This window comes from Spirillospora sp. NPDC048824, from assembly GCF_043198455.1.
Taxonomy (GTDB): Bacteria; Actinomycetota; Actinomycetes; order Streptosporangiales; family Streptosporangiaceae; genus Spirillospora.
Genome location: NZ_JBICUS010000001.1, coordinates 226,322 through 268,182, shown reverse-complemented (window position 1 = coordinate 268,182; position 41,861 = coordinate 226,322). Strand labels below are relative to the sequence as shown.

At 70.9% G+C, this 41,861-nt stretch carries 39 protein-coding genes (1 of these 39 cut by a window edge); 8 read left to right on the top strand and 31 right to left on the bottom strand.

The features are described from left to right. The 4 genes from ACGFIS_RS01215 to ACGFIS_RS01200 all read right to left on the bottom strand — a co-directional run. A partial coding sequence (locus ACGFIS_RS01215; protein ID WP_392968932.1) for a hypothetical protein occupies positions 1-1,167 on the bottom strand: 1,167 nt, incomplete at its 3' end. A 66-nt stretch (positions 1,168-1,233) separates the two neighbouring features. Further along, positions 1,234-2,250, bottom strand: coding sequence for a hypothetical protein (locus ACGFIS_RS01210; RefSeq protein ID WP_392907184.1), 1,017 nt, complete (start codon positions 2,248-2,250; stop codon positions 1,234-1,236). A gap of 77 nt (positions 2,251-2,327) precedes the next feature. Continuing rightward, entirely contained in the window at positions 2,328-2,639 is a 312-nt protein-coding gene (locus ACGFIS_RS01205; RefSeq protein WP_392907187.1) for a hypothetical protein, read from the bottom strand. Further along, complete coding sequence (locus ACGFIS_RS01200; RefSeq protein ID WP_392968929.1) at positions 2,632-3,252, bottom strand: DUF6668 family protein; 621 nt, start codon at positions 3,250-3,252, stop codon at positions 2,632-2,634. The genes ACGFIS_RS01205 and ACGFIS_RS01200 overlap by 8 nt, the downstream gene beginning before the upstream one ends. 292 nt (positions 3,253-3,544) lie before the next feature. On the opposite strand from ACGFIS_RS01200, the gene ACGFIS_RS01195 reads away from it, so the two are divergent. After that, positions 3,545-4,816, top strand: coding sequence for a DNA-directed RNA polymerase I subunit RPA34 (locus ACGFIS_RS01195; protein WP_392968926.1), 1,272 nt, complete (start codon positions 3,545-3,547; stop codon positions 4,814-4,816). A gap of 12 nt (positions 4,817-4,828) precedes the next feature. Here ACGFIS_RS01195 and ACGFIS_RS01190 read toward each other — a convergent pair whose 3' ends face one another. From ACGFIS_RS01190 to ACGFIS_RS01175, 4 genes are read right to left on the bottom strand one after another with little or no spacing between them, the layout of a single operon-like run. Continuing rightward, positions 4,829-7,057 carry a DUF3488 and transglutaminase-like domain-containing protein gene (locus ACGFIS_RS01190; RefSeq protein ID WP_392968923.1) on the bottom strand — a complete coding sequence of 743 codons (2,229 nt, stop codon included), beginning with the start codon at positions 7,055-7,057 and terminating at the stop codon, positions 4,829-4,831. Continuing rightward, complete coding sequence (locus tag ACGFIS_RS01185) at positions 7,045-8,178, bottom strand: DUF58 domain-containing protein (protein WP_392968920.1); 1,134 nt, start codon at positions 8,176-8,178, stop codon at positions 7,045-7,047. The genes ACGFIS_RS01190 and ACGFIS_RS01185 overlap by 13 nt, the downstream gene beginning before the upstream one ends. A gap of 4 nt (positions 8,179-8,182) precedes the next feature. Then, on the bottom strand, positions 8,183-9,175 hold the full coding sequence (locus tag ACGFIS_RS01180) for an AAA family ATPase (RefSeq protein WP_392968917.1): 993 nt from the start codon (positions 9,173-9,175) through the stop codon (positions 8,183-8,185). Between the two features lie 18 nt (positions 9,176-9,193). After that, on the bottom strand, positions 9,194-11,032 hold the full coding sequence (locus ACGFIS_RS01175) for a hypothetical protein (protein WP_392968914.1): 1,839 nt from the start codon (positions 11,030-11,032) through the stop codon (positions 9,194-9,196). A gap of 229 nt (positions 11,033-11,261) precedes the next feature. Here ACGFIS_RS01175 and ACGFIS_RS01170 point away from each other — a divergent pair, with 229 nt between their 5' ends. After that, on the top strand, positions 11,262-12,653 hold the full coding sequence (locus ACGFIS_RS01170) for a hypothetical protein (RefSeq protein ID WP_392968911.1): 1,392 nt from the start codon (positions 11,262-11,264) through the stop codon (positions 12,651-12,653). Between the two features lie 41 nt (positions 12,654-12,694). Here ACGFIS_RS01170 and ACGFIS_RS01165 read toward each other — a convergent pair whose 3' ends face one another. Then, positions 12,695-13,063, bottom strand: coding sequence for a response regulator transcription factor (locus ACGFIS_RS01165; RefSeq protein ID WP_392907209.1), 369 nt, complete (start codon positions 13,061-13,063; stop codon positions 12,695-12,697). Positions 13,064-13,227: 164 nt separating this feature from the next. Between ACGFIS_RS01165 and ACGFIS_RS01160 the strand changes: the two genes are divergently transcribed. Then, positions 13,228-13,938, top strand: a complete 711-nt coding sequence (locus tag ACGFIS_RS01160; protein ID WP_392968908.1) for a response regulator transcription factor — start codon at positions 13,228-13,230, stop codon at positions 13,936-13,938. Here the strand turns inward: ACGFIS_RS01160 and ACGFIS_RS01155 are convergent. The 4 genes from ACGFIS_RS01155 to ACGFIS_RS01140 form a co-directional block, all read right to left on the bottom strand. After that, positions 13,895-14,635: a hypothetical protein gene (locus ACGFIS_RS01155; RefSeq protein ID WP_392907214.1), complete on the bottom strand. Its 741-nt coding sequence runs from the start codon at positions 14,633-14,635 to the stop codon at positions 13,895-13,897. The two genes, ACGFIS_RS01160 and ACGFIS_RS01155, sit on opposite strands and share 44 nt — an antisense overlap. A gap of 458 nt (positions 14,636-15,093) precedes the next feature. Beyond that, complete coding sequence (locus tag ACGFIS_RS01150; protein WP_392907216.1) at positions 15,094-15,990, bottom strand: sigma-70 family RNA polymerase sigma factor; 897 nt, start codon at positions 15,988-15,990, stop codon at positions 15,094-15,096. A gap of 307 nt (positions 15,991-16,297) precedes the next feature. After that, the gene (locus tag ACGFIS_RS01145; RefSeq protein WP_392907218.1) at positions 16,298-17,005 is read right to left on the bottom strand and encodes a response regulator transcription factor; all 708 of its coding nucleotides are present in this window, start codon (positions 17,003-17,005) and stop codon (positions 16,298-16,300) included. Between the two features lie 73 nt (positions 17,006-17,078). Beyond that, positions 17,079-18,038, bottom strand: coding sequence for a helix-turn-helix domain-containing protein (locus tag ACGFIS_RS01140; RefSeq protein ID WP_392968905.1), 960 nt, complete (start codon positions 18,036-18,038; stop codon positions 17,079-17,081). A 333-nt stretch (positions 18,039-18,371) separates the two neighbouring features. Here ACGFIS_RS01140 and ACGFIS_RS01135 point away from each other — a divergent pair, with 333 nt between their 5' ends. Further along, positions 18,372-20,180: an ATP-binding protein gene (locus ACGFIS_RS01135; protein ID WP_392968902.1), complete on the top strand. Its 1,809-nt coding sequence runs from the start codon at positions 18,372-18,374 to the stop codon at positions 20,178-20,180. 44 nt (positions 20,181-20,224) lie between these two features. Then, positions 20,225-21,430, top strand: coding sequence for a cytochrome P450 (locus ACGFIS_RS01130; RefSeq protein ID WP_392968899.1), 1,206 nt, complete (start codon positions 20,225-20,227; stop codon positions 21,428-21,430). Between the two features lie 142 nt (positions 21,431-21,572). Here the strand turns inward: ACGFIS_RS01130 and ACGFIS_RS01125 are convergent, their stop codons facing one another. The 9 genes from ACGFIS_RS01125 to ACGFIS_RS01085 all read right to left on the bottom strand — a co-directional run bounded on the left by ACGFIS_RS01125 (position 21,573) and on the right by ACGFIS_RS01085 (position 30,274). Further along, complete coding sequence (locus tag ACGFIS_RS01125) at positions 21,573-23,759, bottom strand: plasmid pRiA4b ORF-3 family protein (RefSeq protein ID WP_392907227.1); 2,187 nt, start codon at positions 23,757-23,759, stop codon at positions 21,573-21,575. Between the two features lie 546 nt (positions 23,760-24,305). Continuing rightward, the gene (locus ACGFIS_RS01120; RefSeq protein WP_392907229.1) at positions 24,306-24,833 is read right to left on the bottom strand and encodes a GNAT family N-acetyltransferase; all 528 of its coding nucleotides are present in this window, start codon (positions 24,831-24,833) and stop codon (positions 24,306-24,308) included. A gap of 13 nt (positions 24,834-24,846) precedes the next feature. Continuing rightward, the gene (locus ACGFIS_RS01115) at positions 24,847-25,587 is read right to left on the bottom strand and encodes a methyltransferase domain-containing protein (protein ID WP_392907231.1); all 741 of its coding nucleotides are present in this window, start codon (positions 25,585-25,587) and stop codon (positions 24,847-24,849) included. After that, a complete protein-coding gene (locus ACGFIS_RS01110; RefSeq protein WP_392907233.1) occupies positions 25,587-25,937 on the bottom strand; it encodes an ArsR/SmtB family transcription factor in 351 nt (116 codons plus the stop codon). Before ACGFIS_RS01110 ends, ACGFIS_RS01115 begins: the two co-directional genes overlap by 1 nt. Positions 25,938-26,076: 139 nt before the next feature. Beyond that, positions 26,077-27,360, bottom strand: coding sequence for a TetR/AcrR family transcriptional regulator (locus ACGFIS_RS01105; protein WP_392969303.1), 1,284 nt, complete (start codon positions 27,358-27,360; stop codon positions 26,077-26,079). 23 nt (positions 27,361-27,383) lie between these two features. Then, positions 27,384-28,208 (bottom strand): SDR family NAD(P)-dependent oxidoreductase, encoded by an 825-nt coding sequence (locus ACGFIS_RS01100; protein WP_392907236.1) that lies wholly within the window; start codon positions 28,206-28,208, stop codon positions 27,384-27,386. 20 nt (positions 28,209-28,228) lie between these two features. Further along, the gene (locus ACGFIS_RS01095) at positions 28,229-28,642 is read right to left on the bottom strand and encodes a MaoC family dehydratase (RefSeq protein WP_392907239.1); all 414 of its coding nucleotides are present in this window, start codon (positions 28,640-28,642) and stop codon (positions 28,229-28,231) included. Continuing rightward, the gene (locus ACGFIS_RS01090) at positions 28,639-29,085 is read right to left on the bottom strand and encodes a MaoC family dehydratase N-terminal domain-containing protein (RefSeq protein WP_392907242.1); all 447 of its coding nucleotides are present in this window, start codon (positions 29,083-29,085) and stop codon (positions 28,639-28,641) included. The genes ACGFIS_RS01095 and ACGFIS_RS01090 overlap by 4 nt, the downstream gene beginning before the upstream one ends. A gap of 1 nt (position 29,086) precedes the next feature. Beyond that, entirely contained in the window at positions 29,087-30,274 is a 1,188-nt protein-coding gene (locus ACGFIS_RS01085; RefSeq protein WP_392907245.1) for a lipid-transfer protein, read from the bottom strand. A gap of 137 nt (positions 30,275-30,411) precedes the next feature. Between ACGFIS_RS01085 and ACGFIS_RS01080 the strand changes: the two genes are divergently transcribed. The 3 genes from ACGFIS_RS01080 (at position 30,412) to ACGFIS_RS01070 (ending at position 33,229) form a co-directional block, all read left to right on the top strand. Further along, positions 30,412-31,410, top strand: a complete 999-nt coding sequence (locus tag ACGFIS_RS01080; protein WP_392968896.1) for an NAD(P)H-dependent flavin oxidoreductase — start codon at positions 30,412-30,414, stop codon at positions 31,408-31,410. Between the two features lie 5 nt (positions 31,411-31,415). After that, positions 31,416-32,975, top strand: a complete 1,560-nt coding sequence (locus ACGFIS_RS01075) for an AMP-binding protein (protein ID WP_392968893.1) — start codon at positions 31,416-31,418, stop codon at positions 32,973-32,975. 131 nt (positions 32,976-33,106) lie between these two features. Beyond that, positions 33,107-33,229 (top strand): hypothetical protein, encoded by a 123-nt coding sequence (locus tag ACGFIS_RS01070; RefSeq protein WP_392968890.1) that lies wholly within the window; start codon positions 33,107-33,109, stop codon positions 33,227-33,229. 98 nt (positions 33,230-33,327) lie between these two features. On the opposite strand, the gene ACGFIS_RS01065 is transcribed toward ACGFIS_RS01070, so the two are convergent. The 9 genes in view from ACGFIS_RS01065 to ACGFIS_RS01025 are tightly spaced (at most 43 nt apart) and all read right to left on the bottom strand, a layout consistent with a single transcriptional unit that may run on beyond the window. Then, the gene (locus ACGFIS_RS01065; protein ID WP_392907251.1) at positions 33,328-34,242 is read right to left on the bottom strand and encodes a hydroxymethylglutaryl-CoA lyase; all 915 of its coding nucleotides are present in this window, start codon (positions 34,240-34,242) and stop codon (positions 33,328-33,330) included. A gap of 42 nt (positions 34,243-34,284) precedes the next feature. Beyond that, positions 34,285-35,541 carry a CaiB/BaiF CoA transferase family protein gene (locus tag ACGFIS_RS01060; protein ID WP_392907254.1) on the bottom strand — a complete coding sequence of 419 codons (1,257 nt, stop codon included), beginning with the start codon at positions 35,539-35,541 and terminating at the stop codon, positions 34,285-34,287. A 28-nt stretch (positions 35,542-35,569) separates the two neighbouring features. Next, positions 35,570-36,523, bottom strand: a complete 954-nt coding sequence (locus tag ACGFIS_RS01055; RefSeq protein WP_392907257.1) for a VOC family protein — start codon at positions 36,521-36,523, stop codon at positions 35,570-35,572. Continuing rightward, on the bottom strand, positions 36,523-37,623 hold the full coding sequence (locus tag ACGFIS_RS01050; protein ID WP_392907260.1) for a zinc-binding dehydrogenase: 1,101 nt from the start codon (positions 37,621-37,623) through the stop codon (positions 36,523-36,525). The genes ACGFIS_RS01055 and ACGFIS_RS01050 overlap by 1 nt, the downstream gene beginning before the upstream one ends. Next, positions 37,620-38,606 carry a fumarylacetoacetate hydrolase family protein gene (locus ACGFIS_RS01045; protein WP_392907263.1) on the bottom strand — a complete coding sequence of 329 codons (987 nt, stop codon included), beginning with the start codon at positions 38,604-38,606 and terminating at the stop codon, positions 37,620-37,622. The genes ACGFIS_RS01050 and ACGFIS_RS01045 overlap by 4 nt, the downstream gene beginning before the upstream one ends. A gap of 43 nt (positions 38,607-38,649) precedes the next feature. After that, on the bottom strand, positions 38,650-39,426 hold the full coding sequence (locus ACGFIS_RS01040; RefSeq protein WP_392907266.1) for an ABC transporter ATP-binding protein: 777 nt from the start codon (positions 39,424-39,426) through the stop codon (positions 38,650-38,652). Next, positions 39,423-40,295 carry an ABC transporter permease gene (locus ACGFIS_RS01035; protein WP_392907269.1) on the bottom strand — a complete coding sequence of 291 codons (873 nt, stop codon included), beginning with the start codon at positions 40,293-40,295 and terminating at the stop codon, positions 39,423-39,425. The genes ACGFIS_RS01040 and ACGFIS_RS01035 overlap by 4 nt, the downstream gene beginning before the upstream one ends. Continuing rightward, complete coding sequence (locus ACGFIS_RS01030) at positions 40,288-41,358, bottom strand: ABC transporter substrate-binding protein (RefSeq protein ID WP_392907272.1); 1,071 nt, start codon at positions 41,356-41,358, stop codon at positions 40,288-40,290. The genes ACGFIS_RS01035 and ACGFIS_RS01030 overlap by 8 nt, the downstream gene beginning before the upstream one ends. Positions 41,359-41,364: 6 nt before the next feature. Beyond that, positions 41,365-41,861, bottom strand: partial view of an isochorismatase family protein gene (locus ACGFIS_RS01025; RefSeq protein ID WP_392907275.1) — the 3' portion only. The gene runs 130 nt beyond the window's last position; the window shows 497 of its 627 coding nt (coding positions 131-627); its start codon lies off the right edge, out of view; the stop codon is at positions 41,365-41,367.

Genomic DNA, 41,861 nt, shown 5'->3' with positions numbered 1-41,861 from the left:
CGACAGGGTGCCGCTCGGACCGTTCGGCGGGTGGCCCTTCGAACCGTTCGGCGGGGTGCCGTTCGGAACGTTCGGGTTGCCCCTCGGACCGTTCGGGTTGCTCCTCGGACCGTTCGGGTTGCCGTTCGGACCGTTCGGGTTGCCGTTCGGACCGTTCGGGTTGCCGTTCGGACCGTTCGGGTTGCCGTTCGGACCGTTCGGGTTGCCCCTCGGACCGCTCGGGTTGCCCCTCGGACCGCTCGGGTTTCCCTCCGGGGTCAAGCGCTTGTTGATATAGCCCGTCGCGCCAGACCAGACGCCGTTCAGCTTGCCGACGTTCACAGCGGTGCCCCCGAACAAGAAGTGGCCGACCTGGCGCGGGCTGAAGGAATTGTTGTCCTCTCTGACCGCGGGCATGATTGCAGAGAAGACCGCCGGTAGGGCGAACACCATTCCGATGATCAAGGCCATGCCGGCGAATCGGTCTGCCTGGTAATCGGAAGCCATTAGTCGCTGGCCCGCGGCCGCGCCCGTCGCAGCGATCGGGCCGTACGCCCACCAGGAGATCAGGTAGCCCATAGCCATTTTGTAGGCGCGCTCCCCATATGAAGTGTACCGCGATGCGGCAAATACGGGGATGATTCCCACCAGAACCACCATTGCGGCGGACCGAAAGAGCATCAGCCCCCATTGAATGAGTGACGAGATCGTCAAAAAGACACCGAAAATGGCAAGGAGGAAGATGGTGCCGGCCTGCTGGTGGGGACCGAGCTCCTCGTTCCATTTTTTGGTCCAATTGCTATCTTTCGGCGCGGCTTCCCACAGAATCCACGAGGAGTATCTGTCGCCCGCAATCGACGCCAGTTGCACCACCGTGGCAAGCATGAGGACAATTATGGCCAACTCGAAAAATTGCGAGAACGCCGCTCGAAAAGGTTCGCCCTTGCGCTGTATAGCAGCCCTGAATGCTGCGAAGATGAACCCGGCGAACGCCATGAGCGAGGTCAGCCAGTTGGTATGCACGCGCAGAAAATAAAGAACACCGCCCGCCCCTTTGCGATCGGCGAAGTTCTGGCTGTAGGATTCACCGATCCACCAGCTCATCTGCATCTGGAAAGAATCCATCGCGGCGAGCAGGATTTGCTCGGTGAACCAGGAAAGAATTGAGTCGAGTATGTCCTCGATCATCAGGCCTCCGCACGGTGGCAAAATACCATCAGAAAAACGCCTGACCTGGGTGAGGCATATTTCCGTTCAGAGCGGCTCGAACAGGAGGGAGATAAGACCCATCACCAATCCGGAGCCGGCTATCAGGCACGCGAGCAGCACCCAGCCCAGGTTGGCGGCATGAGCGCCGACCTCGCCCCTCTTGTGCTTGAGCGCCATATTGCCGCCGACCAGCATGAATCCGAGCATGCACGCGCCCAGCGCGAACCAGACCAGCCAGCCGTTCAAGACTCGCAACGGCTCGGCGACTTCCGAGGCATTCTCCGCGTGCCCTCTTAGCTCGAGCTCCTCCTCGGGCCTGTCATTGATGGACTTTTTGGAGCCTCCCGGAGGGGGTGGCTTTATCCACGGCTTGCCGCTGGGAAACACATTCTCGTACTTCCGTTCACCCGTACCGCGTTGACAATACTCTTTCGCCGGACCCTTGATCTTGTCGCAAGGACTGTCTCCGCCTTGGCATTTGACGAGTTCCGCGCCGGAAAAATTGTCCTTGCAGTAATCTTCTTGCCGGTCCGCATCGGGCCACTTGGTGGTGTCGCTGGTGTTGCAATACCCCACCCCCTCGTCCGAGCCCAGGCAGACCTTGAGGCCATATTTCACGATCAGGGCCAGCTTGTATCCCGAGTCGGGCTCATCACACTTGCCTTTTTCACCCGCGCGCATGGTGGCGACTACTTTCCCCCCTCTCGTCACGTAGCCGCGCACGTCCTTGCCGTCACCCTCGACATCGCACACTCTCACCCGGCCGCTGGCGGGATGCCATTGCAGCTTGCCGCCGGGGTCGCCGTCCACGGTCTTGATCTCGTCCGTCTCATCCCAGTCCACGGGAGCCTTCGCCGCCGCAAGGCCGACGGCGACCCGCTGAGATCCCAGAACGGCAGGGGCGGCTTCAACCGCGAGCCGTACCGGGCCGGGGGAGAACTGACCGGCCGGCTGCGTCCATCGTTCCGGGGCGGGACCGCCGTAGACCAGGCGAGCCTGCTCCGGAACGGAAGCATGAGGAAGGCCGATCGCGCACAGGATGATGCCCAGCCCGAAGATCACAGCAGGCAGACCGGATACGCATCGACGCACCGGGCTTCGGGAGCGGGCCACACGCGCGGGACCGAAGTATCCAGTCATCACGTGGTCGTGGCGAACTTCTCGACGATGACGACTGCAGAACCGATGATGGCGCAGGCGAATGACACGATGGCCAAACTCGCTATGTGCCCCCCTCCCTCACCTCTCTTGTGCTGGATTCCCATTCTGGCACCGACGAGCATGAACCCCGCCACGCAACAGAAAAAGGCGCCCCACTTGGCCCAGCCGAGGATTATCTCAAACTGATCGGCTCCCGGCGGGGCGGTAGATTCGTCGGGCTTGGGGACAGGAGCCAGAGCGACCACATGGTGCGCCAGATCGGCCGTCAGCGAGATCATCACGTCAAGCATGTGCGTCCTCCGAGATGATGCGATTGAGGTCTTGAGCCAGCCGCGCGTATGCGGACGGCAGTCTGACCTGCTCCGGGGGGTCGCCGAGGCGCAGGGCCTCGACCCAGGGAAGCTCCCAGACCTGCGGTACGCCTCCGGAAATGAGGCGCAGCAGGTCCTTCAGGGGCTTCGGCAGTTTTCCGGGGGCATCGGCGATGGCCACCAGCCCCAGCAGCCGCACGTTCGGCAGTACACCCGCGGCCCACTGCCCGGCGGCGGCCTGGGCCGCGCGGAGGCCGACGGCGTGGGTGCGCGCCACGAGAATCACCCGGGCCTGCCCGGGCGGTTCGGGAGCCGGCCAGTACCGTCCGGTGCTCCTGCCGAAGGGGATGAGCGCGGCCAGCGTGGAGGCGCCGGCTCCCCCGTGGCATGAGGAGATCCAGAGGGCGGGGCCGGGGCCGCTGTACCCGGCGAGCCCCAGCGAGCTCGTCGGCGGCGGTGCCAGCCGGGCGGGTGTGACCGCCCGCGCGTGGAACCGGCCGACCTGGACGTCACCCTGCCCGGGAGCGTCGGCGACCGCGTTCGGCGGGCCCTCGGGAGCGGCCGTCCACTGCGCCGCGTCCGCCACTTGCATGATTGATGAGCCCCCTCTCCGAAGGGACCGCTCGCCGGTCGGGACCGAGCCGACGAGGCGAGCACCGTTCCGAGCACACCTCTGCCATGCGGTGAACCGTCCGCGCTTACACGTGATCGTCAACCGCGGCGGGCGAGAAATTTCGCGCGGCCGCGATACGGCCCGCTCAACTGCCGCTTTCCGCGCCGGTGGCTGGCGGCGAGCGTGCTCGTCCGCACAGTCGGAGGTGGAGGACGTCGCGTTTCGAGAGGTCGCGGACGCGGCGTGAAGCTCCTCGGGAGAGGAAATCGGTATGGCAGCGGACGACACTTCCGTCAAGGGGACGGACTTCTGGGCGGCCCTCGGCACTGAACCAGAGACCGGCAAGGCGCCGCCCCTGCCGGACAGCCGGGACAAGCTCGTCGCCGGGCGCCCCCGCGACCGTTCCCCGCGACCGGCCGAGCGGCCCGGACCGCCTGCGGAGGAGGCGGGCGACCGGTCCTCGGAGAAGGAACCTTCCCGTCCTTCGCCGCGGGTCACCCGGCATGCCACGGTGGAGTTCCCGGCGCCGGGCAGCACGCCGGGACCGGAGGAGCGGGTGGAGCAGGACGAGTCGGTGAAGCCGGTGGAGCAGGAGGAGCGGGTGGAGCAGGACGAGTCGGTGAAGCCGGTGGAGCAGGAGGAGCGGGTGGAGCAGGACGTGTCGCTGAAGCCGGTGGAGCAGGAGGAGCGGATGGAGCAGGACGAGCGGGAAGCGCCGCAGCCGATCCGGCCGGTCGCCGCGCGGGCGGCCGAGGCGGTGGCGGAGCCGGAGGGCCCGCAGGCGCCCCCGGACTGGGTCGCCGCCGAGGAGATCGCCCGTTCGCTCGAGCCGCGGCTCTTCGAGATCTGGACGGAGGCCCTCGCCCGGCACACCGGCGGGGACGAGGCCATGGCGGGCCGCGTCCACGACGTGCTCAGCGGCTGCCACCTGCTCGGCGAGCTGTGGCGGGACGAGAGCGTCGACGAGGTGCACGTCCACGGCACCGAGGTGACCGTCTGCGGCCGGAACGGCATGCACCGGGTCGTCGGATTCCCGGACCTCGGCACAGCTCAGCGTGCTGTGGAGGCTTTCCGGACGAATCAGGGCACGCAGGGCGCCGTCGTGGCACGGGTCGGCGATGCCGTGGTCGTGAGCCGCACCCCGGCGCAGGTGGCCAGCGCGGACTGGCTCCTCGCCGCCGGCGTCCTCACCGAAGACCAGCTCTCGCAGGTCGCGATGGCGCTGCGGCACATGCGCACGGTGACCGTGACCGGTCCCGCCGCGCGGATCGTGGTGCGTGCGCTCGCCTCCCTGATACCGGCGGGCAGCCGGGTCTTCCTCGGCCCGTACGTGACGCTGCCCGCCGGCTGCGTCACCGCGGCGTCCCCGATGGAGGCCGACTACGTGGTCGGTGTCCGCCCCGGCGCGCTGGCCGAGGACATGGCGACCGAGGGCCAGGTGGGCGCGCTGATCGCCAATCCCGCGACGCGCGTCCGGGCGGCGATCAGGCTCGCGGTCTCCGGGCCGTCCGCGAACCCGGGCGAGGTCAGCCAGATACCGTGAGCGCGCGCCGGCTCACTTCCCCCGGCCCGTCCGCGCCCGCCGCGTCAGGCGGGACGGCCGGGCCGACCAGAGGGGTGCGCGCGGGTCCGACCACCATGCCAGGCGGCGGACCGGTGAGCTGGAGCGCCGCAGGCCCGCCGCCAGGGCGCCGACCTGCGCGGCGGCGAACGCGGCGTCGTCCGGGGTGACCGGGCCGCCGAAGCCCGCCGCGTCCACCCGCGCGCCCAGCCGCCGCAGCGGTCCGGGCTCGGTTCCCGGCAGCCGTGCCGCGAGGAGCGCCGACACGTCGGCCGTGGTGGCGGACGCGGGCAGGGTGAGACCCGCGAGCCGCATCGCCACCAGGAGCTCCGTCCAGGCGGCCAGGATCCGCTCGCGCGCCGTGCCCCGCCGCGATCTGCGCAGGCCGCGCAGCCGCAGCAGCGGCACCATCGTCAGGAAGAGCAGGAGCAGGACCAGCGGCGGGACGGCCAGGACGGCGTACCCTCCGCCGTCTCCCGGCGGCGCCTCGCCGCCGCGTGCGCCGGTGCCCGCCTGGTCGCCGGCGTCGTCGTCGCGGTAGGTGCCGTCGTCCGTCGTCCGGTCTCCCGGCCGCGGTGCCGGGGACGCGGCCGAGCGCTTGCGCGGGTTGGGGTCGTAGGAGACCCAGCCCACGCCCTCGTAGTAGATCTCGCCCCAGGCCACCGCGTCGCCGCTGCGGACCGTCGTGCCGTCGCGGGCAGGTCCGAACCCGACCACCACCCGGCTCGGCAGTCCGGCGGCCCGGGCGAGGACCGCGAACGCGCCGGCGAACTGCTCGGAGGTGGCGCCGCCGCCGCGGCGGCCCGGCGGGACCAGCAGCTTGCCGAGCCTGGCGTAGCCGTGCCCGCCCGGGACGCCCGGCCGGAAGGTGTAGGAGTCGCGCAGGTACTCGGCGATCCGGGACGCCCGCTGGTGCGGGCCGCCGTCGCCGGCCGCCTTCCGCGCGATCTCGTCCAGGCGGGCCGGGGCACCGGGCGGGAGGCGCAGGTAGCGCTCGAAACCGGTTCCGGAGGCGGCCATCGCGTCGGTGCCGCGCCATCCGGTCCAGTCGGGGACGGTCCCGGTCGCCGTGTACGAGTGCCCCGCCACCGGGCCGTTCAGGGACAGCAGCGTGCCGGAGCCCGCGTCGTGGCCGACCGCCATCCCGTCCACCCGGGTGGGGATGCCGGGGACCGGCAGCCAGTCGCCGGGCAGGTTCTGGACCTTCACCTGAACCGTGCTCCGGGTCGTCCGCGGCGGTACCGCCTCGGCGGGCGGCAGGGTCGGGCCCGCCGGGGTGTAGGTGGCGTCGGGAATCCACATCGTTCCGGTGAACTCCGCGAGCGCGACCCAGCGCAGCGGCGTCCGCCCGCCCGACACCGTCATCAGCGGCAGATCGGGCGCGGCCGACCATTCCGACAGGTAGGCCATCGGGTTGCGGACCTCGCGCGGCTTGTCGGGGAGCTCGCCCTGCCTGCGCGGATCGGACGCCCGTACCGGCCAGCCCTCCAGCATGCCGGGTGCGGCGACCGCCGCGCCGATCCCTGGAAGGGCCACGGCGCAGGCCACCGCCGTCCCCGCCGCGGCGACTCGCGGAAGGGGCCGCCGCCGCGCGCGCGCCGTCTCCGGGGCCCGTACCCGGACCGTGAACCCCGCAGCGGCGGAGTCGGGGGCGTCGGGCGGGGCGGAGGCCAGCACCAGCGCGGCGGCGCCGGCCAGCAGCGCCGCCGACCAGTACCCGGCGCCGGCCGTCTCCGGGTTGAGCGCGGCGGCCCCGGCCAGGAGCACCGCGCCGGGCAGCAGCGCGGGCAGGACGCGGCCGTCGCGGCGCAGCACGGTCGCGATCGCTCCGGCGAGCCAGACCGCCAGCAGGGGGAACGCCAGCAGGTCCACGGTCGCCGGGGGGTGCGGCGCCGTGGTCAGGATGCGGGCCCCCGAGTGCAGCAGTGCGTCCACCGCCCCGGGCACCGGCTCCCGCACCGGCCCGGGGGCCAGGGCGGCCACCACCACGAGCCCGGCGGCGGCCACGGGGAGCCCGGCGAGCACCGCGATGGGTCCGAGCCCGCGCAGCAGCCGGTGCGCCGCCGACGTGACGGCCACCGCCGCGATCGCGGTGCCGGCCAGCACGGCCGCCACCGGTGCCGGCCGCTCGTACCCGGCGGCGAGGAGCGGTGACGATGCCGCCGCGGCCAGGGTCACCGCGGCGGCGGCGAGCAGGGCCCGTCCCCGGTTCACCGCGTCCACCAGCGGCTCCGGTTCCAGCCGGCGGCGAAGGCCTCCGCTGTGTCCGCCTGCAGCAGCCGCACGCCGGGAGGCGCGGCGAGCGGCTGCGCGCCGGACGCGGGGCCCACCAGCGCGACCAGCGACAGGACGCGCCGCGTGGCGAGGGCGTCCATCGCGGCGGCGGTGTCCGCGGGGGCGGCCCGGCCGGACAGCAGGACGACCGCGCGGCCGCTGCCCGCGCGCAGCCGCGCGCAGGCGGCGGTGAAGTCGGCGTCGGGGCGGGACGTCGCCTCGGCGAGCAGGTCCAGGTGGGCGGTGACGCCGGCGGACGGGGGCGAGTACCCGCCGCCCGCCAGGCGCAGCTCGACCGGGAGGTCCGGGCCGGACACCACGATCGAGGCCGCCGCCTCGGCGAGGGCGTCCAGCTCCGCCCGGCCGTGGCGGTCGTCGACGAGCACGGTGACGCCGGGCCGGGCGGAGTCGGCGTTCTCGCGCACCATCAGGCGCCCGCGGCGGGCCGAGGTGCGCCAGTGGATCCGGCGGACGTCGTCGCCGGGCGCGAGCTCGCGCAGCCCCGCGAAGGAGCCCTCGGTCGCCCGGGTCGCCGCCGAGGAGGTGTCCCGGCCGCCGCCGCCGGCCGCGGGCAGGACGGTGAGCTCGTGGTGGCGGGGATGCACGAGGAGCCGCACGGTCTCGTCGCCGACCGTCCGGGCGGCCCGTGCGAGGCCCAGCGGGTCGGTGCGGACGAGGTCGAGCGGGCCGACGTCGAGGAAGCCCCGCCGCTGCGCGGACAGCTCGTAGCGGATCCGGGCGCGGGCCGGGCCGAGCGGGAGGACGAGCGTCCCGGCCGGCCCGGTGACGCGTTCGGCGGCGGTCACGCGTCCCTCGCCGGGGCCGTCCGATTCGACGATGACGGTGACGGACTCGCCGGCGCGCACCCGCGTGGCCGTGACACGGCGGCGCACCCGCGCCGGGCGGGGCGGCCTGGCCAGCGCCATGGCGAGGCCGACGGTGGGGAACACGAGCGCGCCCAGCGCGCCCGGCGCCAGGTAGCCCAGGCCGAGGCCGCCGCCCGCGAGGACGGCCCCGGAGGCGATCAGCCCCCAGCCGCGCCGGGTGAGCCGAGTCGTGCCGCCTGCCATCGGTCTAGCGCCGGTTCTCGTGCGGCCCCGGTACCGGTACCTCGGCCAGGACCTCGTCCAGCAGCACGGCGCTCTCCTCCGCGGTGGCGATGCCCGACAGCGGTACCAGCCGGTGCCCCCACACGGGCCCGACCAGGGCCCTGACGTCGTCCGGGGTGACGTACACGCGGCCGTCGGCCAGCGCGTACATGCGCGCCGCCCGGCACAAGGCGATGGACGCGCGCATCGACACCCCCGCCCGCAGCCGCGTGTGCCGGCGGGTCCGCTGGGCCAGCCGCAGAACGTAGTCGTACACCGGGTCGGCGAAGATGACCTGTTCGGCGACGGCGTTCAGGCGCGCCACCTCCGAGCCGTCCAGCACCGGGTCCAGGGTCTCCGGAGCGGCCGGGGCCGCGTTGCGCATCAGCGACAGCTCGGCCTCCTCCCCCGGGTACCCCAGCGACAGCCGCATCAGGAACCGGTCGAGCTGGGCCTCCGGGAGCGGGAACGTGCCCTCCAGGTCGACGGGGTTCTGCGTGGCGACCACCAGGAACGGCCGGGGCACCGGGTGCGCGGTCCCGTCCACGGTGACCTGCCGCTCCTGCATGACCTCCAGCAGGGCCGACTGCGTCTTGGGCGAGGTCCGGTTGATCTCGTCCACGATGAGGACGTTGGCGAAGACGGGGCCGGGGTGGAACTCGAACTCCCGGGTCCGCTCGTTGAAGATCGTCACACCGGTGATGTCGGACGGCAGCAGGTCGGGGGTGCACTGCACGCGGCGGACCGACCCGCCGGTCACCGCCGCCAGCGCGCGGGCCAGCGTGGTCTTGCCCATGCCGGGCAGGTCCTCCAGCAGGACGTGCCCGCCCGTGGCGAACGCGGTGAGGATCAGCCGCACCGTCGCGGGGGCGCAGTGCGCGACCCTGCCGACGCCCGCCGCCATCCGCGCGAAGGCGTCGGCGGCCAGCATCGCGTCCTCGCCGTTGATCGCGCCGGCCTCGGCCACAGTGGTGCTCACGTTCGGTCCTTCCTCATGTCAGCCGCAGTTGCCCCAGCCGCTCGAGGCGCTGGCGCCGGACGCGCCACCGGAGACGCGGACGCAGACGCCTGACGCCGACACGTACACCGGACCGGCGTAGTACTTGAACGTGCCGGAGTCGCTGCCGACCTCGCCGCCCTTCTGCTCCACCAGTCGGACGAAGACACTCGTGCCCTTGCCGACGTTCGCGGTCTTCATCGTGACCGCGCAGTTCTTCTTGGTGCTGGCACTGTAGAGCTGGTAGACCCGCCCGCCGGTGAACGAGATCGACCGCTGAACGACGTAGTTGCCGCCCGAACCGGAGTTGCAGACCTGCTGCGGCGTGTACGGGTTGCGGGTGACGGGCGGCTTCGGCTTCGGCTTGGGGGTGCTCGGCGGGGGAGTGGAGGGCTTGGTCGTGGTGGGGCTGGTGGAGGGCCTCGTGGTGGACGGCTTCGTAGACGGCCGCGTGGTCGACGGCCCCGGCGCCGGTGCCGTCGACGGAGAGCGTGTGGCGGGCGTCTCCGGTTCCCGGCTCTGCGGCGGGGCGGTCGTCCGGGGCGAGCGCGGTGTCGTGGGCGTCACCGGGTCCGGCCCGGTGGGCGGCTCGACGGGCGCCTGGGCCGGGTTCGGGAAGATCGGGTCGATGGTCGGCGCCGGAATCGGCGGCGGGCTGTCCTCGCCGCCGCCCGGCGCGACCGGGCGGTCGCTGCCCTTCCCCGGCCCGGTCGGGTACTTGCCGACCGGGCGGGCCCGGCCGTCGGGGCCGACGACCTGCGCGTCCGGGCTTCCCGGCGCGTTGATGAACAGGTTGTTCTCGCGAACCTGCAGCTCCAGATCGCCGCGTCCGGACGGCATGTTCAGCACGCCGGTCTGGCGGCCGGCCTGGTCGAACACCTCGACCTGGCCGGTCTCCCGGACGGGCACGTACACCTTGCCGGCGAACGGCACGGCGGGTTCCTGAACGGGGGCGCGCAGCGGGAACGACCCGACCTCGCCGCCCTCGCCCACGTTTTCGAGCGTGACGACCGAGCCGGCGCCGGGAACGGTGATCGCGGCCAGGGCGCCGTGGGTGCGCTCGGGCACCATCGCGCCCGCGAGCGGGACCGGCGCCGTGAGCCGCCGGACGTCGTCGCCGGTCGCGACCACGAGGTCGCGCCCGCTGCGGTCGATCACCAGCGCGCCCTGGTCGAGCACGGTCACCGCGAGGTCGTGTCCGGGCTCGGCGGCCTCCTTGGTCACGGCGACCTCGGCGCCCTCGGCGGAGACCTTCAACGCGACGACGGTCCCCTGTGCGGGCACCGCCATCCACAGCCGTCCGGCACCGTCGAACTCGCCGCCGACCAGCGGCCCCGGCAGTCGCAGGACGGGACCCACGGGGCGCAGCGTGGCGGGGTCCAGCGCCCGCACCGCGCCAGTGGTGCGCTCGACCAGGGCGGCGGCGGTGGCGCTCAGCACCAGGTGGGGGTCGCCGCGGGTACCGACGTCCAGCCGACCCGACAGCCCGAGGCCGCTCAGGTCGAGCGAGGACACGCGCCCGGTCTCCAGATCGTGGATGAGCAGGTGCTGGTCGTCCTGGGTTACCTTGACCCGGTGGCCACGGGCGCCGGGCACCTCGCGGCGTCCCTGCACCTGGCCGTTGCCGGGGTCGACCAGCGCCGCCTCGCCCGTCATGCGGCTCCACAGCCAGGCGCTGCCGTCGGAGGCCTCGAGGGCGTAACCGATGCGGCCGCTGCCGAGCAGCGTCGCCGCCAGCGCCACGGTGACCAGGACGGCCGCGCCCCAGCCACCGACGCGCACCCGGGCCTTCAGCCCGGCCGCCTTCCGCTCTTGCGGAGGCGCCTCTTCAGTTCCCACCCGCGATTCACCCCGCGTCGTCACATCGCACCAGAGGTTCCACGACTGACTGTCCGGAGGAACCCGCGATGCGCACGACCGAATCCTGTGGCGATCGGGTAAGCCGCCGATCCGGAATGGCCATATCGTCACTTGCCCGCACTGTCTCTACTACCCGCACTGTCCCTACAAGCGAGAAGCACGGGCCGAGGTCGGTCCGGCCGATCACCAGAGCGCCGAGGACAACGTGATGACTACCGCGCCGAACCTTGTCGTGACGGGCGACGTTGGCCTGTCACAAAAGCTGCGCGAGACGCGGCGGTTCCCGGCCGTGTTCGACGTCGCCTCCGCGACCGAGTTGCGGGAGCTCTCCAGGAGCGGCAGGGTGCGGCCACCGGCCGCGTTCCTGTTCACGCCGGGCTTCGACGAGGACCTCCCCGAGACCCGGGTCCCCGACCTGGCCAACGGGCTGGCGGCCAGCGGGTTCACCGTGCTCGTCCACGGCTACTTCAGCGAACGCGGCGACCGGTTCGTCGAGGACGTGGTCACTAGCGCGCGGCCGATGAGCCTGTCGGACCTGCTGGCCGCCCTCGGCGTCGCCCGGCCGGCGAGCCCCGCACCACCCGGCCAGGAGACCGCGCCCGACCTGCATCCCGAGCCTCCTCCGGAACCATGGGAGTCCCAGGAGGTCGAGGAGGTCGAGGAGGTCCAGGTCCAGGAGTTCCACGTCCGGGAGTTCCCGGTGGTCCGGGACGCTCGGGAACCCCTGGAGACCCCACCCGGGTACGGCGCGCCGGAGTTCACCGATGCGCTTGAGGAGAGCGCGCACCCTGCCGCCGCACCGCCCACCGTGATGGAACAGCTGCTGGAGCCCGCATGGGAGGAGGCGCCACCAGAGCCGGAACCCGAGACCTGGGCTCAGCCCGCGCCCGAGCCCGAGACCTGGACACAGCCCGCACCGGAACCGGACCAGGCCGTCTGGCCCCCGCAGGCGGCGCCCGAGCCCGAGATCTGGACTCAACCTCCGCCGGAGCCCGACCAGGCCGTCTGGCCCCAGACCATGCCGGCATCCCCGGCTCCACATCCCCGCGATCGCGGCCGAAGCGGCCGAAGGAGCGTGCTGATGGCCCTGGTGGTGGTCGTGGTCATCGCGGTGGGAATCGGTGCGGCCGGCCTGATAGGCGGGGACTGGGCGGACGAAGGACGCACCCAGGCCGGGTCCTCACCGGAGCCCTCACCGGCGAAGGCGGCGCAGCCGTCGGAGTCGGCGAAGCCGCAGTCCTCGCAAGCCGCTCCGCCTCCCGCGTCCAAGTCCCCCGAGGTCCCCTCGTCCGCCCCGACGGCGGTGCGCCCGGTCAAGCAGTACACGCCCGGCGCGCTGCGGATCGTGGACGGCCGGATCTCGATCCAGGTCACCTGGCAGGACCGCAGCGCGGGCCGGGCCTCGCACTACGTGGTCGGCGGGCCGACGGGACGTCCGCCCACGACTCTGGCCAGCACACCGCCGGGGACCGCCAGGGTCGAGGTCACCGCGCTGAACCCGGGCGTGGACTACTGCCTGACCGTCGTCGCCGTCGTGGACGTCGACCGGGTCGCCCAGGCCAAGCCGGTCTGCACCCACCGCGTCAAGCGGAGCGGCTGAACCGCCCGGTGGTGGCCCGGCGGGCGCGGCCCTCGCCGCGATCAGTGCTCGGTGAGCGCGGAGATGACTTGCTTCAGCTCACTGAGCTCGAAGGGCTTGCCGAGCACGCGCGTCCGGACGCCGTCGTCGAGGTCGCCGGACGCCTGCACGGCCGCCGTCAGCACCAGTACCGGCACCTGCGCGGTGCGGGAGTCGAGGCGCATGCGGGCCAGCAGATCGGCGCCGTCCATGTCGGGGAGCATGCGGTCCAGGATGAGCAGCTCGGGGCGGCAGGGGTCGTTGAGCTCCGTCCAGCCGTCCTCGCCGCATTCGGTGACGACCGGATCGTAACCCTCGCGCTTCAGGATCACGCGGAGCAGCTCACCGACCCTGGAGTCCTCGACGATCAGCACCCGCACCTGCTGCTCCACCGCCCGGCACCGTCCGACCCGTACGGCCGGAGAGCCTACCAGTATCCGGGCACGGGCCTCCGGCCGCGTCCGCTCACGGTCGGCAGCATCGCAAGCGGGACGGCTCCACCACTCACTTGACGATGAATCGATCTTGGAGTCTTCGTCGGATATACCATTGACACGTGGCACGAGTACTCGTCGTCGATGACGATCCGCGGCTGGTCAAGGTCGTCACCAGCCAACTGCGCAGGCACGGCCATCAGGTCGAGTCGGCGCCCAACGGCGAACTGGCCCGCCGGGTGCTGCGCCGCGGCGACGTCGACATCGTCCTGCTGGACGTCAACCTTCCCGACATCAACGGCATGTCGCTGATCCTCCACTTGCGCGAGGAGGACGACACCACCCCGGTCATCCTGCTGACCGTCCGCTCGGAGGCGCAGGACCAGGCGCTCGGGCTGCAACTCGGCGGGGACGACTACGTCCCGAAGCCGTTCAACTCCGAGGTGCTGCTCGCCCGCATCGAGGCCGTGCTGCGGCGCAGCGCGGCGGGCGCGGCGCCGGGGGCCGAGGACGCGCGCGGCGGCACGATGAAGATCGATTCCGTGCTCATCGACTTCGCCCGGCGGCAGGTGACCAGGGACGGGGCCGCGGTGCAGCTCGCGCCGCTGGAGTACGCCCTGCTGGAGTTCCTGGCGATCAACCGCGGCCGGGCGGTGTCGAAGGAGGAGTTCATGCTGCGCGTGTGGGGCACCAGCCGCGGCGTGTCCCGGACGCTCTCCGAGCACATCTCCCGGCTGCGCCGCAAGCTCGGCGACGACCTGATCGTCACCCGCAGCGGCTACGGGTACCTCATCCCGGCGCCTCGGCGAGATCGCGCAGCCACAACTCCGTGACGAGGGCGTCCCGCTCCTCCAGCCGGGACCACACCTGGTGGCCGAGCGCCTGCATGGTCGTCCGCCAGCGCGCCAGCCCGAGGTCCTCGCCGATCCCGCCGCCGACCCGGGTCGGCCACGGCAGGCCGACCTGCGCCCGCGCCACGTCCAGGTCGCAGCGCTCGGGGCGCTGGGGCACCGAGCGCACGGTGTGCACCGCGAACGCCCCGCGCCGCCGTAGCGACACCTCCTGGGAGCCCAGCCCGCCGAGCAGCACGTCATGGGTGCGCATCGTGTCGGCCACGATCATGCTCTTGCACTCCTCGGGGCGGCGCACGACCCCCAGGTCCTTGAGGAGCTGACCGAGGCCCGTGATCGCCGAGCCGAGCATCCGCACGTCCTCGCCCGGCTGCGCTTCGGCCGTCTCACCGACCAGTTCCGCCGTCACCGAGGCGATGGTGAGCTCGATCGCCATCCGGTGGGCGAACCCCCGGAGGAACCGGTCGTGCCACCGGTCCACCCCCGCCAGCTCGGGATGGTCGAACGTCACGGCGGACGCCCGTGTCAGCGGCACCGCCAGGACCGATCCAAGCGTGAACGGGGACTGCCACGTCAGCGCCTGGCCCGCCGCGACGAGCGCGTCCCGGTCCGGGGGCGATCCGTCACCGCACTCCAGGTCCTCGACTCCGGTCGGCGGGGAGCCCGTACGCGCGTGCACGAGGACCGGAAGCGCCGGCCCCGCGTACCTCAACACGTGCGACCGGTCGGCGACTCGGGGGCGGCGGGGCGGAGTGCCGCCCGCCCGCAGGATGCGGCGTTCGGGGTCACCGTCGCGCTGACGAGCCGAGGCTCCAGACCGAGATACCTCGGAATCGTTGACACCGTCTTGTTCCTCTCATCCGCAACCTGCGCGTCCCAGCGTCGCTGATCCACCTCGCTCCGATGGCGCGAGCCCTCTCCCTCTAACGTCCGTGTGCGCGCGGATCGGCAAGCCCGCGACCGGAGTTCGTCCCCCGAAGTTCGCCCTGCGCGCGCACGGTGAGTCAGAACGAGCGGACACGGATCGTACAACGATGCCTTCGTGACCTTGTCAACCATCGTCGATCCCCCGGATCTTCCCGGGTCGCGCCCCCGCGTCAAAGACCTCGCCGGCGCCCTCCTGCGCCGGCGGCACGCTCACACCGTGCCCGCGACGGGCCCCTTGAGCTTGGCCAACGCCTTCTGCTGGATCTGCCGGACGCCCTCACGGGACAACCCGAGCTGCTCACCGAGGATGCGGAGCGACTGCTCCCGGCCGCCGTCCAGGCCGAACCGCCGCGCCAGCACGTACCGCTCACGGGCGTCGAGGCGCGGCAGCCCCTCGGTGAGGAGAGCGCGGAGGTGGAAGCGGACCAGCACCTCCTCCTCCAGGTTCAGGGACGGGTCGGTCAGCCGGTCCTCCCAGGCGACGACGTCCTCGTCCTGCCCCCTGCGCGGCGACTGCAGGCTCTCCAGCCGGGCCGGGGCCAGGACCCGGCGGACCTGCGCCTCGGTCACCCCGGCCCGTCCGGCGATGTCGGCGTAGTCCACCGGAGTGTCGGCACCGCGCTCCTCGATGAACCCGCGCTCCGCCGCGAGGATGGCCGGCCGCTTCTCGAAGTCGCCGAGGGTGAGGTTGGCGTGGTCGGCGTCCCGGACCGCCCGCAGCACCTCCCGCTGGATCGGCTTGAAAGCCCAGCTCGAGAACGACCCACGCGCCGGATCGTAGGAGGAGATGGCCCAGAGCAACCCCACCTTGCCGGCGCTCTCGAAGTCCTCGCTGTGCTCGACGGACCTGGTCGTGAACATGGCGACGTACTGGCGGACGAGCCCGTAGTTGGCGGTCAGGATCTCGTAGGTGAGGTCGTCGAAGTCGCGCTCGGCCTTGCGCAACGCGACCTCCGCCGACGTGTCACCGGAACCCGCGTCGATCCGTGCCCGCAACTCCATGATCTGGCCGTGGAGCTCCTTGCGGCGCGCGAAGAGAGCGTCGTTGCGGGCGCGGAACTCGTCCGCGGCGGCACGCTTCTCGTCGGCTGGCTGCGCGTTGTCCATCAACCTCTCCAGTTCGTGGCACAGAACCCCTCCGACGCGACCATGACCGAAACAAGACCTGTCAGGAGACCATCGTTGACTTGTTTCCGCGGTTTCCGCACCCCACTGGACGGCCCGCCACCCGGACGGTGCCCGTTCACCGCGCCGGCGGCCCCGCGAATTCGCAGGTCAGCGATTCACGCTGCGAACGCCCGCGGCGGCCGGCATGCCGCGCACTCGTTGACAAAAAGTTGATCTCGCGGGGATCGCTCGTTGGATCGTTGGTGCTCGCGCATTGCCGTTCTGGTGCGCACCCTCGTCCGCCCGCTCAACGGTCGGTGGTCGTGGACTCTCCGGGACCCGGGATGAGGTACCCGTAGCCGCTCTGGGTGGAGATCAGACCGTCACCGAGTTTGCGGCGCAGCCGGGAGACGTGCTCGGTGAGCGTGCGGGAGGCGCCCCGGCCGGTGCCCCACACGCTCTGCATGAGCTCCTCCCTGGACACCGCTCTCCCGCGGTTGGTCGCCAGGACCTCCAGGACGGCGTACTCCAGCGGGGTCAGGCGCACGGGGACCCCGTCCCGGAGCACCTGCCGTGCGGCGAGGTCGATGACGACGGGCGGGATCTCCAGTTGCTCGCTCTGCCGGCGCGCGGGGCGCCCGGCGGCGCCCCGCGCGCTGCGCCGCAGCACGGCCTGGATCCGGGCGAGCAGCAACTCGGGGTTGAAGGGCTTCACGATGTAGTCGTCACCGCCGAGCCGCAGCCCGAGCGCCTGGTCCTGCACCTCGGTGCGGACCGTCAGCAAGATGACCGGAGTGGTGTCGCCCTCCTCGCGGAGCTGGTGCAGCAGGGAGATGCCGTTGACGTCGGGCAGGTTCACGTCCAGCAGGACGATGTCGATGTCGCCCCCGCGCAGGACCTGGCGGGCCAGCTTCCCGTTGGGCACGAACTCGACCTGGTGGTTCCGCTTCCACAACAGGCTCGCGACCACTTTCACCAGTCGCGGGTCGTCATCGACCACGAGCACCCGTGCCACGAGATCATCCTATGGGGGCCGAAATCAGGCACCTGCCCCGGCCCGGGCCCGAACCGCGATCGACCGCCGGGACCTACGGGGAACCGGGCGGCGGGCCCTGGGCGCGGTCGGAGCCTTCGGCGAGTCTGCGGCGACGGAACTCGCGCGGCATCTCGCCGTAGCGGCTCTTGAAGGCCGAGGAGAACCAGGCGGGCGTGAGGCCGACGCGGGCGGCGATCTCGCCGATGCCCAGCTCGGCCGAGGCCGTGTCCTGGAGGAGGTCCCGGGCGGCGCGCAGCGTCTCCTCATGACGCAGGTCGCGATAGGTGGTGCCGACCTGGTTGAGGGCGTTGCGCAGCTGGCGCGGCGACCAGCCGAGCTCGTGCGCCACGCTTTCGAGCGGCAGTTTGCCGGAGCCGATCCGCTGCCGCACGTACTGCCGGACGACCTGGGCGACCTGGGCGAGGTGGCCTTCCGACGGTTGCCTGTCCTTGAGTACGACCATGCAGAACAGCTCGCTGATCCGATTGCACACCGCATGGAATTCCAGGTCGGACAGGTTGTCCCGTTCGGCGTGGCTGCTCTCGATCAGCGCGCTGAGGATCCGGCCCAGACCGGTGTTCAGATCGAGGACGAGGCACAGCGTGTCGCGCGACTTCACGTGGCTGTCGATCTCCGGGCGCGGCACCTGGATCGCGTACGCCTCGGACTGCGGGACAAAGAGCACGCAGGACTCGTCCAGGCCCATCACGGAGACCTGCCCCGGCAGGGTCCGCGTCTGGCCCTCCCCGCGGCTGACGGTGTAGACGCCGCGCCGCGGCGCCACGACCCAGTAGTGCTCGTCGCCCGGGAACCTCCGGAGGTGCGAAGGCGTGCGGGTGGCGATCCGGTCGCCGACCTGGTCCCAGTGCAGCAGCCGGTAGCCGCCGCTTTCCTGGACGGTGAGGTCGGCGTGCCAGTCCCCGGGCCGGAAACGATGGTCCATCGGCAGGATGCTGTCGGAGACATCGCGGTAGTCCGCGGTGCTGTCGGTGGTCCAGGAGTGATACCTCATGGGCCTCCCTTCACTGTTGCCCCGCTCGTCGCCATTGACTGAGCTCCCCTGCGGCCGGTCCCGGCTGGCATGCCGGCCCGGCCGGACTTCGGTTTTCGTGACACCTGACTTCCGGTTCGGGGCAGAACCTCGAGCAGCCCTGTCCCGGATGAACCTCGACCGACGATACTCGGTGATCGACCCGCTGGCAGAGAGCCGTCGGCGGGGCGTGTCAAAAGGGGGCATTTCCGTGACAACAGGACTTCCCGCGTTCCCCGCTATGACTTCAGTGACAGCAATCGTCCTACGGCACCCTGACAGACGCGTGGTCCGGGCCCTGGCCGTGCCGTCACCATGCTGATCGATATCATGACGTGCCGGTCCGAGCAGACCGCACCTGCCACGGTCTCGCTGGCCTGGGCGGTGGCCGTCGGCACGTCCGCGATGCTGGTGCTGAAGGCGATGGGCTCGGAACAGGCGCTCTTGGGGTTGCTCGCCCTGGCTTCGGTCGGCGCCGTCCTGCTGTGCGCAGGCGTCCTGACCGCCCGGTCGAAGGCGCTGCGCATCGCGGAGCGACTGCTCGAACTGCCGCACCTGGGAGCGGCGCACCGGGTGACCGGCGAGGACCTGGTGTCGCTCACCGGCGACCTGCGGTGGATCCTCGGTTCCGACGAGCTGTGGCTGTACATCACGCTGCCCGGCGGAGAGGTGTGGACCGAAGCGTCCGCCGACGTCGAGGCCCTCCGCACCAGAACGCCCTATGCCCATGAGCGCTTCAAGCGCCTCTCCCACCGGACGGCCGGGTGCATCCCGCGGGTCATGCTCCCGAATGGCTGGCGGGTCGGGGTGCACATCCCGATTCGCACCCCTGACGGGCTCGACGCCGGCTATCTGCTGCTCGGCTGGACCCGCCTGGGCGGCCGGCACCTGGCCGCCTGGACGACCACCGGAGTGCTGGGCCGCGCGGTGAACAGGGCGGCGCGCGCGCTGGGCACGCTCCGGGACGAGGCGTATGCCGCTCACCGCGCCGAGGCGGAGCGGTCCAGGCTCAGCGCGGTCGTCGACGATACGGACGTCGCCGTCCTCGCCCTGGACGGGGAAGGCTCGATCATCGTCTGGAACGTCGCGATGGCGCAGCTGGTGGGCGTGACCGCGAACGGCGCCCTCGGCCGGCGCCCCGAGGACCTGTTCACCCTGACCGGCGAGGAGGGAGCCGTGGGTCTGGCCCCCGGGCTGCGCGGAAGCGTCCGGCTGACCACCCCCGGGGGGCGCTCGTCGTGGATCGGGGTGTCGTGCTCGGCTGCGCCGGAGACCGCGGCCCCCGGCCTGCTGACCGCGGTGTTCGTGGACGAGTCGGCGCAACGGCAGGTGGAGTACACGCGGCACCTGCTCCTGACGTCGGCGCATCATGAACTGCACGGCCCGCTGACCGCGATCCGGGGGCACGGCCAGTTGCTCGAGGAGGTCCTGCCCGACGACGAGACCGTGGCGGCCTCGCTCGGGGCGATCCTGGACTCCGAGGAGATGATGCACCGCATCATCGCCGACCTCGTGCACGTCGTCGGACCGGACCCGACCGCGCCGCCCGCGACGACCGTGCGCCCCGTCGAACTGGAGCCGCTGCTGCGCCGGACCCTGCGCAGCGTCCCGTCGGTGGCGCAGCGCGCGGTGGTCACGGCGCAGTGCGGACTGACCGTGCAGGGCGACCCGTTGCGGCTGCGGCAGTGCCTGCTTCTCGTGCTCGGTAACGCCCAGAAGTACGCGCCCGACGGGAAGATCGACATCACGATGAGCCGGCAGGGCTCGTCCGGTGTGATCAGCATCATGGACGAGGGCCCGGGCCTCGCGCCCGGGGAGCACGAACTGGCTCGCGAGCCGTACTACCGGTCGAGCACGGTGCGGGACCGGCCCGGGAGCGGGATGGGGCTGTACATCGCCGACACGGTGATGACCGCCATGAAGGGCCGGGTCGAGATCACCGCCGCACCGTCGGGCGGTCTCGACGTCCGGTTCCTGCTGCCCCTGTCTCCCGACCCCGGGCAGGACGGGGGCGCGCTAGTGCCGCGCCTCGGCCAAGCAAGTGCTGATCACCATGGTCGAGCACGTCCTCACCAAGAAGACGTCCAGGCGCTGGACGCATCCGCTCCCGCGCCGCGGGCGTAGTCCCGTCGTCCCCATCCCCCGCATCCAGCAAGGATCACATGCCAATGACCCTGCCCGCCTTCCCCGCCGCGGACGAGAAGCCGCTCGACACCTGCGTCCGGCTGCGCGACATCGCCCCCGTGGTCGAAGTGGAGTTCCCAGGAGGCGTCGCCGCCTACCTGGCGCTGACCCACGAGGCCGTGAAGGAGATCCTCTCCGGAGACAACAGAACCTTCCTGCGCGAGCCCGAGAACTGGCCCGCCCTGTACGACGGGACGATCCCCGAGGACTGGCCGCTGCGCGCCGTCGTCCAGGGAGGCCACCTGTCCACCAAGGACGGCGACGACCACCGGCGGCTGCGCGGCCTGATCGGGAAGGCCTTCACCCCCGCGCGGGTCCAGGCGATGGAGCCGCGCGTCCAGCAGATCGTGGACGACCTGCTCGACGACGTGATCGCCGCAGGCGACGGCGTCGATCTGGTCCCGGCCTTCACCGAGGCGCTGCCGATGGGGGTCATCTGTGAGCTGTTCGGCGTGCCCGCCGCGGACCGGACCCAGATGCGCGACTGGACGGCCTCCCTGCTGGCGCACACGACGCCGCCGGAGGAGGCTTTCGCGACGCAGAAGGCCTTGCAGGCGTACCTGCACGCCATGGTGGACCGTACGCGGAAGAACCCCGGCGACGACCTCACGTCCGGCCTGGTGCAGGCGCACGACGAAGAGGACCGGCTCACCACCGAGGAACTGGTCGGCGTGCTGTGGCTGATGCTCGTCGCCGGCCACGAGACGACCGTCCACATGCTCGGCCACGCCATCCTGGCGCTGGCCCAGCACCCCGACCAGCTGGCGCTGGCCAAGGCCGAGGACCGGTGGGACGACGTGGTCGAGGAGACCCTGCGCCACCGCCACTCGGTGATGATGACCAGCTGGCGCTTCACCGCGCAGGACGTGACCGTCGCCGGCGTCGACATCCCCAAGGGCCAGGCGGTCGGCGTCGTCTACCAGGTGACCGGCATCGACCCGGCCGAGCACGGCGAGACCGCGGACCAGTTCGACATCACCCGTGAGCAGAACACGCGCCTCAGCTTCGGCCACGGTCCCCGCTACTGCATCGGCGCGTCGCTGGCCCGCCTGGAGGGACGCCTGGCGCTCGGCACGCTGTACCGGCGGCTGCCCGGCCTCGCCCTCGCCATCGACCCGGACGACGTCCCCTACTCCCCCTCCTTCTTCACGATCGGCCCGCTCTCCATCCCGGTTACCCTCGGCCTCTGACGCACCACGACACCCGGCCCGGCGGCACCTCCACCAGGCCGGGTGTCGCGCACACCACTGCCCCCGGCAACGTCCGCACCCGCGACGCAGGTCGATGGGTTTCGACCGCATCACTGACCGGCTGACCGTTGGGCGGATGGTGTCAGGAGGCGTTCGCTGCTTTGAAGGCGGCCTTCCTGATTCGCTTGGCCAGGTGTTTGTCGAGCGGTTTGGCCGTGCTGGCCAGGACGGTCAGGACCTCCTCGCCGTGCGGGTGCCGTGCCCTCCACAGGTCGTCGGCATGGTCGGCGAGTTGATCGAGCAGTCCGGCGGCGGCGTTGAGGCGGGCGCGCAGCGTCTCCTCGCCGAGCCGGGCGAAGGGCAGCAGGCTGTCCACGATCATCCAGTCCAGGCCCCAGGACGCCTGGTCGGCGGGCGGTTCGCCGATCCTGCGGAGCATGGAGGCCGCCGTGCGCGCACGGCCGTCGGCACCCGAGGCTGCCGCCGTGCGCAGCAGGTCCTTCGCCTGCCCGGCCTCGTCGGCCGTCAGGACGGCTTCCAGCACGAGTGGGTTCGCCAGCCGGCGCAGCGCGTCCCTGGGTTCGGTGCCCGCGCAGGCGTCCAGAACCTGTGCCGCGGCGCTGGCGGGAGAGCGGTGGGTCAGCCAACCGGTCACCTCGGCAAGGACGTCCTGCTCCGATTCGTACACCCCGATCGCGTCCAGCAGGTCCCCCGCGTCCGCCTCGGCGAGCGTGCCGATGACGGGTGCGTTGAGCCCGAGACCGGAGAGGAGGGCGTGGACGGCGGAGCGGCCGAGCGGGGTGAGCCGCATCCGGCCCGACAGCGCTGGCTGCTCCGGTCGCGTGCCGAACAGCAAGATCATGCCCGGCTCGGCGGGCCGGGAAAGGTTCTCCCACTCCGCGACGCCGAACAGTTCCGTGATCTCCGCGAGTTCGGCGAGTTGGCGGCCGTAGAGCGCCTCGAGGAACCATCCCGAGGCGTCGTCGGCGACGTCGGTCATGCCCGACACCACGAAGTCGCGGCACGGCACCCACTCCCCGTCCGGAAGCCCGTACGCGGCCACCAGCATCACGAACGACAGCGGTGGCATTTCCTCGAGGAGCCGCCGGATCTGCGGCATCTGGCCGATCATCCCGCCGACGCCGGGTACCGCCAACGCGACCTCGGACGCGGCGCTGGCGGCGATTTCCTGGTAGGCCGCCAGCAATGCCGTGTCGTCGCCCTCGTCCGGGAGTCCCTCGCCCGGGTACGCCCGCTTGGCGTCGGTCTCGATGAAGCCACAGTTGAGCCCCCACGTCCAGGGCAGGTCGACGAGCCTCATGTCGCCCGCACTGCGGATCGCCGCCAGCCGCGCGGCCCGGTCCGCCGCGTCGCCCCACTCGCCGGGGTCGATGCGCCACAACTCCACCTCCTCGACCGCCTGCCGAGCGAGTTTCGGCCGCAGCACCCCCTTCGGGGTCAGGTCGCGCCCGCCGTCGCACCAGCGGCCCAGCCGCACCGCCGCCATGAACGGCTCCACCCTGTGGACGGCCGCGGCCAGTTCCGCCTCGCCCGGCAGCCGGACGGCGGGGATCAGCACGCCGGCGGCATCGAGCAACTCCTGGACCTGCTCGCTGTCGTCCTGGTCATCGGGTACGCCACCGGCGGCCAGCGGATGAACATCTCCGCAATCGGGGCACCGGTAGCCGTCGCGCCGTGGATCGGGCTTCCCCCGGACCAGCGCCACCTCGCTCAGCGATGCGGTCAGGGCGTACGGGTCGAAGGCAGCCGGGTCGAAATCCTCGGCGTGCATCTCGGCCAGGACCGACCCGTACAGGTCGTCGTACTCATCCTCGCCGGCCTGCGGCCGGTCTCCCGCGGCGTAGCGCTCGAGGAGTTCCGCCAGCCCCCACACACCGCCGATGTCCTCGGCGGGCGGCATCGCCCGGCGACCGGCGACGCACACGGCACGTACACCCTCCCCGGCCCCGGCCTCACGGACTTCCTCGACCGTGATCAGGTGGTCCCAGCCGTCGCCGAAGTCGTATATGTAACGGAGGCGGGTCCCCGCACGCGGCAGCACTTGGTCGAGGGTCGCGGCGTCCTCGTCGAAGGCATCGGAGTACTCGAGCATCCCCGCCTCGCTCCACCGCCGACCGCCGCGCTGAAGCTCCTCGAAGAGGTGCAGATGCGCGTGCTCCCAGCCGAAGGCGACCTGGATCACATCGTGCAGCGCGCCCAGCGACGCGTCCGAAGGCAGCACGAGCCGCCGCCAGATCGGCGGCCGTATCCCGTCGAGCTGGGCCTTAATCTGATGGACGGTGGTCTGCTGATCTCGAACCGAAGGCATAAGGCGCGGGCTTCCTTGGTCTTTGACGGTGCGGACCGCATCGGCCGCGCGTCCAGACACCGGCCCGCGAACCGCATATGTCGCATCACTGGTCGCACCCAATTCTGGCAGCGACCGGACACTCCTCCCGGCATCGGCGGCCGATTAGGCGATCGCCGCCAGCGACCGCGCCCCCGCGACTGTGGCCGCGACCGCCGTGCCCGGCAACGACACCGGCGAATGCCGCACGCCCCGCGGGTCTCGTGGATCGGGAACCCATGCCAGGTGCGCCACCAGGGCCGGGATCCGCGCAGCCAGCGCTTCACGATCGACAACGGCCGGGTCGCCAACGACAGCAGAGATCAGGGATGATGCAGGAGCAGGCACGGTCATGATCACGCAGACCGTTCCTGCACGCATCTCCGCCCCGATGTTGAGTTCTCCATCGCGACACACACCGACGCCAAGATCGTCGTTCGCGCCCCGAAGACCGACCTGGTGTGGCCTCAGGGCTAGACCGCGTGGCGTCGCGTTCAGGCCCTCGCCGCCTGCTGGAGCGTCGCGAGGTCACAGCACGATGGGGCTTCGGCGTTCGAGGAGGACGACGTCGCGCCATTGACCGTGGAGGCGGCCGAGGTGCCGACGGGTGCCGACGGTGCGGAAGCCGGCCTTGGCGTGGAGCCGGAGGCTGGGAGTGTTCTCGGGGAAGATGCCGGTTTGGATGGTCCAGATGTCGTCGGCTTCGGTGGCGGCGATGAATGCGGTCAGCAGCGCGGCTCCGATGCCTTGCCCGCGGGCGTGGGGGCAGATGTAGATGCTGTGCTCGACTACTCCGGCGTAGCAGCAGCGGTCGGAGACGGGGCCGGCGGCGATCCAGCCGAGCACTTTGCCCGGGTCTGCGGAGGCGTCGGTTGCGACGTACCGGTATTGGGCGAGCTTGGCGGTGTCGAACGCCTGCCAGGTGGGAGCGGTCGTCTCGAAGCTGGCGTGTCCGGTGTCGAGGCCTTGCTGGTAGATCGCCAGGACTTCGTCGGCGTCCTGGTGCCGCATGGCTCGGATGGTGGTGCCGGGGTGGTCGTGCTGATGGGATGGCATGGCGCGCGTCCTGCTAGTCGGCGGGTTTGACGGCGTGGACGACGGCCGCGTTCAGCCCGCCGGTGTCGGTGGTCGTGGTGATGTCGACGGCGGTGAATCCGGCCGTTCGGAGTTCGCGGTGGTACTCCTCGGCGGTGAGTGCGGAGGCGGCGCAGCCGATGCGCCGTTCAGCGGCGGTGCGTTCGGCGGGGTCGAGGCCGGATCCGGCGATGATGTCGCTGACGCCGAATCGTCCGCCGGGGCGCAGGACGCGGAAGGCTTCGGCGAGCACGCGGGGCTTGTCCGCGGCAAGGTTGATGACGCAGTTGGAGATGACCACGTCGACGCTGGCGTCAGGGAGCGGGATGTCTTCGATGTGGCCGTGGAGGAAGTGTGCGTTGTCGGCTCCCGCCTGGGCGGCGTTGGCGCGGGCGAGGGTGAGCATGTCGTCGCTGGCGTCCAGACCGTAGGCGGTTCCGCCAGGGCCGACACGGCGGGCGGACAGCAGTACGTCCAGGCCGCCGCCGGAGCCCAGGTCCAGGACGGTTTCTCCGGGGCGCAGCTCGGCGACGGCGAGAGGGTTGCCGCATCCCAGGCTGGTGCGCAGGGCGGCCTCGGGTATCCCGTCCTCGCTCGGGTACCCGGCGGCATCGACGCAGGAGTCGCCGCAGGTACCGCCGTCTTGCGGGGTTCCGCCCGCCAAGGCGAGCCGGGCCAGGCCGGAGTACCGCGCGACGACGGCCTCGACGGGATCGCTGGTGCTGGAGTCGGGCATCAGGTGTCTCCTTCGGGCGGGCAGGTCGGGGCGGCCGGTGCGGGGCGTCCCATGACCAGGTCGGCGGCGGTGGGGAAGCAGGCCACGCATGCCTGGTTGATCCGGTAGTAACGGGCGGTCCCGTGCTGGTCGACCAGGACGAACCTGACCTCTGACAGCACTTTGAGATGTGCCGAGACGGTCGACTGCCCGACATGGACGGCGTCAACGATCTCCCCGACGCTCATCGGCCGACGCTGCCGTGCGAGCAGCGACACGATCTGGATACGGGTCGGGTCGGCCAACGCCTTGAACCAGGACGCGTACTCGGTGGCGATCGCCCGGTCGAGCGGCCTCTGTGTCTTGTTCATCGTTCATCGACGATAGACGATGAAGGCGATAGAGGGAAGGGCGGGAACCAATGCCGGGAGGCTCGCCGGGAGGCTGCGGTCGGGAGTTTCGCGGGCAGGGGCACGAACGCGGGTGTCGTCCTCGTCGAGGATGAGCCTGCTAGCCCCAGTGTGAGGTGTCGATGTCCCGAACAGGCGTCGGCACCTCGCCCCCCGGGTCAGGGGTGGCAGGTCGTGGTGATGCGAGGACGGCTTCGCCGAGGGCGGCGAGGTCGTCGGCGAGGTGGGGGCGTCGGCGCAGGTGTTGGATGCGGGCCAGGTCGTTGACGATGGCGAGGACGGCCTGGGTGATCATACGGGCTTCGGTCTCGGTGAGGTCGGGTGTCTCGGTGATGAGCAGTTGGACCCATTCGCCGACGTAGTCGTGTTGCAGGCGGCGGATCGTGCGCCGCCGGTCGTCGGGTAGGTGGACCACCTCGGTGATCAGGGCGCCGGTGAGGTGGCTGGAGGTCAGGGTCAGGTCGATGTAGGACCGGAGAAGTCGGGTGAGTGCCTGGCCGGGGGTGGATGCGGTGGCGAAGATGCGGCCGGCGTCCATGTGCAGGGCGTCGGCGGCGCGGGTGAGGGCCGCGACGAGGAGTTCGGACTTGGCGGTCACGTGGTTGTAGATGCCGGCGCCGCTGATGCCGGCGGCGGCGCCGATGTCCTCCATGCTGACGGCCTGATAGCCGTGTTCGCCGAACAGGCGGGCGGCGGCGTCGAGGACGGATTCTCTGCGGGACGCGCGGGAGAGCCCGGTATTGGTCTCGGTGTTGGGGCGGTCGGGCCTCTCATGGGAGTCGGAGAGCGCGGTGTGGATCACGGCACCTCCGAGTTGCTGCAGGAGGGTGTGGAAGCGTGCGCGGGGAAGTTGGGCGCTGTGGTGGGAGGGGCTGGCGAAGACGGCGAACAGTGCCCAGGTCAGCAGGTCGGCGTCGGCGGTGGTGAGGCCGGGTCTGGCCGCTTGGATGACCGGGGCGGTGTTCTCGGCGACGCTGCGGAAGCGGTGGCGTAGGCGGTCGCGGTCGGTGTCGGGAAGGTTCCGGGATTCGCGTTGCCAGAGGACTCCGAGGTCGCGGCGGTCCAGCGTGAGGGAGGCCATGACGTCCAGGAGGGTGTCGACGTCTCCTGGTGCGGTGCCGCGGACGGCGGTCTCGAATGCCGCGAGGCCGTCGTCGACGGTGCGGGCGAGCAGTTCCTGCTTGTTGCGGAAGTGGCGGTAGAGGGCCCCGGCCGTGATGCCGACCGCGCCGGCGATCTGGTCCATCGTGACGGTGTGGTAGCCGTGCCGGTGGAACAGGTCGGCGGCGGCGGTCACGATCTGCGCCTTGCGGTCGCGTGGGCGCCTGCCGCGTGCCGGATGCGTGCTCGTCCGGGTCATCGCGGGCTTGTCCTCGGTCGGCATCACGTGGGGAATGTTAGGTCCGTTCAGGAGTAGCCGCCGCCGCAGACGACGACCTGGCCGCTGATGTAGTCCGACTCTGGCAGGCACAGCAGGTAGACCGCTCCGGCGGCCTCCTCGGGGGTGCCGGCCCGGCCGAGGGGGATCGTCTGCTCCATCGCGGTGAGCAGGCCGGGGTTGACGCCGACCTTGATCTGGCGTCCTTGCACGTCGATGGTGGAGTCGCTGTCGGCGGCGGCTTCGGTGAGGCGGGTGCGGATGAGGCCGTAGGCGACGGCGTTGACGTTGACCGCGTAGCGGCCCCATTCCTTGGCGAGGGTCTTGGTGAGGCCGACGATGCCGGCCTTGGCGGCGCCGTAGTTGGCCTGGCCGGGGTTGCCGCCGAGCCCGGCGATCGAGGAGATGTTGACGATCTTGCGGTGGACGCGCAGGCCGTCGGCTTGTTCGGCCCTGGCGCGGGCGCTGATGACCGGCTGGGCGGCGCGCAGGATGCGGAACGGTGCCTTGAGGTGGACGTCCAGAATCGCGTCCCACTGTTCGTCGGTCATCTTCTGGATGACGCTGTCCCAGGTGTAGCCGGCGTTGTTGATCACGATGTCGACGCCGCCGTAGTCGTCGACGGCGGTCGCGACGAACCGGTCGGCGAAGTCGTCGTCGGTGACGCTGCCGACGCAGGCGACGGCCTCGCCGCCCGCGGCTTTGATCGCCGTCAGGGTCTCCTCGGCCGGTTCGGGGTCGAGGTCGTTGATGACGACGCGGGCGCCGTGGCTTGCGAGTTTGAGGGCGATGGCGCGGCCGATGCCGCGGCCGGAGCCGGAGACCAGGGCGATCTTGCCGTCGAGTGTTCCCACGGGAGTCCTTTCCGGTGCTGTCATGCCAGTGCGATGAGGGCTTGGCCGCGCAGCGTGATGCTGCCGTCGTTCAGGGCCACGTGGAGGTCGAGGCGGGCTCGGCGTTCTCCGTCGCCGTCCTCGATCGCGGTGACCCGGCCGGTGCAGACCGGCTCGGCGTGCAGCGGGGTGATGGAGGTGAAGCGGACGCTGTAGGAGCGGATGCGGTCCTGAGGGACCCAGCCGGTCAGGAGCCGGCCGAGGTAGGCCATGGAGAGCATGCCCTGCGCGAAGACGTCGTCGAGCCCGGCGTTGCGGGCGGCGTCGATGTCGATGTGGATGGGGTTGTGGTCGCCTGAGGCGCCCGCGTACAGGGCCAGCGTCGTCCGGCTGATCTTCGGTAGCCGCAGGGGCGGCAGTTCGTCGCCCACGCGCAGGTCGGTGAGGGGGGTCATGCTTCCGCCTTCTCCTGCTGGACGACGATGACGTTGCTCAGGTCGGCGATCGGCCGGCCGGCTCTGGTGACATGGGTCTGGCGGACAAGGAACCGCAGCGCGCCGCCCTTGCGCTCGTAGTCGTCGGTGATGCGGGATTCGAAGGTCAGGCTGTCGCCTGCGTGGCAGAGCCCGTGGTAGGTGAAGCTCTGCTCGCCGTGCAGGACCCGGTCGAGGCCGATCCCGGCCTCGGTCAGGAAGGCGAACGGGTCCGGCCGGTCCATCTCCAGGCAGAACAGGAAGGTCGGGGGGACGGGCAGGTCGCGGTGGCCGGCGCCGCGGGCGGCGTCGAGGTCGGTGTAGACGGGGTCGGTCTCCCCGATGGCCTTGGCGAACAGCCGCAGCCGCCCGCGCTCTACATCGACGGTCGACGGCGGCGTGGAGAAACCGATCGAGCCGGCCATCTCAGCTGGTCCTCTCGTAGAGGGTGACCACGGCGGCGCCGCCGAGCCCGATGTTGTGCTGGAGTGCCAGCCGGGCGTCCTCGACCTGCCGGGCGTCGGCCTGGCCGCGCAGCTGCCAGACCAGCTCGGCGCACTGCGCGAGGCCCGTGGCGCCGAGCGGGTGTCCTTTGGACAGCAGCCCGCCGGACGGGTTGGTGACGACCTTCCCGCCGTAGGTGTTGTCGCCGTCCAGGACGAACTTCTCCGCGGTCCCCTCGGGGGTGAGCCCGAGCGCCTCGTAGCTGATCAGCTCGTTGGTGGTGAAGCAGTCGTGCAGCTCCACCACGTCGATGTCGCCGGGCCCCACGCCGGCGTCGGCGTAGACGCGCTCGGCTGCGGCCCGGCTCATGTCGTAGCCGACGACCTTCATCATGTCTCCGGCGTCGAAGGTGGAAGCGGTGTCGGTGGTGAGCGCCTGGGCGCGGATGGCGACGGAGGTGTCCAGGCCGTGCCGCTGCGCGAAGTCGGTGCTGCAGACCACCGCGGCGGCCGCGCCGCAGGTGGGCGGGCAGCATTGCAGGCGGGTCAGCGGCCCGTAGATGTGCGGGGAGGCCAGCACCTCCTCCTCGGTCAGTGCCGTCCGGAACACCGCGTAGGGGTTCGCGGCAGCGTGGCGCCGTGCCTTGACCGAGATCTTGGCGAACGTCTCGGGGGCGGTGCCGTGCGCGTCGGCGTAGGCCTGGCCGGCGCCGCCGAACAACTGCGCGGCGACCGGTGCGTGCGCGTCCGCCCCCTGGATCTGCGCCATCGCCGTCTCGGAGCGTTCGAGGGGGTCGGGGCGGTCGTCCCAGACGCTGGCAAGGGCGCCCGGGCGCATCTGCTCGAAGCCGACGGCCAGCACGCAGTCCACCTCGCCGCTCTGGACGGCCTGGCGGGCCAGCCACAGCGCAGAGGAGCCGGTGGAGCAGTTGTTGTTGACGTTGACGATGGGGATGCCGGTCTGCCCGAGGCCGTACAGGGCCGCCTGGCCGCAGGTGGAGTCGCCGTAGACGTATCCGGCGTAGGCCTGCTGCACCTGGCTGTAGTCGATGCCCGCGTCCGCCAGCGCGACGCGGGCGGCTTGCTCGGCCAGCACCGTGTAGGGGGTGCCCGCACTGGGCTTGGAGAACGGGGTCATCCCGACCCCGGCGATCTGAACGAAACGGTCCACGCAGAACCTCCGCACTGGTGTCATGCCACTTGCTCTTGCCAACGGAGGTTAATCCATATTTACTTACGCCACCAAGTGCCTACTACAGACAGATGATGTGATCTCAGGATCCACCATCGAATCTTCACTTTGGAGGGGTGACGGTGCTGCCTTCCCGGCTCGGCCGCCTAGCGCTCCCACTCGTGGCCGCCCCGATGACCGACGTGTCGGGGCCCGACCTGGTGACCGCGGCGTGCCGCAACGGGGTCGTGGGCTCGTTCCCCACCCACAATGCGCGGACGCCCTCCGAACTCGACGGCTGGCTGGAGCAGATCACCGCCGGCCTGGCCGACCTGGAGGACGAGGCCGCACCGTTCGCCGCGAACCTGGTCGTGCACCGCTCGAACCAGCGGCTCGCCGGGGACGTCGCCTCCCTGATCCGCCATGAGGTGCCCCTGGTCATCACCAGCGTCGGGTCCCCCGCGCCGGTTCTCGCCCCGCTGCAGGACGCGGGCTGCCTGGTCTTCGCCGACGTCGCGAGCATGCGGCACGTCCAACGCGCGATCGACGCCGGTGTCGACGGCCTGGTGCTGCTGACAGCGGGCGCCGGGGGCCAGACGGGCTGGGCCAACCCGCTGTCGTTCGTCCGGGCCGTCCGCGGCCGGTTCGACGGACCCATCGTCCTCGCCGGAGGCGTGTCGGACGGCGTCGCCCTGTGGGCCGCCCAGGCCCTGGGCGCCGATCTGGCCTATATGGGCACCAAGTTCATCGCGACCACCGAGAGCCTCGCCGACGACGCCTTCTGCCAGGCACTGGTCGAATCGACCCTGGACGACGTCACCCTCACCACCGCCCTGAGCGGTCTACCGGCCAACTTCCTCGACGGATGGTTGAAGAAGGCGACAGCGGACGCCCCGCCCCAGGGCACCGACGGGTTCGCGCAACAACGGCTCCTCAACCAGCGCAACGTATGGAGCGCCGGCCACAGCGTCTCGGGAATCACCGGGATCCTCAGCATCGCCGAACTGGTCGATCAGACCCGCCGCGAGTACGACCAGGCCCGGCAGGCGACGGCCGAGGCGCTCCAGCGGGCCACCGAGCACCGGCACTCCGCATCACCACGGCAATCCACGGCCACCCCAGGATCAGGAAGGTAGACGCCATGTGGGGAACTCTGCCCAAGGTCTTCGACCGGACGTGCACCTACCACGCCGACCGCACCGCCCTCGTGGACGCCGACCGGCGTCTCAGCTACGCCCAGATGCGCCAATGGGCCAACCGGGTCGGTAACGGACTCACCGGCCTCGGAGTCGGCGGCGGGCATCGCGTCGGGCTTCTCATGCCGAACTGCCTGGAATTCATCCCCACGATGTGCGGGATCTGGAAGGCGGGCGCGGCGGTCACCCAGATGCCCACGCGCGCCTCCGCCGACGACTTCCACTACTACCTCGACGAGGTCGGGGCCTCGACGCTGGTCTACCACGAATCCTTCGACGGCCAGATCGCGCAGATCCGCGACCGGCTCCCCGAACTCCAGCACGTCATCCGGCTCGGCGGCGACACCCCCGCGGCGGACGTTCTCGACTACGAGACCACCTTCGGGACGCAGCCCTCGACCGCCCCGGACGTGGACATCAGCGTCGACGACCTGGCCTTCGTCGGGTTCACCTCGGGGACCACGGGCGTCCCCAAGGGCGTCCTGCAGACCCACGCCACCTGGTCGCACTACGCCATCACCGCCGGCCTGGAGATCGGCGACATCCGCCCCGGCGAGGTCTTCGCGCACGCCGCGCCGCTCACGCACTTCACCCAGACCTTCGTGATGCCCGTCTTCATGCGCGGCGGCACCAACGTCCTGCTGCCCGGTTTCGACCTCGACCTGCTGCTGGACACCATCGAACGGGAGGGCGTGACGGCTACCGCCGTCGTCCCCACGATCGTGTACATGCTGCTGGACCACCCCCGCCGTGAGAAGGCCGACCTGTCCACGCTCCGCACGATCATCTACGCCGGCTCCCCCATGGCCCCCGACGGGCTCCGCCGCGCCCTGGAGACCTTCGGTCCCGTCTTCGCCCAGACCTACGCCGGAACAGAGCCCGGCTACATGACCTGCCTGCGCAAGGAAGACCACCGCCTGGACTCCCCCGAATGGATCGCCCGGCTGGCCTCGGCCGGACGCGCGATGTACCACGTCGACCTGACCGTCCGCGACACCGACGGCAACCTCATGCCGCCGGGCGAGACCGGCGAGATCTGCGCGTCCCAGCCCGGGCAGATGGTCGGGTACGTCGACGCCGACCGGGACGCCGAGGCGATGCAGGACGGCTGGGTACGGTCCGGCGACATCGGCTACATCGACGACGCCGGCTACGTCTTCATCGTCGACCGCAAGAAGGACATGATCGTCACCGGCGGCTTCAACGTCTTCCCCCGCCAGATCGAGGACGTTCTGATCACCCACCCCGCCGTCGCCCAGTGCGCCGTCATCGGCGTCCCGGACCCGCGGTGGGGCGAGGCGGTCAAGGCCCTCGTGGTCGTCCGGCCGGGCACCCCGGTCGACCCCGGCGAGCTCATCGCCCTGGTCAAGGAGCACAAGGGAAGCGTCTGGGCGCCCAAGAGCGTCGACTTCATCGACTCCCTGCCCACCAACCCCGCAGGCAAGATCGACAAGAAGTCGCTGCGGGCACCGTACTGGGCCGGCCGCAGCCGCCAGGTCAACTGACCGCCCACCCTCCCCGCGACTTCCTCACCCATTTCCGACCGCAGCAGAGCGGTCCTCTGCTGCAACCCCCGGCGGAAGGACACCCACCCCACATGAGACGTTCGACCTGCGCACCTTCAAGAAACTGCGTCATGCCCACCGAACAACCCGACGACCGCTACCCCTGGGTCGGCGCCCCATTCCGCTCCGACTACCAGCAGACCTGCCGCTGGGAAGGCACGAAACTGAAGTGCACCCGGTCCAGGTCCGCCTGAGTTCACGCTGAAACAGCTCGGGACCGCGGGAGCGCGTAGTGCACGTGGCGGAACGCCACAGGGCCAGCACGCCCCGCGGTCCCATGCCCACAAGCTAGCTAGGCCGGGGCGCGAGTGCGGTCGCCTGCCCGCAGTAGTCCGCTGGGGAGGGAAACGTCCAGGATTTCCTGTGCTCGGTGTCCTGCCGCAAGCAACTTCTCAAGTTCGAACCCCGTCTCCAGGCCGAGATCGTGCGCCATGTAGACGAGTTCCTCGGTTGCGATGTTCCCGCTCGCACCCGGCGCGAAGGGGCATCCGCCGAGACCGCCGATCGACGAGTCGAGCCAGCCGACATCGGCCAGCAGGGCCGCGTAGGCCGACGCGAGGCCCGTGCCGCGGGTGTTGTGCAGGTGGACGCCGATGTCCACGCCGGGTGCGATACGACGCGTCGCCTCCACCAGCGCCGTCAGCCGGCCCGGTGTCACGGTGCCGATGGTGTCGGCCAGGCAGAGGCGTTCGGCACCGCCGTCGATCGCGCGCGCGACGACGTCGCGTGTCCGGGCCGGCGGCGTCTCGCCGTCGAATGGGCAGTCCCAGGCCGTCGCGACGATCACCTCGAGCACCCCTCCGGCCTGCCGGACCACGTCCGCCACCTGGGGGATGAGCCGCAGCGACTGCTCGGTCGTGCGCCCGACGTTGGCCTTGCTGTGCCCGTCCGCCGCGGAGACGACATACTCGACCTCGAAGATGCCGGCCGCGACGGACCTCTCCGCTCCTCTCACACCGGCGACCAGGGCGGACCACCGGACGTCGGGCCACTGCGGCAGAGCTGCGGCCAGGTCCGCCGCGTCCGCGAGCGCGGGGACCGAGCGCGGCGAGACGAACGACGTCGCCTCGATACGGCGGGCGCCCGCTCGAACGAGGTGCTCGATGATGTCGAGTTTGGCCTCGGTGGAGATGGGCGGTTCGTTCTGCAGCCCGTCACGCGGGCCCACTTCGCGGATGTCGAGACGAGGGCGGGTCGGAGTCGTCATCGGCGGTGCCGCCGGTTCCCGCGGCGGACGCGACCCTTGGTTTCAGATGACGCCTTCATCGGCCAGCTCCTCAAGGTCGTTCGCTGTCAGACCGAGTAGTTCGGGATACACATCGGCGTTGTGCGCCCCCGGTACCGCCGGGCCGGCCCACCTCACAGAACCGGGTGTGGCGGAGAACCGGGGGACCACTCCCGGCCCGAGCACTTCCTCACCGAGCCGCTCGTCGAAATGCGGAGTGAGCATGCCCCGGGCCAGGAACTGGGGATCGCTGACGACCTGGTCCACCGAGTACACGGGGCCGACGGCGACACCGCTGTCGGCCAGCACCTCCTGGATATGGCGGGCGTCGTGCCGTCCGGCCCATTCGGCGACGACGGCCTCGATGGCGTCCTGGTTGGCGGCACGGGCCTCGTGATCGCGATAGCGCGGGTCGGTGGCGAGTTCACGCCTGTCCATCACCTCGCACAACCGCTTGAACAGGGTGTCCTGATTCGCGGCGATGACGACCCAGACCCCGTCCTTGGAGCGGAAAAGGTTCGAGGGGGCGATCCCTTCCAGGCGAGTCCCGCCAGGTTCGCGGATCCGGCCCAGGCGGTCGAATTCGGGGATGACCGACTCCAGCAGTGCGAGGCACGATTCGGTGAGCGCCACGTCGACGACCTGGCCCTCGCCCGTACGGTCGCGGTGCAGTAGTGCGGCGAGGATGCCCTGGACCGCGAACATGCCCGCGAGCGAGTCACCGAGCGAGATGCCCATGCGCGGCGGTGCCTGCCCGGGGTATCCGTTCAGGGCCCGGAGACCGCTCATGGCCTCGGCCACGGAGGCGTAGCCGGCACGGTGACTGTAGGGTCCGGTCTGCCCGAAGCCGGAGATCTGGCAGAGGACGATCCCGGGGTTGGCGCGCCGCATGCGCGGATAGTCGATGTTCCAGCGTTCGAGCGTGCCCGGACGGAAGTTCTCCACCACCACGTCCGCGGTGGCGACCATGTCCAGCAGGAGTCGCTGTGCCCGCTCGATGCGGAGGTCGAGCGTGACGCAGCGCTTGTTCCTGGCGTGTACGGTCCACCACAGCTTGTGCCCCCGGTACGACTCCTGCCCCCAGTGACGCAGGGGGTCGGGTCGTCCCGGGGCCTCAATTTTGATCACGTCGGCGCCGAGATCCGCGAGCAGGCGACCCGCGAAGGGGCCGGCGACGACGGAACCGAGTTCGATGACGCGCATTCCGGCCAGCGGTCCGGACGCGCCTCGCCCGGCGGGTCGGGCTTCACTCCGGTACCCGGGCGGACCTGTGCCGGTCATGACTCTCCTGAAGGGTGGAAGCGGCTGGTCAGAACGGAGGCGGTGTCCACAGGCCCGGGTCCGGGTCCCCGACCGCGACCGGGATGAACTCGTCGATGGGGCCCGCCGTCCCCCACTGGTCGGCCTCCTCGCCGCCGCCGTCCCACCGGCAGGGCACCCAGGTGCTCTCATCGACCTGCAGCAGCGCGGTGGTGTACTCGACCACGTGGCCGTCCGGCGATCGGAAGTAGGAGAAGGTGTTGTCGCCCGGCCCGTGCCGCCCGGGACCCCAGAGCACGGGGAACCCGGCTCTGGTCAGGCGTCCGGTTCCCCGCATGTACTCCTCGACGCCGCGCATCTCGAACGAGACATGGTTGAGGGAGGCGTGGGCGGCGGCGGCGAACCCCAGCGTGTGGTGGTCGCGCCCGCAGCGCATGAAGACCATCCGGTCCTCCACCCAGTCGGAGATCCGGAAGCCCAGATGACGTTCGTAGAAGGCGATCGTCCGCGCCAGGTTCGCGGTGTTGAACACCACGTGGCTGAGCTTGCTCGGAATGTCCTCGCGCTCCTCGAGCACCCGCGCCTCGCGGGTCGCGACGTCGCAGGAGATCTCGATGAGGCGACCGTCGGGGTCGAAGAACCGGAACCCGTAGCCTCCGCCCGGAGCGGTCAGCGACGTCGGCGTGAGGTCGATTCGCACTCCGGCCCGTGCGAGGGACTCGGCCAGCCGGTCGACCTCGGCCGGCGTCGAAACGGCGAGTGCCAGCAGGTCGAGGCGCCTCTGCTCGGCCGCGCGCACGCGGAGCACGAACTGCTCCTCGCTGGCCTCGGCGGAGAAGAAGGTCACCCCGGTGTCGTCCACGACGGGCCGCAGCCCCCAGGTCGAGCCATAGAAATCGACCGACCTGTGGTAGTCGGGGACGCCGATGGCGAGATATCTGGTGTGCGTGATCGGTGACACGCAGGGGGCGGACCGCTCTTCGGGAGGCAGGGGAATGGGCACTATGACTCCTCGATGTCGTGATCGTTCGGGTGGGAGCCGCCCGCCGGGCCGTCCTCGCTCACCCGGATGAGCGTGCGGCCGATCGTCTTCCGGGCGGCGATCAGGCGGTGCACGTCCGGGAGATCGTCGAGCCTGAATTCCTCGACGAGCGGGGGCGCCGGCAGACGTCCCTGCTCGACGTTCCTCCAGACCGCGGTCACGACGTCCCGGCCGGGGATGTTCACCCCGATGATCGACTGGCGGTTGAGGTACAGCCGGCGGATGTCGACACTGACGACTCCACCACCGTGCGCACCGCAGGTGACGAGGCGCCCACCGACCGCCAGCAGCCGCAGCGTGTCCTCGAACAGCGCGGGGTTGGAGATATTGTCCGCGACGAGGTCGACCCCGCCCTGACCGGTGATCCGGCGTATGTCCTCGGCCCAGTTCGGCCGCGAGTAGTCAACGACCGAGTCGATGCCGAGAAGTTCCCGGAGCCGCTCGGCCTTCCACTGCGCGCCGACCGCCGCGACGACGTGTGCGCCCAGCGAGCGGGCGACCTGGACGCAGGCCAGGCCGAGACCGCCGGCCGCGGCCATGACCAGTACGCGGTCGCCGGGGCGGACCTGTCCGCTGACGCTGATCAGGTTCCAGGCGACCGGGTAGGTGACGGCCATGATGGACGCCTCGGCGAATCCGATGCCGTCCGGAATGGGCACCACGAGCTCTTCGGGCACCGTGACGAACTCGGCTTGGCCGCCGTCGCGCTGTATGCCGAGCACTTCGTGCCGGTTGCAGAACGGACGTCCGTCGCGGCAGGGCTCGCACGAACCGCACGGCTGGAAGCCGCCGACGGTGACGCGATCACCGACCCGGAACCGGGCCGCCCCGGTCCCGGTCTCGGCGACCACCCCGGCTGGGTCCTGCCCGAGGATCCTCGGCAGTTCCGTGATCGGCAGCGTGCGCGCCTGCATGTCGAAGGACGCCGTGGTGACGGTGCGGACCGCGACCAGCACCTCGCCGGGGCCCGGCGCCGGCCGCGGCCACGACCGGACGTACAACTCGTCCGGCTTGCCGCGCCTTTCCAGGACGGCCGCCCGCATCATCGCCCGACCCGTCACGGCCGGCCGTCCGGCACGGCCGTCCCGGTGCGCACGGCGGACGGGGCGCCGTCCTGCCCGATCAGTGTCGTCTCCACCCGCCCCAGCGACTCGACCTCGACGGCGACGTGGTCGCCGGCGGTGAGGTACTCGGGCGGGCGGCGGCCATGACCGACGCCCGCCGGAGTGCCGGTGGCGATGACGTCGCCCGGCTCCAGGGTCATGATGCGGGACAGGTGCTCGATGATCTGCCAGAAGTCGAACACCATGTCGCTGGTGGACCCGTCCTGCTTCAGGCGGCCGTTCACCCACGACCGCACCCACAACTTCTCCGGGGTGGCGATGAAGCGTGCCGGCGTGACGAACGGAGCCATCGGCTTGAACCCGTCGTGCGCCTTGGTCATGACCCAGTCGATGCCGACCGCGGGTGCGTTCGGGCCGCTCCAGTCCCGCGCGGAAAGGTCGTTGAGCACCGCGAACCCCGCCACGTGCTCGGGGGCGTCGGCGGCCTCCACATTGCGGGTGGGACGGCCGATGACGAGGGCGACCTCGGCCTCCCAGTCGATCCGCTCGGCGATCGCGGGGACGGCGACGTGCTGTCCCGTTCCCACCAGCGTGGTGGTCGGCGGGACCATGAAGCTGTACGGAGAGGCGGACAGCGCGTCGAGGCTGAATCCCATCTCCCGGATGTGATCCTTGTAGTTGGTGCCGATGCAGATGAGCTTCCGCGGGTGCATCACCGGCGCCTGCCAGCGCAAGGATCCTTCGTCCAGCGGCTCCGCCGCCGGACCGTCGGCCAGGGCCTCGGCGATCCCGTCGAGGGCGGCGTCCCAGCCGCTTTCGACCAGGTCCAGGACGGAACTCGCGGGCGGAGCCGCCGGCACCAGTTCCGCCAGGTCGTACAGCGAGCCCCGCGACTCCACGACCGCCGTCCGCACATCATCGCGGGTCGCCGTCCCGAGACGGAAGGCAGGCCCATCTGAGGACTGAATGTCCGCACTCACAGAATTCTCCCTTTGCCGTTCAGCATGAGATCGACCCGCACCGTCAGCGGACTTCCGCCCCGGTCCGGCCGCCGACCGCCGCCTCGGAGCCGAACAGACCGACGATGCGCTTGCGGTGCTCGCCGAACTCGGCGGCCGCGGGGTCCCGGGGGTAGGGCATGTCCACGTCGATGTCCGCGAGGATCCCCGTCGGTTTGGGGGAGCAGACGACGACGCGGCTGCCCACGACGAGGGCTTCCTCTATGTCGTGGGTGACCAGCACGATGGTGAGCGCGGTGCGTTCCCAGAGCGACACGATCTCCTGCCGGAGACGCCGCCGCGTCTGCACGTCGAGCGCGCTGAACGGCTCGTCCATCATCAGCACGCTCGGTTCCACCGACAGTGCCCGGGCGATCGAGACGCGCTGCTGCTCCCCGCCGGAGAGCGCGTGAGCGGGGCGGTCCGCCAGGGCGCCGATGCCCACCGTCTCCAGGAAGCCGCGGGCGCGTTCCCGGATCTCGCGCCTTGAGCCGTCGACTCCTCGCAGCTTCATGCCGAGGACCACGTTGTCCAACGCGGTTCTCCACGGCGCCAGGCGAGCGGCCTGGAAGACGTACGCGAGACTGTCCCATGATTGCGCCGCCGGACGGCCGTTCACGGTGACACTGCCGCCGTGATGGCCGGCGAGTCCGCCGAGAATGCGCAGCATCGTCGACTTGCCGCAGCCGCTCGGCCCCAGCAGCGTGACCAGTTCCCCGTCCCGAATCCCGAGATCGATGCCATCGATGATGACCTCGTCACCGAACCGGACTTCCAGATTCTGGATGTCTATGGTGTTCACCGCGCCACCGCCGTCCCGGTCCGCTTGGCGAACCAATGTGCCAGGGGGTCGAAGAGGAGCCGTTCCACCACGCTGACGATCACAAGGACCACGATGATCGTGGCGAAGACCGTCGGCGAGTCGAAGGACTGCCTTGCCCGGTTCATGACGAGTCCCAGCCCGGTCTGCGAGCCGAAGAACTCCGCGATGAGCGCGACCTTCCACCCCACCGAGAAGGAAAGGCGGGCCGCGGCGAAGATGTAGGGCACCAGCAACGGCAGCTCGATCGCGAAGAGGACACGGACCCGCGACCGGGTGAAACTGTGCCCCATCTCCAGCAGCCCGGGATCGAGCGCGCGTTTGCCCTCCCAGAGGTTGACCAGGCAGAAGGGGACCGTGATCGCGGTCACCACGAAGACCACCGAGAAGTCTCCGACACCGAACCAGATGACGCCGAGGATCGCCCAGCCGAGGGCCGGGACGCTGTTGAAGAACGGCAGTACACGCTTGCCGATCAGCAGTTCGGTGACCGGTGCGACGCCGGCGAGGAAGACGAGCAGGCTGCCGATGCACGTCGCCAGCAGCACCGCCAGCACGATCCGGACCATCGAGGTCCAGGTGTGCACCGCGCCTTCGCCGACCAGCAGGTCGATGCTCTCCCGGCCCACCTCGACGGGGTTCGGCAGTTCGGCCGCGGAGACGTTCGCCGAATACCAGAACCACGCCGCGAGCAGCAGCAGCGGCAGGCCGTCGGCCAGCAGGCGGGCGAGGATCCAGCGGCGGCCGGGCTTCGCCGTCCCGCCACCGGGGACGGGGTCGCGGTCCCGCGTCCCGCGCCCGGTGCCGCCCCGCTCGCCCAGGACCGCGGTGCCCGTGCCGTGCTCACTCACCGGTGCCGCCGTTGACCACGATCTCGCCGAGATCCGGGTTCTTCGGCAGGTGCCCGCCCTCGTGCGCAAGCCGGTAGAACTTGCCCGCCCACTCGATCCATTCGGGGTCGGTGCCGCCCCCGAAACGGTAGGACTTCTGGTTCCACCAGTACTCGATGAACGCGGCCTCGACGCCGGTCTGCTCGCTGATCTCCGGAGCCAGTTCGCTCACGTTCTTCTCCGCGTAGGCGACCGACTCGCCGATCATGCGCTGGAACTCGGCGACACACTTCGACTTCTTCTTGAGCAGGTCACCCGGCACGACATAGGCGGCGCCCACCAGCCATGCCCCGCTGATCTCGCGGAAGTCGTTGTCGATATCGGCCACGACCCGGAGGCCGGGGTCATTGCTCGCACGCCAGCCCGCCTGATGGAACAGGACGGCGGCGTCGATGTCGCCCTTCTTGAGGGCGCTGTACATCGTCTGCGGATCCAGTTCGACGTACTTGATGTCGCCGCCCTCGGCCTTGGCGTCCAGGCCATACTTCTTCGTGTACACGATCTGCGTCGACATCATCACGCTCGAACCGAATCCGCTGACGCCGACCGTCTTCCCCTTCAGGTCGCGCCCGCTCTGAATGTCGGATCCGCTGGGAACGAAAGTCTTGGTTCCGCCGCCGGTCTGCGCCTGGATGAGGCCGACGATGCGCAGGTCGACGCCACCCTTCTCGCGCGCGTTGACCACACCCGGCAGTGAGGTGCCGACCACGTCGTACTGCCCCGAGGCGGTCGCCTGGATGAGCGCCGGAATCTGCAGGTAATCGATCTTCAACTTGCCGATCACCTCGGACTTCACCTGGCCCTTCTCGATCGCGTGGTAGGCCGCGCGGTGCGAGTCGTCGTCCAGCGCACCGAGGGTGAAGGTGCCGCAGCGGCCGGTGCCGTCCGACGCGCCCTGCCCGACGCCGCATGCCGAAATCGTCAGCAGAATGGCCGCCATCGTGGATGTGGTCTTCAGAGAAACCATTGAACTAACCCCTTCCATGGGGTGACTGCCGCTTCGGGAGCCCGTTTGGCCGGCCACCGCGGATCAATCGGCGGCCGGGATGCCCGCGAGGTGGGCGAGCGTTTCGGCGAGGCTGAGGACGTCGGCGTACTTCTGGTTCATGTCGAACAGGCTCGCCTCGTGCGGCCCCCGGGCCCGGTCCGCCACGCACTCCCGCGGCACCAGAACCGGGTATCCCAGCTGCACGGCGTCGACGACGGTCGCGCGCACGCACCCGCTCGTGGTCGCCCCGCACACGATCACCGTGTCGACGCGATCGCGGGTGAGCCGTCCGGCCAGGTCGGTGCCGTGGAACGCCGACGGCCCCCTCTTGACCACGAGTGCCTCGTCGGCCCGCCGACCGAGGCGTTCGTCCAGCCGGACGGCCCGCGACCCCGCCATGAACGTGCGCAGACCGGGCGCCTTGTCCCACCATGCGGTGGCGTCGTGCGGGCCCTCGTGGGCGATCGTGGTGAAGACGCGGGGGAAGCCCCGTTCCCGCGCCGAGGCCAGCAGCACGGCGCACGCCTCGACCTCGGCCG

Bases quoted from the DNA above. Each gene is read 5' to 3' on its own strand.
- ACGFIS_RS01205 (WP_392907187.1), bottom strand. From the start codon at position 2,639: ATGCTTGACGTGATGATCTCGCTGACGGCCGATCTGGCGCACCATGTG.
- ACGFIS_RS01200 (WP_392968929.1), bottom strand. From the start codon at position 3,252: ATGCAAGTGGCGGACGCGGCGCAGTGGACGGCCGCTCCCGAGGGCCCG.
- ACGFIS_RS01195 (WP_392968926.1), top strand. From the start codon at position 3,545: ATGGCAGCGGACGACACTTCCGTCAAGGGGACGGACTTCTGGGCGGCC.
- ACGFIS_RS01185 (WP_392968920.1), bottom strand. From the start codon at position 8,178: ATGGCAGGCGGCACGACTCGGCTCACCCGGCGCGGCTGGGGGCTGATC.
- ACGFIS_RS01170 (WP_392968911.1), top strand. From the start codon at position 11,262: ATGACTACCGCGCCGAACCTTGTCGTGACGGGCGACGTTGGCCTGTCA.
- ACGFIS_RS01150 (WP_392907216.1), bottom strand. From the start codon at position 15,990: ATGGACAACGCGCAGCCAGCCGACGAGAAGCGTGCCGCCGCGGACGAG.
- ACGFIS_RS01140 (WP_392968905.1), bottom strand. From the start codon at position 18,038: ATGAGGTATCACTCCTGGACCACCGACAGCACCGCGGACTACCGCGAT.
- ACGFIS_RS01135 (WP_392968902.1), top strand. From the start codon at position 18,372: ATGCTGATCGATATCATGACGTGCCGGTCCGAGCAGACCGCACCTGCC.
- ACGFIS_RS01130 (WP_392968899.1), top strand. From the start codon at position 20,225: ATGACCCTGCCCGCCTTCCCCGCCGCGGACGAGAAGCCGCTCGACACC.
- ACGFIS_RS01125 (WP_392907227.1), bottom strand. From the start codon at position 23,759: ATGCCTTCGGTTCGAGATCAGCAGACCACCGTCCATCAGATTAAGGCC.
- ACGFIS_RS01120 (WP_392907229.1), bottom strand. From the start codon at position 24,833: ATGCCATCCCATCAGCACGACCACCCCGGCACCACCATCCGAGCCATG.
- ACGFIS_RS01115 (WP_392907231.1), bottom strand. From the start codon at position 25,587: ATGCCCGACTCCAGCACCAGCGATCCCGTCGAGGCCGTCGTCGCGCGG.
- ACGFIS_RS01110 (WP_392907233.1), bottom strand. From the start codon at position 25,937: ATGAACAAGACACAGAGGCCGCTCGACCGGGCGATCGCCACCGAGTAC.
- ACGFIS_RS01105 (WP_392969303.1), bottom strand. From the start codon at position 27,360: ATGCCGACCGAGGACAAGCCCGCGATGACCCGGACGAGCACGCATCCG.
- ACGFIS_RS01095 (WP_392907239.1), bottom strand. From the start codon at position 28,642: ATGACCCCCCTCACCGACCTGCGCGTGGGCGACGAACTGCCGCCCCTG.
- ACGFIS_RS01090 (WP_392907242.1), bottom strand. From the start codon at position 29,085: ATGGCCGGCTCGATCGGTTTCTCCACGCCGCCGTCGACCGTCGATGTA.
- ACGFIS_RS01075 (WP_392968893.1), top strand. From the start codon at position 31,416: ATGTGGGGAACTCTGCCCAAGGTCTTCGACCGGACGTGCACCTACCAC.
- ACGFIS_RS01070 (WP_392968890.1), top strand. From the start codon at position 33,107: ATGCCCACCGAACAACCCGACGACCGCTACCCCTGGGTCGGCGCCCCA.
- ACGFIS_RS01065 (WP_392907251.1), bottom strand. From the start codon at position 34,242: ATGACGACTCCGACCCGCCCTCGTCTCGACATCCGCGAAGTGGGCCCG.
- ACGFIS_RS01060 (WP_392907254.1), bottom strand. From the start codon at position 35,541: ATGACCGGCACAGGTCCGCCCGGGTACCGGAGTGAAGCCCGACCCGCC.